This window comes from Paenibacillus sp. PastM-3 (assembly GCF_029893965.1).
Taxonomy (GTDB): Bacteria; Bacillota; Bacilli; order Paenibacillales; family Paenibacillaceae; genus Paenibacillus_AQ.
Window position 1 is genome coordinate 346029 of record NZ_JARXXP010000001.1, and the last position, 57671, is coordinate 403699.

Sequence of the window (57671 nt, forward strand, 5' to 3'; positions counted from 1 at the left end):
TTGACGACAACACGAATATCCTCGATTGATTTCCCGACTACCTTCAGCGCGTTGAACAGTCCGGCAAGGACGACGATGGCTGTGCCGTGCTGGTCATCATGAAATACAGGAATATCCAGCTCCTCCTGCAGACGGTGCTCAATTTCAAAGCAGCGCGGAGAACTGATGTCTTCAAGGTTGATGCCTCCAAAAATCGGACTGATCGCCTTCACCGTGCGGATAATTTCCTCCGTATCCGTGGAATCAATACAAATCGGAAAGGCATCGACATCGGCCAGTTGTTTGAACAGCATCGCTTTGCCCTCCATCACGGGTGCGGCTGCGTAGGGGCCGATATCGCCCAGACCCAATACAGCAGATCCGTCGGTAATGACCGCTACTGTATTCCGTTTTATTGTAAGGGTGTGGGCTTTCTTCGGATCCTCTGCGATTGCGGCACAGACTCTGGCGACCCCCGGCGTATAGACACGCGACAGGTCGTCACGGTTCTTCACCTGCATCTTTGGTTGAATGGCAATTTTACCGCCGAGATGAGCGAGGAAGGTACGGTCCGAAATATGGATAATTGAAATACCGTCAACAAACCGGAGTGCGCCAATAAGGGCTTCGCTCCCCTCCTTGCCCGCCTGAACAGTAACGTCTCTCACAGACGAGGAAATTCCTGAGCTGATAATATCAACAGTAACAATATCGCCTCCGAACCGGCTGACTGTCTGGGCCACTTCACCAAAAGATGCCCGCTCATGGCAGAATTCTATGCGGAGCATCAAGCTTTCATATCCCATTGCGAACCTCTCCTTGTGTCTTTAATGTACAGAAGTGACCCTATTCCCTAGGATGCAGCTTTTTCGGCTGCCCCCTTGTTGAGCAGCGCGAACCCTGCAGCGCCGATGATACTGAGTACAGCCGCGCCGCCGAACAGAAGCTGATACCCGCCAGCTTCGATAACATAACCGCCAATATTGCTTGCTATAATACCGGCTATATTGGTATAGACGACTATGAAGAGTGAATGTGCAGTCGTCTTCGTGTGCGCCGGGCTTGCGTCATAAGCATAATTGATGCCTGTCGCCAGAAAGAGCGCATAGGTAATACCCGATAAGACCTGATTCATCATCAGAATCCCAAATGCCGGCTCCAACGAAAGAATGTACCAGCGCAAAGCTCCGGCCAGTGACACGAGTGTAAGCGTACGTGTGTAACCCAGCTTGCCGATGAGGAAGCCCGAGAATAGAAAGACGGGGATCTCTGCGATTGAAGAGATTGTATAGAGAATGCCGATCTTACCGGAAGCCTCTCCGCCGAAGTGGCTAATGTATACCGAAAAGAATGCATTGTTCAGCTGGGGGCCAATCGCAGAAATGAATACCGGAATGAGAAACAGCAGAAACCGCCGTTCTTTCAGGAGCGGCAGCATTTCTCTGAATATTCCGCCTCTCCGCTCCGGCCGTTCCGCCCTTCCCCGCTTCTGCTTCAAATCCGGGCCCAGAGTGAAACTGAGCGCACACATCAGCGCCATCGTTACGATGTAAGAAGGGAACAGCATCGACAATCCATACTTGTCATATATGATGCCAAAGAGGGTAACAGACAGACCGAAGCTGATGGAGCCGACTACCCGTATCGCCCCGTAGCTGAGCGCGTTTTTCTTCGCGTGCCGGACCGTTACAGCATCTACTACCGGTAGTGTTGCCGAAGCAAACAGCGCAAGCACGATAGAAATACCAACGTAAGCAGCAAAACTATGATTGGACAATGGATACAGAAGCATTACCCACGGGGTTATGCCCATGCTGCCGATCAGGACGTGCTTGGCAACACCGTAATAGTCGATGAGCATCCCCCATACGGGCTGCATGAGAAATCCGACCAGCGGACCGATAGAGAAGATAAATCCGATCTGCCCTGCGCTCAGCCCATCTTCAGCGAACCAATAGCTTAAAAAGGGCAGATATGACGCATAAGCAATATAGAAAAAGTAGTTATATATGTGCATCGAATATTTTCGGATGCCCCCTGGCATAAGCGCCTCCCTGTGTGCCGGCAAGCTGGCCCTGAAAGTTTCCAGATCGGGCGATTTTGAACATAAAATGTTCATTAGAACGATCTGTATATAGTCAATATTCGTCCCTGTCCGCTTCCCTGCTTGTTACGGCTAACGGTACGTCCCTTCCAGGCGCTTGGCGAGCATGGATAGCGGAAAACAAATGATGAAATAGACCGCCAGTACGAGTGTATACATCTGTGTTGCCACCGATAACCCTTCCATCAGCTCAACGCGCTCGATCACAAGCTGAACAGACTTGAGAAAATCCTGGTTGCCGATCAGCACCGACAGCGAGGTGGATTGGATCAGGTTAGACATAAGCCCAATAACTGAAGGCAGCATGCGGCGGACTGCCTGAGGCAGGATAACATAGCGCATCGTCTGAAATGAGCTTAATCCAAGGGCAACGCTCGCTTCTGTCTGCGCTGCAGGTATCGATTGAATCGCGCCCCTTACAGCGACGGAAATGTTGGCGCTGCTCCAAAGACTGAGCGCGATCATAGCGGAAATGAAGCTGTTCACGTTAATCCCGAACTCAGGCAGCAGAAAGAAAACGAGAAAGAGGGTAATGAGAATCGGCAATCCGCGGAACAACTCCGCATATCCCCGCATGAGGAGTGCGATTGCCTTGTTATGTGCCGTCTGCAGGACTCCGGCCAGTATGCCGAGTACGAGCGCAATACCCAGACAGCAAAGGCTCAGCAAGATGGTATTAATCAGCCCGTCGAGGATAAAGTTTAAGTTTTTGGATAATACCTCCATTTAAGCCCCTGCCTTTCGTCGTATTAGTCTTGTAATCCAGCTTGCGTTCGATGATCCGGAACAGATACGAGGTCACCCAGATCAGGATGAGATAAATCACAGCAATTGTCGCCAGCATCTCATAGGTCTTAAAATCGTAAGCTATCCGGTCTACAGCCATGAACGTCAGCTCCGCTACACCGATACTGGTCATGTAAGCCGAGTTCTTGATGACGGATACGGCCGTATTGCTGAATGCAGGGAAGCTGATGCGAAAACCAAGGGGAATGATGACAAAGCGGACGATTTGCCAAGTACTCATACCGAGCGCCTGGCCGGACTCGATCAGCGCATTCGGGACAGCATCCGTGCCTCCGCGGAAATTCTCTGCCGCAAACGCCCCTCCCCACAGAGAGAGGGCGATGATACCGACAGCAACTGCAGATAATTTAATGCCAAGTGCCGGAAGCACGAAGTACAGATAAAATACATGTACGAGCAGCGGTGTGTTTCGGATTAGATCAACGTAGATGACGACGATCTGCGACAGCACGGGAATTTTTAGTGTCCTGATGACTGCGCCGCTCATCCCGATGATCAGCGAGGCAATGATGCCTGTAATGCTGATCAGGATCGTCATCTTAAGCCCTGTGAAGAGCAGCGGCAGTGTGTTCAGGATATAACTGAAATCGAAATTCACGACCAAGCACCTCCTCCTGTTGTAGACTACATAGCGTTCCGCAGAAACTGCCGGGTACGCTCTTCCTGCGGATTACCGAATACTTGTTCCGGCGGTCCCTGCTCTACGATTACGCCCTGGTCCATAAAGATGATCCGGTCGCCGACATCTCGCCCGAAGCCCATCTCATGGGTGACAATCAGCATCGTCGTGCCGCGGGCAGCCAAATCCTTCATTACATCCAGCACGTCGCGCACACGTTCAGGATCCAGTGCAGAGGTGACTTCATCAAACAGGAGGACCTCAGGATTCATCACAAGCGACCGGGCAATGGCTACCCGCTGCTGCTGACCGCCCGACAGCTGTGCAGGGTAGCTGTCTGCCTTATCGAGTAAGCCGACCTGATCGAGTAAAGCCCGGGCCTGCGGCAGCACCTCGGTCTTCGAACGGCCCTGAACCTTCATTGGAGCGAGCAGCAGATTCTCCATAACCGTCATATGCGGGAAGAGATTATAGCTTTGAAAAACCATGCCAATACGCTGACGGACCTTTTGAATGGCCTGTGGCGTATATTCGATTTTTTTATCATCTATATACACTTCTCCTCCGTTGATGCTCTCTAGCCCGTTGATACATCGGAGCAGGGTGCTTTTGCCGGAACCGCTCGGCCCGATAATTACAATAACCTCTTTCGCATGGACGTCAATGTCCACACCGCGCAAAATGATGTTTGTGCCATATTGCTTCTGCAGATTACGTATCGACAATTTAGGTTGACTTGTACTCATTCTGTTCCCTCCTTCGTTTGTCAGGGGCCGGTTACGGCCGCGGAATCATCTGCATAGGGTCGAGATCGCCGGCCTGCGGCATGTATTCCTCAATCAGTGACTTGAAATAATCCTCTTTACGCATCTGCTCAAGTGCGCCATTAACAAAATCCAGCATGTCGGCCTCATTTTTACGCACTCCAAGCGCCATTGGAGCAAAAGCCACCTGCTCGCCTACAATAGTGTAATCCGTCGAAGTCTTAACAAATTCAGACATAAGAACAGCGTCGTGAAACATAGCATCAGCCCGCCCGTCCTTGAGTGCGCGAAAAGCGTCGGCATTACTTTCGATTTTGATTTGTTTGGCTGTCGGTACATTTTCATCAAGATAAGTAGAGCCTGTAGAGCCTTTAATCACGATAACGGTCTTGCCTGCGAGATCCGGAATAGTAGTGATGCCACTGTCCTTCTTCACGACCGTAACTACACCGCCGTCGAAGAAGTTGGTAGAGAAATCAAGCTGCTGCTTTCTTTCTTCGGTGACACCAAGCGTTGCTGCGATGAAGTCGATTTTGTTCGAGTCGAGATAAGGAATCCGGTTTGTTGCATTGACTGGCACGAATTCAACAGCATTTGCATCACCAAAAGCGTACTCGGCAATCTTCTTGACGACTCCGATTTCATACCCTGCGTTTTTTCCGTTTTCGTCCAGATAACCGAGTGGCGGATAGTCTACCTTCACGCCTACACGCAGCTTGCCGCGTTCCTTGACGGATGAAGGAGGTACAGGCACATCGGCGGAAAGCGTAGCTGCGGTACTCTGATTATTTCCAGCATTGTTGGCATTAACTGCTCCACCTGCTTCATTATTCTGATTGCCGCAGCCAGCTGCGAATAACGTCACTGCCATAGACACCATCAGCATCCATTTGCTCATTCCTGACTTGCGCACCAAGTTTTTCATTCTCCATCCCCGCTTTCATTCGCTCATAATTTGGTATCTGACTTCGTAATCCTCCGCTCCGCTGAAGCGTTCGAAAGTTGTTAAGCTCCTTTTTTCCTACTCGCCTATTACCTGAATGTATACCTTACGGCTCTTCGGCCCGTCGAATTCCGCCAAGTAGACATCCTGTGCATCACCGGAAACCATCCGGCCGTCTTGAACGACGAACAGGCAGCTGTTGCCGGAGATCATGGATTTGAGATGTGACGGGGAGTTGCTGCCGGTTGCCCCGTATGAAGGAAGGAAGTGAGCATGCGCGTAAGGGAAATCCTTCGGCGCGATCCGTTCAAGCAGCTCTTCGATATCCGTCTCCACGCATTCCAGCCCTTCGTTTACCATAATGCCCGTCGTGGTGTGGGCGGAGATAACAGCTGCAATCCCGTTCTGCACACCGCAATCCGCGATAAAGGACCGTATTTCCTCAGTGATCTTGATCATCTGGAACTCTGCTTCAGACCGGAGGACAAGTGTTTTTAGTTTAACCATGGCCGTTCATTCCCCCTTTCACCAATAAAGACCTGTGCATTGCCTCCAAGAATTTTCGCAAGTGTCTTCGGTCTGAATTCCATCGCATTCAGCGCTGGCAGCAACCGTTTTGCCTTGAAGCGGGGGGTGTTCGTACCGAACATGACCTTATCATTCAAGTTCCGCTCAATCCAGAGCGGGCCCATGGTTGTTTTGAACACCTGCTTATAGAAATCCAGAGCGTTATCCATATGAAGCAGTGAGGTATCAGTAAAGACATTCGGATATTTAAGCAGGAGCATAACCGTATCATTCACCCATGGCCATCCAAAGTGGGCGAGACACATGCGCAGGTCTGGGTACGCGATTGCGACTTCCTCAAAGTTCAGCGGGTGCGAGTACTTTGCAGGCGCATCCGGCTCCCAGCTCATGCCAGCGTGGAAAAGAATCGGCTTGTTATGCTGGATGCACAGCTCATAAATCGGTTTCATTATGTCGTCCTGAGGATAAAATTTCTGCTTGGAGGGGTTCAGCTTCACTCCCTTTAATCCAAGCACCTGGAATGCGTGGTCCAGCACTTCGATGGCATCACTGCGATGTGGATCGACGCTGGCGAAACCGATGAATCTCTCCGGGGCGAGATCAACGATTTGTTTAACTTCCTCGTTGGAGACAATCCAGCCTCCGCTTTGCGTGGTCAAATCAAGTGGGAGCAGAATAGAGCGGTCGATTCCGTTATAGTCCATTTCCTGAAGCACGGATTCGATAGGGCTGGGAGATTGTTTAAACACCCCGAACTGCTCCTTACGGTAATTCAGTTTCTCTTTATCCTCGCTAATCGCTTTATAAAAAATCGGATGAGTATGAACATCAATAATCAACGGATTATTCCGCCTTTCCTCCGGATTAGATTCTCCGGTTAGTAGGGTGTAAACTTGGATACGACTCCGGCAGCAGTTCGGGCTCCCAGCTTAAGTGATTCCTGAATAGTCCAACCGCTAAGCTGACCATACATGAAACCTGCACAGAACGAATCTCCCGCACCTACCGTATTGACTACCTTGGCTGGTTCGATGCTTTCCCGGTAGAAGTTTTCGCCGTCAAAAGCGATGCTTCCCTGCTCCCCGAGTGTTACGACGACAACTTTCGGACCTAGCGCATGCGCCCAGCGTATAAATGATTCCATTTCGTTGTCTTCCTGAATATAAGAGAAAAATGCATAATCGGTATGGGGCAGAACCGGCTCCGAAATCTCACGTTTGGTGCGCGTAGAGAAGTCATAGATAATCTGAATGCCTTGTCTGCGGAGCTCAGCGAGATGGTGGTTGATCCGGCCTGATAAATTGGTGTGGATGGCCTGGTACTGAAGAATGAATGAAAGATCGTCTTCGTTTAAGGAGAAGGATTCCATGACGCCTTCTACTTTCTCTTTGTGTACTCTGTCGTTACCGTTCAACTCCATGCGGAAGATGGCGGTATGCCCCCCCTCCCTAGTATGCATGTGGGTAACATCAACCCGCTCCTCACGGAGTTTGTCGAGCATTAGCGAACCATAGGAATCGTTGCCGACGACACTGACCATGGATGTATCAGCACCTAATCGGCTCATGTGAATGACAAAATCTACACTGTTTCCCGTCGGATAATACCGGTCTAAATTTTCATACACGTCTATGCAACAAAACCCAACCCCTGCAACCCGCATATTTTCCCCCCAATCCTTGTTAGACAACATATAAATCAATATTGTATATGTTGTTATAATATATTGTATACCATCATAGAACGATCAAGTCAACAAAAATATCAAATGTAAATGCTTTCTTCGTGTAATATATGTGTTACATTGCAGATAATCGCTTTATTTTATGTGCGGAGTAGAAAATAATGTTATATTATCTAACGTGTTTTTACTGAAGACTAATTTAACTTCTGCATTTACGTCCTTGAATCCAAATCTGTTCACGAATTAAAACTTCTATTGCAGAAGTCGGTTAAATGCATATTTATGCTTTCTATATTTGGCTGTAACGGGAGTGTATTGCGGTGTTGCAAGTATTTGATCTTCAATTTGAAAAATGAAAAATATGGATGGAAAGCAAAAAGCCCCACCTGTTTCCAAGAGGGGCTGCAGCAGATCTCAGGCGGGTTCTAGACCGGGCCGCGTTTGCCAGTATTGATGGTAAAGATAACTTTACTGGCCACATAGATCGATTGTGAGTAATGGAGGGGCCGGTCCTGGTCGTCGTAGCTGACCTTGTCAAGCTGATAAAGCGGGGTTCCACGGTCACAATGGAAGAGGCTGCATTCAAATTCTGTTGCCAGTATGACTTCCAGCGTTTTCTCGGAATACGTAGGTTCAATATCATAACGCTTCTTCATAACTTGATAGGTGGATATCGAATCACCTATGTATTTCTCAAAGTCTGGCATCAGACCCAGATTAAAATACGAGAGCTCAATAATAAAAGGCTGATTATCAATAAACAGCAGCCGCTGCAGCTTCAGCACCGGATCGCCGGGTTCGATGCGGAATGTCTCTGCCAGCTTCTCGTCAGCAGGAATCACTAAATTCGATAAAATTTGCACGCTTGGTGTTTTGCCTGAAGCCGTCGTCATGTCAGAGAAGCTGCCGACATAAATCAACTCCCGTTTTTCTTTTAATTCTCGCACATAGCTGCCTTTGCCCTGCTGGCTGTGCAGTACACCCTCCTCTACTAGGTCGGTGATCGCCCTGCGCACAGTGATGCGGCTCACACCGTACGTGCTTCCGATTTCGGCTTCAGGAGGCAGCTTCTGCCCCGGTTTGTATACGCCTTTCTGAATATCCTCTTTAATGATCTGCTTTAATTGCAGGTAAAGCGGACTTTGATTGGATACATTTAATTTCATACTTTGACTCCTTTAGTGGCCTAATCATCTCACGTTTAACACATCATATGTTGTCATATATAATGTTTATGGTTTGTTATTATAGTACCATACCACGCCTCTGTTAGAAAATGCTATACCTTTTTCTTACTGAAGCTTAGTAAGCAGCCCTATGTACTCGAATAACCGGAGAATTGGGCCTCCGTGAAGGTAAGTACCCACTGTACACGAAAAACCGAGTACAATAGGCCTCTTCAGAGGAAAAAAGCGTCCCGGAAGCCATTACATAGCTTCTTGGAACGCCCCTTGACAGGTTAAATGTAAGTTTACAGTTAAAGCCTTACCTATTCCAAATCTTCCGTGCTCTGGACTGTACATCTGCCAGCTCGGACTCGGATAACTCACAGTACTCGCTGTTGTCCACCGACGTATCCGCATGTTGTACATAAGCGAGTTTGGCATCTTTTTCGACAATCGTATAAAACCAGGTGTTCTTCGGGACATTAAACACCTTGCCGATTTCCATTTCGATCAGGTCAATACTGAATTTGTCATCCTTACGGTCCGCTACAAGCAGTATGGTTCTGCCGTGAACCGGAATAAATTGTTCGTCCGTCTCCAAATGAACCTCCAACCGGTGAATGCCGTCGATATCATTATCAGGCTTCCAATTCTTGATACAGACGAGCCATTCTTTATTTTTATAAACACATTGAATGCCTACCCCGTCATACTCATATATATCAGCCTTCATCCTGAATCCCTCACCTCATGAATGATTATCCTGCAAGAATACGGAGATGCCTTCCGGTTATCCGAACTGCTTTTGGAACCAGCTCAGTGAATCCTTCATTGCCTGCTCGGGTTCAAGCACATATCTGCGGTCAAGCAACTCCAGGCCCAGATACCCCTTGTATCCGCTGTTGTTCAGTGCCTGCAACGCTTCATCCAGCGGCAGCTTGCCTTCACCCGGCACGAGATGTCCGCCAGGATTGCCGTCCACGAAATGTACATAAGCCAAATTATCGCCGAGTTCCCGGATGAAATCGTGGATTGTATCTTTTCCCGTCACTGCCATGACATCTGTATCCGCCAGTCCCTTCAGGTTCGGGCTGCCCACTTCCCGGATCATTTTCGCAATATGCTCAGCGCTGTTAAACACATGGGTAGAAAAAGACGTGAATGCTTCCACGGGTAAGTAAACCCCTTCTTTCTCTGCAGTTTTGCAGATTTCCCCAATGGATTCCCTGCACCATTTCCACATATCCGACTCGTCTTCGTCCAAATAAGCAAGACCTGTAGTCAACAGCATCTGATTACAATCGAGCTCTACAGCTGCTTCAATATGACGCTTGAAAAACTCCACGCTCGCCTTGCGGTACACCGGATCAGGATGGCTGACGCTGATGGGATACACGCTTTGCTCAGGCGTAAAACAAATAACGTTAAGGCTTCTGTCTTTAATGCTTTGCTTCAAATCCCGAATACTCTGCGGTGTGTAATAATCCAGGTGAAAGTGAGGTCCGGACGCCCATAATTCAATGTTTTTAAACCCGAGCCGGGCTACTGAATCCAGAAAATAACTCAGTGAATAACGTTTGTAATGAAAGTTCGCAGCAGCAATCTGATCAATTTTAATCATAGTTATAATTCCTCCTTGTGGTGGTTAACGATTTTTCTGCTTAGGTTATGATGTTACCCAGAAGTGTTGCTGTGACAACTGAAACTACGGTGTTAATCATTCCGGGCGTCATGAAGCTGTGATTCAGCACATATTTGCCAATTTTGGTCGTACCTGCGGTATCAAAAGAGATGGCTGCAAGGCATTGGGCAGATACGGGCAGGAAAAAGTTAGCGTTGACGGCCATCCATGCCCCTACGATGATATAGGTCGGCAAATCGAGCGCAATGGAGATCGGGATCATGATCAAGGTTGTTGCACCTTGGCTGGTTACTAGTGCGGCAACGATAAACATAATTACGGCGAGCATCCAAGGCTGACCGTTTACAATCGTGGTTACATGCTCCTGGATAAATTCGGTTTGTCCGCCGATAAAGGTACTGCTCATCCAGGCCAGACCGAATGCACAGACCATAGCCAGCGCCCCTGCGCGGAAAATAGAACCGTTCAGGATAGATTCGATCGCCGGGCGACAGAAGATAATGATCAGGGAAGCGCAGACAAGCATGACGATCTCGATAGTGTATGCCATTGACAACACCGTTGTTTTACCGTCTGCCGTCCAGGATGGACGCAGCTCGCTGAATAAGCCCAGGACAATAATGGACACAACGCCCAGAAGGAACAAGAGGACCGCGGTTTTTGCGCCTTTTTTTGGCGCTTTTTTTTGTTCAGGCTGTTCTTCGGCAATGTTTTCCGTGAGACCTTCGGCAAGTCTGCGCGAATATTCAGGATCTTCCGCCAGCTCTTTCCCTTTGCGGATCGTCAGGAACGCGCTCGTTATGACTCCCAAGAGTGTAGAAGGAATGGCAATCAGCAGAATAGCGCCGAGATCGACACCGAAGGGTGCCATAAGACCCAGCATTGCGGCAGTCGCCGCAGATACTGGTGAACAAGTGATAGCTTGCTGGGAAGCAATAATACTGTTAGAGATAGGCCGCTCAGGCCGGATGCCACTGTCAATAGCCAGCTTGTTAATAATCGGGAGCAGACTGTAGACGACATGTCCCGTGCCAGACAGAAAGGTGAATAACCAGGAGATTATAGGAGCGACAATGGTGATATTTTTAGGCGATTTGTGCAGCGTTTTTTCTGCAACCTGGACGAGAAAATTCAGACCACCGGAAGACTGAAGTGCTGAAGCTGCCAGTACCACCGCCAAGATGATGAGCATGACGTCTACGGGAGGTGAAGCAGGCTGCACATGGAAAATAAACACGAAGATCGCTACACCCACACCACCGAGCAGGCCCATGAACACATCGCCGACTCTAGCGCCAAAGAAAATAAGTAAAAAGATGATCAAGAGTTCAAACCAGAACATAAAAAGTCCCCTTTTTGTGTTTGTACTTTCTTCACCGATCTTTAAGCAGCGTCATCTGTTTGTAATCGCGGCCTCTCTCTTCTGAATACGCTTGCAAATTTATATCGTAAGGTGGTATCCCACCAGCCGGTCAGACAAGTGGGGTACTGTACCCGAATGCTCCGTTAACCCTGCATATTTTGGCTGCAAACTCTGCTCCCTTGTCCATACTTGCTTTGATTTGCTGCAAGAGCTCATCTTTGTCTTCAAGTTCGATTTTGTGGTTCCTGGAATTCCGGATCAGCTCAACCAGAAATGCCGTTATATAAGAATCTCCAGCTCCCATTGTGTCCAACGCTTCCGTTGAAACGGCCGGCTGGTACAGCCATTGATCGCCGTACAGCGCATAGGAACCTTCTTCGCCTACTGTTCCGACTACAAGTCTGGCACCCAGATGCTGTGCCTTACGCATCTCCCGCTCCCGCTCCTCTGCCGTTATATGGCTGCAGGACAGAAAAGCAATATCTATATGAGGACATACCTGCTGCAGATAATCGTCGTTCCAGCGGACGGAGAAATCGTAAGAAATGGTGACGCCGCTCTCCTTAAGAACGGACAGATCTTGTTCAATGTAACTGTTCAGACTCGTATGAATCACAGCGAACTGTTTCACGTATTCCAGATCGTCGCCAGTGAACTCCCATGCCTTTTCATTAGCAATGCCGCCTTTATTTGACCCCAGGAATTTGCGGTCGCCATTCTCCAGTGTAACCCGGGCATATCCGTTTTCCCCTTCATAGCTGCGGCTGTGGCTGTGGTCAATCTTCATTTCGTCCAGTACCTCTTGAATATACCGGGCTACTACATCACTGCCGAATTTTCCCAGGTAGGCGGATTCTACCCCGCACATGGTGGCGTAAGCACTGAAATTCAAGGCATTACCACCGGGGTACATAATGTCCTGGTGGACATATTTATCCACTACATTGTCGCCGATACCTATTACTTTAAATGAGTTCATCTGCATATCCCCCCTGGATTGCTGCTGAATGCGCAATAATTAATATTCAACCTTCCACATGTATCTGCGCGTCTTAAGCGGATGCTCTCTTTCGGCAGCAAACGCCTGGTTATAGACGGGATATACGTTGTTAAACAGGGAGTGGTTGAAGTGGTCTACAACCGAGCTGTCGATGGTGGACAATCCAAGGTCCTTGGCATCCAGCACTTCCACCCGTTTGGCGTACCGGTTCAGGAAGCTGAGTGCCCGCTCGTCCAGCGGACGGGTGCTGCCTACGGATACCTGAGTGATAAATGGAATTTCTGCATCTGTAATTTCAAACGGCCCGTGAAAATATTCGCCGGAATGAATGCTGGCATAATTGATCCACTGCATCTCCATGAAGATGCAGATGCTTTGCATATATGCTGCACCGTATCCTGCTCCACTGGCCATAGTATAAATAACGGAATCGTCTTTGTAATTTTTGGCGAAGATAAGTGCGCGTTTCTCTACGTGTTGGCGGGCCTGCTTCACAATCCGGTCGATTCTCAATATGCAATCCATGAATTGATTGTAGTGTTCATAACCTTCAGTCTGACTTAAAATTCATAATTGTTAACAGGACCTGAATTGTCTTTTCAGCAGTAATATCTTTAGTTTCTGGCGTATTTCCTTTATGGGAGGCGACGACAATCACAGAATTTTCACCAAATGCCTTTGGCGTGTTGTGAACGAATTCATTGCTGTTATAGAGGCCTACTTTAATGTCTGATGCCTCTTTCTCCATAAAGGTTTTGGCGGGATAAAACGCTCCCTAAGATCCGCCGCAAGCCGCATTATACAACTGTTTGATGCGGCCTACCTCTTTTTATCTGCTGTGCTGTGATTTATACGATAATTTGTTTCATGGACGCTCCTTTCTATTTGTATGATACATTTGCGATAACTTAATTTAAACATGCTTTTGTATTGTAATATCATGTAACTAAAATAACACAATGTAATACATTTATCAAGATAGTACATTCCTTTTTTTAAAAAAATCATATCTAAGACTAATTATTGGATTTTTAAGCGTTTACTTTTCCCGGAAATGGTTATGAAGTTGTTAACTACTTGCGTAGTTTGATATAATATAGAAATACAGTTATAAAACAATACAATACATTTGTAGGAATAACAAATGATTTCATAATGCTGGAGGTTTGTTCATACATGCTTGACCATTCCGAGTCATCCCCTTTATACAAGCAGCTTCAGGAGAAAATTTTAGACTCCATCCACAGCGGTTCCCTTAAGCCGGGAGATAAACTGCCTACGGAACTGGAACTAAGTGAGGCCAATCAGGTAAGCCGGGTTACAGTACGTTCTGCCTTGGATTCACTCACCTCTGAGGGGTATTTGGTGCGTATTCCGGGGAGAGGTACATTTATAACCAAAGACAAGATCAAAAAAAATGTTGCTGAAACCATAGGATTCAGCGAAACTTGCAGACTGCAAAATAAAATTCCCGGCGCCAAGGTCATCAAGTGTGTGATCGAAGATGCTACACTTTCCGATCACGAGCATTTGGGTCTGCAACCCGGGGACAAAATTATCAACATTGAGCGCATCCGGTATGCCGACAGCGTTCCGATTTCCGTAGAGTATTCACGTTTCCCTTCCTCCTACTCTTTTCTGCTAAATGAGGACTTGAACGATAAATCGTTGTACGAGATTTTAAGAACGAAATACAAAGTCTCCTTCGCGCATGCAAGAAAATACATTGTAATGGAGTATGCCTCCTTTGATGTGGCCACTTACTTGAACATTGCTGAAGGGCACCCGCTGCTCAGTATTAAAAGTACAGTGTCCAGTCCCGACGGAACCAAGATTCACCGTTCCAAACAGCTGATTTTGGGCGACAAATTTGAGCTGATCGTGTAACACCAAAAAAGGAGAGCCTCTTTATAGGTAACCCCCTCCACCCCGTCAGCCTGCTCTACTGTCTCTTTGAAGGTGGATAAAATGGTTTCATCGAATCCGTCGGATAAATGGTGCGAAGCTTCACGAAAGATTTCCCAGGCTGTTTTGCAGATCACCAAATTAACAAGTATAGCTTTTACGGGGTCGAGCCACGGAAGGTTAAACTGGGAACCGATGGATACCGATCACAAGAGGCTTGTCGCAAGGCTCGCTCACAAAGATAAATCCTTCTATCCGGACCAAATGTATGTTCAGGATTGCTCCCTCAGTAAGGAATGGCCTTTCCATTACTTCTAATTGCATAACATACCGGGTAATAGTAAGTTAAGCTGAATTTTGGGGCTAGGCTTAAATATCGAACCTGGAAAAGGGACAAAGTTCTTGTCCTGAGCAAAGGACAAGAACTTGATCCCTTAAAACAGAAAACCCGCGCTAGGCGCGGGCTCTTATGGGGCTATGTTCTTTTCTTCCTACACTTCTTAGTCCCTTGTAGGACAAGAACTTGATCCCATACAATCAAAAGGCCGCGAATGCCGCACCACCATTTCCCCAGAAGACACTTGACGATAGCAGACTGCTTTTAATTGAAAACAGCTAGCCGGTAATTCAGAATACTAGGGGCGCTGAGAGATACCTGATTTCCCCATAGGTTCCAACAAAGATAAATTTCCCGTACATCTTAATACCGTCCTTCATCATTTCGGTACCGAATACCTGCACCCCAGGATGTTGTTCCGGCATTGCGACCTTCTTCCACTGGATACCATCCTTAGATACAAAATACTGATCATAGAAAACATAATCTCCGTTGGTTTCGTTATAGGTGTGATTCATGGCAAAGAAGGATCCGTCGAATGAGGTCAGAAAATCAAAACCACTATTATGATCTACTAAGTTTGTCGTTTTTTTCGTCCAATTCAGGCCATCTTTCGATACCCACACTCTTCCGGGTGCATAAGGGTCAGTGGCCATATAAGCGGTACCGGACCAAGCCAGATAAGACTCATTCAAATCCAGGACCTTCACCAGTTTCCACTGGACGCCATCCGTTGTCTGCATAAGCTTCGTCGTACCAATTCCGGTATTAAAGTTATGAACACGGAAGGACGCCAGCAGTTTTTTTCCATCCCATACCATTGAAGTCAGCCAATCTTTGCTTACACTGGCGATACGCGTCCAATTCACTCCATCTTTGGATGTATACGTTCCGTAGACTTGATCGGAAGCGACAAAGAACGACCCGGCCCACATAATTTTCGTTAAATCCCCAAACTGATCTTTGAATGATACTTTGGCCTGCTTCCAGCTTGAACCCTCTGTTGAATAATAGACCCCGCCATTGCCGACGGCTACGAATTTATTTGCACCCCAAGCTACATCAAACAGGCTGGCTCTGCCGAACTTCTCTCTGTAAGAAAAAGGATTGCTGGATCTCCATGTTTTCCCGTCATCCGTATAAACAACGCTTCCGTACATGCCTACGGCTACCGTTCTTTTTCCATTTGTGGCAAGGGCATTAAAATCACCGCTTGTCGCCGTCCCGATCAATCGGTAACTCCAGGTTGAACCGTTTTTTGTATATATCGAGTAAGTTCCATCCGGGGAATTCTGCTTATCATTAGAACCGATACCGGCAAATCCGCCCTTAACCGGATACATGGTATAGATATTCGTCTGAAGATAAGACAGGTTTATCTTCTTCCAAGTAACCCCGTCATTCGATGTATAGGCGATATTGGAGTTCGCCCCTCCATCCAAATTTGATGAACCGGTCACAATGTAAGTGTTATTCCCGTATAGGACCGTCTTGAGCTGAACGCCGTTTGGCGATTTACTCTGCTTCTTCCAGTCCACTCCGTCTATAGAGGTGTAAATCCCGTTCCCAACTCCGATATACTGCTTGCCCGTCCAGATGAAATCTCGAATCGCCGCGGAAGCATTATAGGTTTTGGCGGACCATGTAACACCATCCTTGGAAACAAGCACATATTTGTTATCATAGCTGCTTACAAAGAAAGTATTATTGACCACATGCAGTCCGTTCCAGCCCCTTTGACTTTTTAAGATGTACGAAGTGGTCCAGTTGATGCCATCTTTAGAAGTAAAGACGTGCTTGGTGCCTAAAGCAACAAAACCGTTCGTCCCCCACTCCAATTGTTCTATTGTTTCGCCCGGGGCAAAGTCAACTTTTGTCCAAGAAAGACCGTCCGGAGAGGTAAATGCTTCGGATGGCTTATTGTAAAGGTCCATATCATACGTTGTATTTGTACCAAACATGACATACTTTTTTCCATCCCATGCGATTGTGGTCAGATGGTAATTACCGAACTTGGATAATGCTTTCCAGCTTACTCCGTCTTTAGACTTTATTACGGTTCCGTAAGGGCCTACTGCTAAGTACTCATTATTCTTGCCCTGGGTTAAGGCATAAGGGGCATTGGAGCTGAAACTAAAGTCTTCTGTCCATCCGTCACCGATTGAATGCGGGGATTCTTGAAGTGTGATGGAGTCTATCTCGTTGTATTTCTCAAGCGCCATAGCCTTAGTATTAAACCCCAGCACCGACAACACCAATGTCAGACAAAGAATCACTGCAATAAATCTACTTTTTCTCATGTTACCCTCCTGATGTTAGGTTCTTGCTGTTTTAAGTAATTACTTCAACTATTTCTTAAGCTCTGTATCAAGGAAGAGTAATTTTACGTTTTGAAAATATACCCACGGCATCTTTCCAGGTCATTTGAATGTTGCCATTACTGTACGGCAGCTTAACGTCGTAAATAGTCTTATTACCGAGTTGCTCCTCACGGTCGTTTTCTTGGTAGTAGGTCACATCACCTTTAAAGCTTAAAGTTCCTGTTGCCACACCGTTAAGGATTTTACCGTTAAACTGGAATTCTTTTGACTTATAAACAAGGCTATCTTTATAATTCCATCTCAAGGTAGCGTATACCGTTGTGCCGATGCTTGGAAGCTTATATTCCCTGACCCAAACTCTTCTGTAGACTCTGCCGTTGCCCTCAAATTCCCCTTCACCACCCGGCGACCTGTTTCCCCCGTCCAGATCTTCGCTCTCTGACAACACATACTGTTTATAGCTTTGAAAAATGAGTTCACTGTTGTCCACTTGTCCATTTGTGACTACCATCACGTTTGCAAACTTTTTAGACGCTTGGTTCACTGCAAACCATAGTTCATCTATAGATTCTGAGGGCATCATAAAAACCCCGTTGATTTTCTCCATTGGTTTTAGTCCATCGAAGGGGATTTCTTCTTCTGCAAAACTTGAGTTAGCCGGATTATAATGCGTAAAGCCCTCTTGATCTCCAGCTCTAAATGTATTCGTCTCTCCCATATTTATTGTAGTTACGCTGCCATCACTATTTTCCATGTATATGATTCCAAATGCAGAGCAGATCTCCTGAATCGGATAATAGTAAATGTTGTTCATCTTAACAGGTTGTGTTTTGAAATGAAGGGGCCTGTTATCAAGCTTAATAACCGGTGCATCATTAGATGCGTTGTGACTAACCTTATAAGTAAGGTTTGATAAAGGGATGTCTGGCAGCACACTGGCATCGGAACTCTGTGCTGGTCTTGGAAGCAACAACTCCACTGCCCCGAAATCAGACAGGTTCTTGATAAATTGCACGGCCTCAGCCCGTGTAAGTGTTTTCGAACCGTTAAATCCGGCAATTGTCGGCTGGTCGCCTGTCCCTTTAGCGAGGCCCTTACTGTACATGTAACGAATGGAATCGTCCCCATCATAGTGCACACCTTGCGTCGAAGCGATCAGCTCCGCTACGCGAAGCCGGCTGATCGGGCTGTTATGCTCCTCCGTGTCCGACGGATCGACAGGATAATTCAAAGATGAAGCGAGCTCATAGTAGGGTTCCGACCAACTCATAGTACCTTTCCGGATATCCGGCCTAAAGTTACGAATGAGCATGGAAAGGAACTCAGCCTCTGTCACCGCGTTATTAGGTTTAAATGTGCCGTCGTCATAACCGCTGACGATATTTTTGCTAACCGCCCAGGCGACACTGTCAGCTGACCAGTGGGACTTCATGTCCTTAAATGGGGCTTGCTGCTGTTGCTGATTGTCTGCAAGGGCACCCTGTACGGGGAAACTGACCATTGCCAAGGTTACAGCCGTTTGAAGCAATAACTGTTTAATCGATCTCCTCATCTGTTCTTTCCTTTCTGCATCCCTTTTAATACCATGATAAAAAGCTTCCTTAAAGTAAGGAAGCTTGGGGTTGAATGCAAAAAAATAAGCATTTAGACTGAATGAATGCAGACTGGCGATCGTTATTTCCCGGTTGAAATCGACGACCCATGCCTTTGCGTCCCGGCTTTTCAACCGGTTTGCCCCAAAATCTATCATATGTATGTAAGTTTTGTGAACAGTATAGCACGAAAGGTGAATATAAAAAACCTACATTGGTATTAATGTAACATTACCGACAGGCAGCTTTCCTGATGATCTTACCGGGACTGCAAGATTGCAGCGATAATTCCATATTGAGCAGCTTAATTCAGTCGGCAGCATATTTGATTCCATCGTCTCGTTTTACTAGTGATTAATAAGCAATGTAAAAATAACTATGTAGAATTTAAACCGAACATCGAATTTTTAAATTATATTTTTCGTAACCCCATATCCATTATTTAATTGTTTACACAGGTCATATCATCAACTCTTCGTCTATCGGATATTCCCATAGTCCCAGTTTCCCCTTCACAGGAATATAAGGCTTCAGCACACGAAAACCCGCTATTTCCCACGCAAAATAACCTGGACTGTAATCGCCTAACAGGAAGTCCTCACCCGTCACAACCTTCCCGCAATCCAGAATGGCTGACGTATGATCAGCGTCGATGACTTGATAACAATTTGTAAGCTCGCAAGTTGCAAGGATAACCCCCGTAGGAAGGTTTTGTTCCGTATAGCCATCCTTGACGAGTAAAGAACGTATGGGTTCATATTTGCAGGCCAGCTTATCGACTTTCTGGCTTGCGTGAATGGCCAATGGACCGCGATACCGCGTCTTCCAGGATCTTGTTTCATAGAGAGTCTCGCCTTGCACAAGCAGAGTCGCCCATGGTTGAATCATGGATAATACTTTCATTCCTCTACGCCCCATTTCGGTTCATAATGAATTACTATTCCCCAAACATTCTCGAGACTTTCCATACCAGCATAAAAAGGCGGTGTTGCCATGATAATATGCAGACTAAGCAGAATCCCCATCATCAGCAACTCCGAATGAAAAAAACTGCAACACATAGCCAGCAGCCAGCAGCTGAACGGCAGAGTGGACGGTACCTATAGCTATATCCTTTTCCAGTCCAAGCTTCTGCCAGATGGAGATCAGCATCGTTCCAATAACAAACAGCTTGAGAAATCCGGTTGGTGTTCTTTCCATGAAGTGGAGTTCAGGAGGGGAATTGCCTCGTCTCTGGAATCAGTGGGTTTCCCCGCGGTGCAGAAATTCATCAATCATCGCTTTGTATTTGTCCAGACTGTACCCGTTATACATTCGGGAAGTAAGCGTACGGGTGTTTCCAAAGAAAAAGCGTTCAAACTGTTTCTGTCTGCCGCCGAAGGGACCGATACCCAGTTCCCAGGTCAGCCGGAAAAGAGAAATCCGGTCGCAGGCTGATGTATCCTGTCCTTTTAGATACAGACGGATAAAGTCGCTGGCATCAGATTCCAGGTCCGTCTCGGAAGGAAGCATAATAAGGATGATGGAACTGATGTCCTGGAGCATACCCAGCATCTCCTGATAAAAAGAGGAATACTGCATCGCAGCAGCAATCAGCGGCTTTTTGGCTGGCACATAATAGCCCTTGGAATCCGGTTCTGCCATCATTTCCGAAGCCAGGCGAAGGGATTTCAAATTTTCAAGCATGGTCAAAATCCGGGATATCCGCTCTATAGTAACCGCTTCGAGAGCGATATTTTGTTCATCCGACAATTTAGAGATCAGGCCAAGGAGAAATTCCGTCTTGGCAATGTAGCGTGTAAGCACCTGATGACCGGCATGGCTGTGAAAATTCCCTTCGCTGAACAGCCGCTCTCCGATCTCTTCATTCCCTAAGTAAAAGATACGGTTGCGTGGTATGAACACGTGATCGAAGATAACCATGGCGTCCATTTCTTCAAATCTGCTGCTCAGCGGATGATCATAATGAGATGAGCCTGAATAACTCTCACGACAAATGAAGGTCATCCCTTCCAGATCATTGGGAACGGCAAATGCAAAGGCATATGGATTATCCTGTTCCTGCATGGAAGGGAAAGGTGAAGGGCACACCAGTATTTCATCACAGGTTGCTGCCTGCGTAGCCATCATAAAAGCACCGTTTACCACAATTCCGTTCTCATTGCGATCGATAACTTTAGCTGCAATGGAATCATCAACCTCGTCCACCAGCTCGGACAATCGGCTGGCAAACGGCTGAATGAATGCATGGGATAATGTGATGTCCTGACTGCGGCAGTATTGATAGTACTTTTTGAGATTATCTTCATATTCCGGATTATATTCTTGTAACAGATAAGCCGCGGTATATAAAGACATCAGCGTCGTGTTCATATAATCTGGTGATCTCCCTAAAAACCCATGGTGCTTCTCTACCCACAATTCCATCATGATTCTCCTGCGAACCAGGTCTTCCTTGCTTCTCGGTGCCAGAAAGGAAAGTCCGTAACGCTCCCCGTCAGTCCCGCTTTGATAGGTCATTTGTTCCATGATTTCCTTCTGATGCTGCATATCATACATTTCAGCTTGGGTCTTCATTAATCCGTTGAAGGCGGGATGGCTGGATAAAGGCCTTTTGATGGTTTTACCCTGATACCATATATTGATTTGCTGGCGGTTGATACGCTCGGTATATTCTTTGCCGTTCTTAACTGCCATGGCCCACCACCCCATTCATGAAGATTCAACGGTTCAGCCAATTTGACTAATCCAGTTTCTCTAAAATACGTTGTACCGTTAAAAGCAGTACATTGTCCATGTTCAAACATTTACTTCAGGTGACAGCCATGGATATACATTTTATGCTGATTCATTCCGCTTCACATAAGCAAAACTTGATCCCACAAATAAAAACCCGCGCTCAGCGCGGGTTCTAATGAAACATGTTCTTGTCCGATGACAAAATAAAATTCAGTGGATGGTGGTCTTTTAGTGGCCCATGCCATGGCTATTCGTTGTTACTGTCCCGCTGTAAACAACACTGGACACCCCATCAGCACTTGCCGCAGTCAGAATGGTGAATGAACTAATCAGTAATACGGTGGTCAATAACAAAAGCTTCTTTTTCATCATTGAACTCCCTCTCTATGATTTTTTTCATTATGTAGTGATACTCCTGCTGCTGGGAAGCATTGGCGTCAGTTCTAACAAGTTCATAAAAGGCAGTCGCTTTTTTAAAACCTGTCTCATCTTTTAGTCTACCACTTAATACAATATTTTCTATTATAAGGTTTATTGCATATTCTATTTTGCCTCTTTTAAAGGAGTAAATAGATAATAGATAGATATATTCTATGTAATAATGAACATCTACAGCAGGTGAGGAAGCATCGGCTTTTTCAACATAACCTTGTAATTCGTCCAGTGCCCAATCCACTGAGTAATTGTATTTTAACGCTGAGTCTAAGATGTTTAGCAAGCCGGCAGTAAATTCTTCTTTGTCACATGTCTTAAGAAATTCCACGTATTCAGGCAGAACTTTTTTGTCACCCTCAAGTAAATCAATAACAAAAGTGTTTGCAACAGCAATACTTTTATAATACACAATTTCTTTTAACGAATCTGCATCGTTAAGCTTTACCCAGCTTAAATTGGAATATCTTTTAATACATTCCCTTGCAGTTTCATAATTACCTAGCTTCTGGAGGGCAATCCCCTTTGCGCAAAGGCTAAAACCAAAATAGTAAACCAGCGAACGCTTGAGCATTTGGGCTTCTGATCCATTCGGATTAGTTGCATGTATGACTGAAACCACTTCAATAAGCTTGTCTGATATCTCTATCATTGCTGTCCAGTTATCTAAGGAGAATGAAGCTTTGAGCATGTCTATTAACGAATCTGCATTCATGCCATTAAGTTCCAACAAATTCTATTTCACCCCTTTATGCACCATTATTTAACAATTATAAGATCGTTTTGTCCTATGGTCAATTGTTTTGTGATTTTGTGAAATACAGAACTGCTCAGCTTATAAAAAAAGCCCCACACGTGGCATCAGGTTTAATGGTTATACCTGTCTGTCCATGGGGAGCATACACTTTATTCTAATTATGTTTTACTTACTGAATAGCTGCTCTGCATCATTTAGAGCCATGCTATGTCCGAGCGAGGAATAATCAAGCCACTTTTGCCCGTCGAGAACGTAAACATGATTATTTTTGACTGCTTTGAGGTTTTTCCAGATCGGATTTTTGGTCATTTCTTCATAATTGCTCTTTGCTACATCCCCTGTGCTGATAATCACGAAGATGGCATCGGCATCATAATCCGGCAGCACTTCCTTGGAGATCACCTGATAAGGCTCATCCGCAGGAATCTTCTCAACCCCGTCAGCCATTTTCAGCTTCAAATCCTCGAACATGATCGGACCCAGCGGACGTCTGGTTCCCATAACACGCAGCTCTTTTGCAGTCATGCGAATGGCCATTACCTTAGCGTCTGCACCAAGCTCGTTTTTGATCAAACCGCTAACCCGCTCTGCTTTTGCTGTATAGTCCTGAATAAAAGCTTCCGCTTCCTGTTCTTTACCAACATGTTCGGCAATGCGCTTCAGATGATCTGCCCAGGTGCCGCTGTCCATGCCGATTGTAACGGTCGGTGCAATTTTTTCGAATTTGGCCAGTTCTTCCCCGGAATATACTTCATCGATATAGATCACATCCGGTTTCAGGCCGAGCACAGCTTCCATATCCGGATCGGTGACAACACCGAATTTCGCTACTCCCTGCAGCCGGTCAGCCACATGCGGCAGGAAATCCTTCACATCCCCGCCTACGACGGAACCTGCAGGAGTAATCCCCAAAGCCAGCAGATTGTTAGTGATATGAATCGACATCGAAGCAATCTTGGCATTTGGATCGTGGGCAATAATATCTGCTGCAGATTCGGCAGCTTCCGTTGGTGCCGCAGATGCTTCAGCAGACGGTGAAGCCGCCGCAGAGGAATTTACAGTATCGTTAGATTGCCCGCAAGCGGAAAGTACAGCAAGCAAAAGTATGGACACGAGCATTAAGGTTATCTTTTTCATATGAATTCTATACCCCCGAGTAGTTTATGAATGTAGTAAATCAGCTTTTTGATTTGAACAAAAGATACAAGAAGTAAGGTCCGCCGATCGCCGCCACAACGACACCTGCCGGAATCGCATTAGGACGGAAAATCGAGCGGCCGACTGTATCAGCAGTGACCAGGATAAGCAGACCAAGCAGTGCTGCGACCGGTAAAAAATAGCGGTGCTGCGGTCCTGCCAGCCGTCTGGCAATATGAGGCGCGACCAGCCCAATAAATCCGATCCCTCCTGCCACGGAGACGCTTGCACATGACAGTGCAACAGCCATACCCAGCAGCGCAAGCCTTTCACGGGTCACATGGCTCCCGACACTATAGGCTATTTCATCGCCAAGCACGAAGATATCCAGCGCCTTTGACCGGCTGTAGATGACCGGTACAAGCACAGTAATCCATGGCAGCAGCGCCCATACATGAATCCAGTCCCTGCCCCATACACTTCCGGCAAGCCAGCGTGCAGTAAAGGCATAAGTCTCCTCATCGAGCTTCAAGGATAACAGCAATGTAACAGCACTTATTCCTGCAGCGACGGCAATTCCTACGAGGATCAGCCTTATTGGCAGGATTCCCCTGTGCCGGTCATAAGCGAACAGAAAGATAATCAGTGCACTCAGAACACCTCCGATAAAGGTGAACAGCGGGATCAGCACAGCCATAGGACCTTCCATTGAGCGGAAAAAGGATACAAAAATAATCAGTCCGAGTGCAGCTCCCGTATTGATTCCAAGTATGCCGGGATCAGCCAGTGAATTCCGTGTTGAGCCTTGAAATACGGCCCCTGATACACCAAGCCCGATGCCGGCCAGCATCGTCACGATGATTCGCGGCATCCGGTAATCAAACAGGATCATCTGCTCTTCGCTTGTGCCGTAACCGAACAGTGTTTTCCATACAGTCAGCGGAGCCAGTGAGATAGAGCCGGTGTTCAGGCTGATCAATATCACGGATATCGCCAGCAGTAGCAGAGCCGCACTAACGGTCAGAGCACGCCGGGCCCTTTTTTTCTCCAATAGAGCAATGTTCAGGTTCATCTTATAGGTCCCTCCCTTCTTTACGGGCAATATACAGGAAGAAGGGAACTCCGACCATGGCAACCATAGCCCCGATGGCGAATTCCTGCGGCGGATTAACCATCCGTGAGGCAAAGTCAGCCCAGACCAGCAGAATTGCCCCAAGCAATGCGGAAAACGGGATGATGATCCGGTAATCGACGCCAAGCAGGCGCCGGGCAATATGCGGCACAACCAATCCGACAAAAGGGATGGAGCCGGCAACTGCCACGGAGGAACCTGCCAGAATCACGGCCGCAGTTAAACCGAGGATGCGGATACGGTTTGTATGTACGCCCAGATTAACCGCTGTTTCCTCCCCAAGAGACATAAAGGTAATAGGCCGGCCCATGACAGTAGCCCACAGGACTGTTGCTATCACGACAGGTGTAAGAATCTGCAGATGCTCCCAGCTCACACCGGCGACACCCCCGGCATACCAGAAGGCCAAATCCTGGCTCAGATCAAAATAAATCGCGATTCCTGTACTGAGCGAGTGAAGAATGGCTGCAACGACAGCACCGGCAATCGTCAGCCTTAAGGAGGTCAGCCCTCCTGGTGTGGAAGCACCAAGCAGCACAATGAATACTGTAGCCAGGGCGGCACCTGCAAAGGAAAACAGAATAAGTCCCCAATATGACATCCCCGGAACAATGGCAAAGCATAGCGCTACGGCAAAAGCAGAACCGGCATTTACGCCCAGGATCCCGCTGTCGGCCAGCGGATTGCGTGTTACTCCCTGCATCACTGTTCCGGCTACCGCAAAGGCCATCCCGGTCACGACAGCTCCCAGTACCCGCGGCAGCCGAAGATCATGAACGATCTGATGCGGGGTTAGCGTGGTGTCGTAGTGAAATACCGCGGCCCACACCGTCTGAAGCGTTAATTCCTTGGCGCCGAAGGAAACGGCCAGAAAGATGGAGACTGCCAATCCGGCAGCGGCGGCAATAAACCATAGAATGATTAAGATTCTTGAATGTAATTTCATAGGGCTGCGCTCAGAAAGGCTCCTCCTATTTCTGTAGTTCCATGATTATGATAATCATCATCACTTATTATAAGTTTGCTGCGGATGGCCGAATGCTGCATCCAGGCCGGATTATTTTTCTGCCATTCATGAATGCGCCGCTTGTCTCCTTCTGTCTCCACGGCAAAAAAGATGAAGTCACAGTCATAGTCCTTCAACCCATCGGGAGTAATCGCCGTCCAGTTGAAGCCGGTACCTGCCGGATGCAGATTCATCTGCGCCTGTATCCGCTCGGGCGGAGTAAGCTGTAAGGATCGGTACAGGGCATGTCCGACATTCCTTGCCCCGTACATCCGCAGCTCATGTTCACGGCAGACACATACTCCGACCGTTCCCGATCCGGTTATCGAGCGCAGAGCCTTTCGCAGGTTCTGAGCCTTACGCTCATGAGATTCCAGCCATTTGACCGCTTCCTCCTCTCGGTTCAAAAACTCCCCGATCTTCAGCAGCTGAGTATAGATATCCTGGCTGACCCAGGGAATAGCTACTACCGGTGCTATATCGTTGATATGTTCCCTGGCTTTGAACAGCACATTATCCTTGCACAGGATCAGGTCCGGCTGCTCCAGCAGAAAATCCTCCCGGCTGAAATAGAATTCATCCTTGTATCCTACTTCCGCTGCGATTTCCTTTATAGGCTTATCTGTTAATAAGAGCATTTCTTTCGCCCTGTTCACCCGCAGATGGATTAGAAAAGCAATCGGTGATTTATCCATGGCCTGCTTAAAAACCTGAAAATAATAAGAAGGATGAAGCTGGGCCATGTCGGCCAGCTGGTCGATTCTAATATCCTCCTGGTAATGGTTCTGCAGATAATCCAGAGTCAGCTGTACTCTTAGATCTATATCGTTTGAGGCAAGCTCGGCATAACGTAAAAATCCATCGAGCATATCATGCAGATACTGCTGGCTGAGGAACGGATTCTGTATACGCCAGAGCTGGCCTTCGGCAACCAGAAGATTGAACAGCTGCTTGTACCGGCTGCCGCCCCGGAAATAGCCCTGAAGGGGAAATCCGGCATCACGCTGATATTCCCTGGATTTCTGGTCCTTTTTTAACAACCTGTAGATGTCAAAAGCAATCCAGAATAGCTGCAGCTCCTCTCCACTGCTGGCGGTGAGCTTAAGGCTGGTTTCCGGAGGATACATGTAGAGGGCATCGCGTTCGAGCTTAAGCGCCTGCCCGTTAACGTTCAGCTCTCCTTTTCCGCGGGCTATGTATAGGAGTGTATGATGCTCCGAAGGCTGGCCTTCCGCCCACTTGGGGACAGCAGAAGCCTGCCAGGCTTCTGCAATTTCATAATAAATCCCGTTAAGAAAGGAACTGCTCTTTACCTGTGCTAACATTGCGTTAAAGCTCCCTTCTATGTAAACCGGGGAGGTTCACAAATCGCTGATGATTAACTTAAAAAACACTACCTCGCGTGTAGTGTTAATGGACTAAAATAAGTCTAAAGATAATGATAATCACTATCAATTATATGAAATCATCTGTCTGCTGTCCATATGTTTAGAATTGAGAGAAATTTAAGGGCAGTCCCCTATGACTGATTATCCAATTGATTAAGAGATAAAGTATACAATCGATTCTAAATGATGTATGCTCAAATTAACTTATTAATGTAATTCCCATCAATTAGGGTGTTCCAGTACGCTGTGCTAATGCAAAAGGCGAAGGAACACCCTTCTTCCATTTATAAGTTAGAGAGGAGTGTTCAATGAAACATGTTGAAGAGCTCAAGAAAAAATACCAGGTGCTTGAAGAGAGGATTTCAAAATTTATAACTGAACATTCAGGTGTTGTGTATGTAAAGAATTCTGGAGATATTGCGGAAGGTCGCATATTCACCTGGGCTGTTATAAGTTCAGATGACAAGGTTCTACAAGCTCAACTTAGACTTGATTATGTAACGATTTCAGAACTAGCCAGACAGAGGTTGGAGCAAATTCATAGTAGGTACATTGCAGATTTTGACCGGAGTCGTGAAATAGTGCTTAGTTATATAAGACAGGATTCTATGCTGTTAAAGATCCTTTCTTTAGAAGCCGCTGCTGAAGTTGCTAAGAATGAAATGCGTCTTCAAAAATTTTTACTTACTTAAATATATTACATAATCGCCAGGCCTTTGCCTGAAGGGACTTTTTCTGATAAGTGCTTCTTTATAAGCAGCGGCGGTAGATCAAGACTCAATAAACAAAGTCTTGATCTACCGCCGCTGTTGTTGAATTAATGTTTCTCATTAGTTTTTTTCGATCCAGTTTACTACCTTCTCATGTAGCTTTTGCGGTAGTTCCACTCCCAATTCTTGCCGATAGGCCAGTTTAAACGCGGCGTAATGCCTGCTCAGCTTCCCGGTGTCACCATTGTCGGCATAGACCTGCATCAGTATTTCGTTCATCTCTTCCTGCAGCGGATAAATCGTCAGATAGTCAGTCAAGCGCCGTTCCGCCTTCTTCCATTCCTCCCTGGCTATGTCTAATGCCACCAAACTACGCATTATACTGGTATACTTACGGGCAAATGCCTATTCAAGCGGTGCCTTCCAGAGATACGGCTTGCCGTCGAGTAATGGTCCTTGGTACAGGGAGCATAGCCTTCCCGCTTCACTAATTTCCCGCAGTCCAGCCCCGTAATCTACTGGAGACCTTTCGAACAACAGGGCATCGTAGGTCATACTCCCCGACTCCAGTCTGTAGCCTTCGCCCGCTTTCAGAACATCCATACCGATTACGTGTTCCTTCAATATTTTCTTTAAACGGTAGACAGTGTTGTGTAAATTATGCGTAACCCGTTCCTCGGCCATGTCCGGCCACAGCAATTCACCCAGCCGCCACTTGCTGATGTCCTTTCCCGGATGACACAGGAGATAAGCGAACAACTCCTCGGTCTTGCGTGTCGGGAACCGCACAAGCGTTCCAGCCATCTGCCGGATTTCCAGCCTGCCGAAGCAATTAATCGTCCACGTTCCCTTCGCCTCTTCTATAGAAGTCGCTCATCTTCCACGATGACGGTACAAAACATAGGTGTCTCCCTCTGCAAGTGTAAATTCTATATCAATATTCTATGGGCAGATACATCGTAACCGTCGTTGCTTGTCCAACTTTGGAATGAATGGACAATCCCGCTCCGGTAATCTGATTCATGCGTTTGCGGACATCAGCAACTCCAATCCCTGCATTTTACAACATGCTGCCCGTTCAAGGAGAAACAACTTTTTACAATGCCAACATGACCATTAAAATCCTTTTCCAATTGCGCAGTTCGAGTTACATCAGATACCAATTGCTCACCCATATAGATCTTGAATTTCTCATCCGGCGTAAATAATGGCATTTGATCGGAAATTCGCTTTTCATCGGTTTGAGTTGCATTTGCATCCACCAGTTCTTTCAAATCCATTTTTGCTTGAATCGTTTGTAGTGACATTAAGTTGTCCTCCTTGAGTTAATTAACTTTATTTAATCCAACATTTGTTGAAAAAAAGAGAAGCCGTGTCGGTATGATTAATTGCCGCCGGTGTGTCACCGGGAGCTGATTCCAAGAGCCTTACGTATGAAGTCTCGGGCAGCCAGTAATGATACAGCTCCGAAAATAAGACGCCACCCTGCATAAGTACCGAAAAAAGTGCCAAGCGGAACTCCCAGCGCCAATGCCAGCGGGGTTCCAACCATCGCTATGGCCATCGCTCTTCCTTTCTGCGATTCAGACACCATGCGCCGCGCATAACCGGCCGGCGTCTCCACCCGCGGGTAGCCGTTGTCAAAGGAATGGCAGCTAGAAGAGATCCAACCGCATGGAGAGTGACCAATCTGGCAGGCTTTCCGTAAGAATACAAATGAATCCTGCCATGGCCAAAGCCAGCAGCCCGACCCACGGAAGACGTTTGGATGACGACACATTTGCAACATCTTTTCTTGTAATAGAAGTGTAGAGGAAAATTCTTTTAATTCCAAAGAAATATCCTGATTTTATAAGGGGTATCTGTGACTATCTTTTACAAATGACGTTCGTAAAGAGAAACAATGCAACGTATTTATCTCGGAATTGTACTCTTGTGAAACTACGTTCCCGGTCAGCCTCAACTTAAAAATAATGTAAAATCAAAATAAAGCCGATCCCCCAGGGATCGGCTTATTTCTGAAGCGTCGCTAATATCAATCTTGTCTGTTCTCCACCGATTTCATACGGTTTTGATCGTCAGTCGGACGGTCATGGCTGAATTCCTGGCCTGCTTCCACCTCACCGTGCCCGCTGACACTGCGTGCAAAATGGGTGAACTGTCTTTTTTGCTCATCCAGTTCATGTTTTTTCTTTAGAAGCTCCTTCGGATCCTGAGTTGTCATATCTTAGCCTCCTGGAAAATCAGATCTTACTGCTTTTGTTCTTTTTAAAGTTTTCCATTATATCCAAGTGCTTATTCACCTGCGCAAAAAAAGACCGCCTCTCTTGAATAGAGACGATCTTCTATACTCCGGTTGGATATGAACCTTTCATTAACGGCTCACCATATCAGAATAGCTGTTATCACTGACCACACGGCGAGCGGTTACATACCGGTCCTTATAATACGATTCTGACAAGCTGCTGATTCTTACGCCCTTACTGCTGGATGAGTGAGCGAACTTGTTGTCACCTACATAAATGCCCGCATGGGAAACTCCGGAACCAACGGTATTAAAAAACACAAGATCACCCTCACGCAGATCATCTTTGGCTACAGGAATGCCGGTTTTAGCCTGCGATTGAGAAGTGCGCGGAAGGTCATCCACATTGAACTTCTTAAGTACATAAAGAATAAATCCGGAACAATCAAAGCCTGAAGTTGTGGTTCCTCCATAAAGATAAGGGGTTCCTACGACCTGATCCACAACACTGTCCAGCGTTACCTCGCTTGCGTATGTACCTGGTGCTGCAGAAGCAAATATAAATGAGGCTGCCAACATGGATACGATGACTTTCTTCAGAAACTTGTTCTCCCTTCAATGCCTACGGAGTTAGCTGAGGATTCGGTTAAAGGTTCCCTATATTCCCTTTCATCCAAGAATAATTCACCCAAAAAATGGTTCCCCCGTTTTCAACGCTGAAATTCGGCAACTTATTAATATTTTGTAACTATTAACACTTTAATAGATGGTAGGCAGCCTGTCAATCCTTTTAAATTTAATAGAATCAAAAGTAACGTTTTTGTCATTGATTTAATATCAATGTTTTTTGCGGGCTTTATAGACCCTCATAATAACGGCACTCAAGAATACGATAAAAAGGATACAGGCTGCCATCTTTATGATCCCGCTTATCTGGATTAAGGGATTGCTCTCAAAAGATACTGCGGATATTGTCATGCACGTTAAGCCCATACCGATAAATAGAGCCGCTATGAGCCATTGTATTTTTTTCATTAGCCTGCCTCCTGACGTCATGGCTGCCGGTCAAAGTCAAACTTAATTTCGAATCGCGTGCCTTTACCTAACTGACTGTATACTGAAATCTGTCCTCCCTGCAATTCTACCAGTTTTTTCACTATAGACAGTCCTAAGCCCGTTCCTCCAAATTGACGTGACCTGGACTTCTCAACCCGGTAAAAGCGTTCAAAGATATACGGAAGCTCATCATCCGGAATCCCAATCCCTGTATCTTCGATGACTAACACAAAAGCACTGCTGTGATAAGATACGGAGATCTCGATTTTTCCTTTATCGGTATAACGGATTGCATTCTCCAACAGATTGATTAGGATTTGCTCCATCCGTTTTTTGTCTGCACGGATATCCTTTATCATTCCTTGTTCATGGTATAGCAGGCCGAGATTTTTTTCTTTTGCCTTGAGCTCTACTTTTCGCATCGCTTGCTGCGTCATTTCAGACATATTCACCCAGTCCATATCGAGACTGATCTTGCCTTCCTCCATCTTCGCCAGATCAAACAGATCTTCCACCAAATGCTGCAACCGTAATGCCTCATCATAGATGATTTCCAGGTACTTGTTCTTTTCCTCTTCTGTTTCATAAAGCTCCTGCCGGAGCACCTGAGAATAACCTTCCAGATAGGTAATCGGTGTCCTCAGCTCATGAGAAATATTGGCGAAAAACTCTTGTCTGGTATCCCTGTACCGCTGAAGATCCACTGCGAGATCGTTGATTGCATATGCCAGGCTGCCTATTTCATCTTTGCTGTTGATATCAAGCCGTGTTTCCAGATCACCTGCTGCGATTTTTCGGGTAGCCTGCTGCATTTTGAGTAGTGGACGTGATAAATATTGAGCTATAATCCATGTAATACCAAGGGCCAACAGAAAGGCGCCTATTCCTGACAATATCAACAGATTACGGACAGCCGTTAAGGACTGCTCCATTTTCTCGGTAGAAGACATTACATATAGTGCAGAGGTAGCCGCCCCATTCTCATAAATAGGCTGGCCGGATACAAAGTAACGAATTCCCGAAGGCTCGGTATATAAGAAATTGACTTTTTTTCCTGCAAAAATGTTGTCCAGGTCGATGCTGTGAATAATCTTCTGATCGGAAGAATCATGAGTTCCCGAGTGCAGAATGACTTCCCCATCCGGTTTGACGTTGAAAATACTAACATTAGAGAATTCAGCAAAGGTTTTCATCGTTTCATCAGACGTATTATCCGAATGGGCCATCACTGCAAAGTGGGAAGCCAGTTCCTCCGTCTCCGTGCGCATCCGGTCGCTATAAAAGCCCGTAAATAAACGGTCTACCGTAAAGCCCAGAAATACTAATACAATCAGAAACAGAGTAATGATAACGAATCCTAATTTAAAACCGATACGGTTATTTTTCATTGGTATCACCAGATATGTTAAATTTATAGCCAACCCCCCATACCGTTTGGATCGGATTATACTTCAGGCCGGAGTTATGCATTTTCTCCCGTATGTTTTTGATATGCGTGTCTACTACCCGGATCTCTCCTTCAAAATCATATCCCCATAAGCGCTCCACCAGCTCCTCTCTTGTAAAGGCCCGCTGAATATTTTGCGCCAGAGTGGCCAGAAGATCGAACTCCTTTTGCGTAAATTCGATTGGATGATCACAAATTCTGACTTCTCTGGCTTCAGGTGTGATAATCAGATCAGGAAAAGTGAGTCCACGGGCAGGTTGAACAGGCATTGTCTGGTTCATGACCGATCTGCGGATCAAAGAGAACAATCGGGCCAGTAATTCATCAGAATCAAAGGGTTTGGTTAAGTAATCGTCTGCTCCTATATCCAGACCCTTGATCTTATCCCTGGTTTCTGTACGAGCCGATAGAAATAAAATGGGCGTATTCACTCGTTCTCTGATTTGCCTGCAAATCTGCCAACCATCCATGTCGGGCATCATCACATCGAGAACAATAACGTCAAACAAACGGGCATGGACCAGAGCCAATGCTTCTTTCCCGGTGGATGCTTCCTTAATTTCAAAGCCTTCTTTCATTAAGTAGATCCGAAGCAGGTTTCTCATATTCCATTCATCATCTACAATTAAGACCTTAAGTTTAGACACTGGATATCCCCTCCCCTTCAGCTTTATCTTATCGTTAGAATGCCGCAAGCGCATATCGCTTACGGCATTCTCTGGTTCTATTTTTTTAAGGTTTGTATTTCTTTACGGATTCTTTCATTTTCTGCTTTCAGATCAGTCAGCTGTTCCTGAACACTTTCAGCAGCAAGCGGCTTGCCGGAGGAACCGTGAGAATGTCCCCCTTTCATCGTAAACATCATTACAATCATCATTATCGGACAAACCAGTACAAGAAGTATAGACCAGTCCATATGAAATCCTCCTTTTATATATTCCTGAAATTAATGGCCTGAATGCGGGTTATCTCCGGATGCGGGAGAAATCTCAAGCATATCATCGATTTCACTTTGTGCTTCAGCAGTAATTGCGTTGTTATCCCCTGTGATCCATGCGTGGTTATACGGACCTTCTGCCGGAGAATCCTTAAACTTCGGCTGAATTTCAGCTGTGTATCCCATTACCGCTTCCGGCATATGATCCTTGCTGGTGAAAATCAGAGGAGCATGTTTACCAAGATGTGAGAACGGGGCCGCTGCAATCGCTAGCAGTGTAGAGTCTGCAGGGAGGAAAGACAGGTTATGTCCTGGTGACGTTATTCCCCATCCGAATCCGGTTGCTTCATCTTTGAATTTTGAAAAAGCGATAGCATTAGTGGCCGGATCCTTCCCCGAGATTCGGGTTACTGAGCCATAAGCTTTCAGTTGCTCTTCGACTCCTGATGAAACGGCTGACTCCGGTCCAAGAAGGTAAATCACTGCATTCCCTCCGCGTTCGTTCAATGCCTGAACGGTCAGCTCGGGAACTTCATCCTTGGTTACGTACAGGAGAGGTTCCGGCATATGAGCAATCCAGTTAACAGCAGGAAGCGTGTATTCCGGACTATCCATCGATCCAATCACTACGGCTTGCGGGAGTTCGCCAGCAACCTTGGCATAGTAAGCATCAATGGCCCCGGCAACTGCAGCCGGCTCGTCCCCTTCAATTTTATCCAGCTTCATATTTAGCGTATCCAATTGTTTGACTACTGCATCGGAAGCTGGCCCCACGATAATGATCTGAATCCCATCATTTCCTTCTGCGCCCCTAGGCCTCAAACGTTGTAATTCCTCGAGCGTTGCTTCAGGAACCTTGTCTTTCTCAAAGAAAAGGACAGGTCCGTTGCTTGGGTGGTGTATAAGGTCGGTACTTGCCGCAGCAATTTGCCAATTGCTGACGTCAGTAAGCACGACACTTGCAGGCCGGTTACTGCCGGATACAGCCGTCCAAAGGGTCCGGGATACCAGCACAGCTGCTTCAATCGGGTCAGAGGTGTTAATACGTGTTGTGTTCTTCGTACCTATCCAAGGTGTAGATACCGCGGAAGTCACGGCAGTATTCTCTGCTCCCTGTTCAGCCTCTTTATTGCCAATTTGGCAGCCTGCAAGGATTGTACTCAGCGCTACTGTCAAGCTGACAATGACTATTCCTTTTCTCATAACGTATCCTCCATAGGTTTTCGTTTGTTTAACTGCTTCATACTTTACTTTAAATTTATGTGGAATTTGTGTAGTGACAATATAAAATATCCGGTTTCAAGAACTCAGGATGCAGCCGCATTGAGTCGCTGTAAAATGACCATACAAAGTGGCCGCTTGCTGCAAAGTAACAACACGTGAATAAGTTCCCGCATGTTAAAATGAAGTAGAATTTACTTTTGGGTGAATTTAACTTCACACGGAAAAGAAGGGATATCCTTATGCGGCTATGCAGAGGCATTGCTCCGTGCAAAGTCTGAAACGGACGAAACTGCACGGAGCGGATCTGAGTTCGTCCGTTCGGCTTTGCACTTTCATTGAATGATTAAAATTCAATTGAAAGAGGAGCAAAGTCATGATAAAAAAATGCAAAACCACCTTCCGGGAGCTTCGTACCTTCCTGATTTTATGGCTGACACAGTCATTTTCATCACTGGGCAGTGCAATGACTGCCTTCGCACTGGTGATCTGGTCTTATTCCGGAAAAGCACTATCAGAAGGTTAGCGGGATGCGTTCCTTATCCAATTCGCTGGTCACTATATTAACGCCTGTATTCGCCACTTCACTGCTTTCATTTACAAGTATTAGAGTTGTAATCCTGTTTGATCTCATTACCTTTGCCACAGCATTTGTTGCGTTATTATTCTTTGTTAAAATTCCTCAAATCAAGAACCGGAGCAGTACCGGAAGCATGACGATATTACAGTCTGCCAAAAGCGGCCTGCAGTATCTCATGGACAACCGCGGAATCCTGGATCTGATTCTTTTTTTGGCCGTGATCAATTTTACTGCCTCGATCTTCAATGCTGCCCTGCCCGCTATGATACTTTCACGTGCCGGCGGCGGAGAGTTCGCGCTTGGACTGATCAATGCGGTAACCGGGATAGCCATGATGGCAGGAAGCATTCTCGTTGCCATCCTGCCGCCGCCAAAGAGCCGGGTTCGGGTTATTTGTAATTGCCTGCTTTTTTCCATGAGTACCGAGAATTTTATGCTTGCCTTCGGCAGAAGTACTCCTGTGTGGTGTCTGGGTGCTGTCCTTGGATGGATTTTTATCCCGGTTATGAGCGCTAATATGGATGTGCTATTTCGTACAAAAATCCCTATTGAGATGCAGGGGCGTGTCTATTCGGCCAGAAACACCTTACAGTTTTTCACCATTCCATTGGGGTACCTCAGCGGCGGATTTCTGGTAGACAAAGTGTTTGAACCGTTTATGGCCGTAAGAACCTTGGACAGTGTATACGTTGCACTGGTCGGTGCCGGAAAAGGCTCGGGTGCAGCTCTGCTGTTTCTTGTTATTGGAATCTTCGGTGCACTTTCCTGCCTTCCGTTTCGGGCTGACGGGAATATCTGGAAATTAGAAGAATAGTTGTAATTACCAAAAAAAGCGCCGGGAGCCTGAACAGCTACCCGGTGCTTTTTGGTTGTCTTCTGCCGTGGTTTAAGGTGATTTTCATCGTGTTATTGTTGCTGGCCAAGTATTAACATGTTAGTTTTATATTGATTGATTAAAATTTGGAGGTTTGATGGATTGAAGAAACTAGCAGTGACAGGGACACTCCTTCTGCTTATTGCCGTTGCAACCTTCGTGCTTTTGCGTGACTGGAAAACAACTGAAATGGAGGTTGGAGGGGAAATAACAAATATAATTACACCTTTTGAGCGTGCAGGCACCTTCTACACAGCCCGAATTACGGGTAACCGCCTCCAGGTTTATGAAAAAAATGCCTGGAAGGATATGCAGATTAAAGGGGTCAATATCGGGATGGCCAAGCCCGGAACGTGGCCCGGAGAAGGCGGAATTACGGAGGAGGAATACTACCGCTGGCTGGAAATGATCTCAGCTATGAACGCCAACGTAATACGGGTCTATACACTGCATCCTCCGGGTTTTTATAACGCCCTGAAACGGTTTAATGACACGCATGAGTCGAAGCTATATGTGATGCAGGGTGTATGGATTGAAGAAGAAACGCTGAGTTCCACGATGGATGCCTTTCAACCGGACAACCGGGAGCCTTTTATGCAGGATATCGAGACCGTTATTAATGTGATTCATGGAAATGCGGAAATTCCTGCCCGGCCCGGACATGCCAGCGGAAGCTACAAGGCTGATATTTCTCCATATGTGGCCGCCTGGATTCTGGGAATCGAATGGGACCCTGGCGTGGTGAATCAGACGAACCTTGTGAATGCAGGCACCGGTGATTATGCGGGAAAATATGTTTTTACGGAGAGCGCAGCCCCTTTTGAAAACTGGCTGGCCGGAATGCTCGACCATACACTGGAATATGAAATGGCACATTATCAATGGCAGCGCCCTGTCAGCTTCACCAACTGGGTGACGACGGATCCCCTGGATCATCCGGCCGAGCCCTCCGAAACAGAGGATATGGTGTCAGTCAACCCGAATGTGATTCATTTAAAAGAGGACATTTATACCGGCCAGTTCGCTTCCTATCACGTGTATCCCTATTATCCGGAATTTATGAATTATGAGCCTGCTTATCTGGAATACAAAGATCAGCGCGGAAAGCCGAATAATTATGCCGCTTACCTGAACGATCTCAAGAATGCCAACAATCTGCCCGTCCTCATTGCCGAGTTCGGTGTGCCCAGCTCCAGAGGATTAACGCATGAGAACCCCTTCGGTATGAACCAGGGCTTCCTTTCCGAAGAAGACCAAGGCAGGATCAATGCCGGCTTATATGAGGATATTATCTACGCAGGCATGATGGGCGGACTGGTGTTCACTTGGCAGGATGAATGGTTTAAGCGCACCTGGAATACGATGGATTTGGATAACCCGGACAGACGGCCCTATTGGTCCAATGCACAGACTAACGAGCAGCAGTTCGGCCTGCTGAGCTTCGACAGGCTTGAAATCCGTGTGGACGGCAGCACAGAGGATTGGGAAGCAAGTGAAACTCCCCCTCTCTACGATAAGGAATCAGGACCGCTTCAGCCAGACGCTGACGGCCAGGATGAACTGCGGACATTAAGCAAGGTATATGCCACTCATGATGAACGTTATCTTTATTTGCGGCTGGACTACAAGAACATGGATACTAACAGTCCCTTTAAGGCGATGAATACATTAATTGCATTTAATACCCTTCAAGGGCAAGGCAATATGGAGCTGCCGAACCAGACCGGAGTCAAGGCTCAGGAAGGCATAGACTTCGTGGTTCAGCTTCAAGGAGAGGATTCCTCACGGGTCATCGTGGACAGCTACTATGATTTGTTCCAGTTTCAGTACGGAGACCAGCTTACCGAAGCGTTATCCTACCCAATCGCAAAAAACAGCGGCCGCTTCCACCCTATCCGGCTCACGCTGAATAGAAAAACAACCATTCCCTCCACAGGGGAAGAATTGCCTTTTACCTATTACGAGACCGGGAAGCTCATGCATGGCAACGGGAACCCTGAGTCGGAGAATTATAACTCACTGGCTGATTTCTATGTGAACCCGGATAAGGCTATGATCGAGCTGCGGTTGCCCTGGTCCCTCCTTAACGTGAAGGACCCCAGCACGCTTGAGATTCAAGGAGATGTCTGGAACGGAGGCATGCAGAGCAGCAGCATTATTGATGGTATAGATATAGCTGTGATAACGTATAAACCCGGTGCTGACGGTAATGCTGCGCCATTGGGGACCTCCTCCGGCACCTTGCGGGTCGCTGATTCTTTTCCCGAGACTGATAATAGCGGCCAGCTCGGCAGCATGTCCCGTTACAGGTGGGAATCCTGGGATCTCCCGCAGTCCACGGAAAGACTGAAGAAATCATATGATGTGATCCAAGAACTCTTCAAAAAAGAGTAAACAAGAGAGGAGAACAAACCTGCGCATGGACAAGTTTCAACAATTGTTTCTCAAGAAAATGCAAGAAAAACTTGGGGTTCTAGCAACCGCCTCCTCTGCACCTGAGGGTGAAATCTATCGTCTGATTCATTCTATTAAAGGTACCGCCGGGACTATCGGGCTCTCTGAATGGTCAGCTGCCGCAGACAACCTGACCGGACAGCTGCGGGATGGATCAGAACAGGAATGGTCGGCTGAAGAATTGAAAGTGCTGCTCCAGCCGCTATATACCCTTCTTCCCCGTGAAGGGACTGAGGGTGCCTTGGCAGCCGGAACAGCTGGGGAGCAGCCGGAACCAATACTTCATACAACAGTCTCCGGGCCCCCCTCGAAAAAAAGCCTGATTGTGATTATAGACGACGACCCGGACATGCTTAGAGTGCTTAAAGAAACACTGGAAGCGTATGGCTGGATGGTTATGGCCACCTCTCTGCCCTCCAAAGCACTGGAATGGTGTTATGATCTGGAGCCGGATTGTGTCATTCTGGATATCGTTCTGGAGAACAGCAGCGGTTTTGAACTGCTGGACAACATTCGCAGCCGCTGCGAGGAACGATTGATTCCTACCGTGCTTATGAGTGCCGGGAACAACAAAGAAACGCGGATGCGGAGCTATGCCTCGGGAGCGGATGATTTCATTGCCAAGCCGTTTGAGCTTGATGAGTTCGCAGCCCGTATCGGCAGGCAGCTCTCCAGACGTCTAAGGCTGACTTCCATGCTGATGCTTGATGAGCTGACAGGTGCTTATAACAGCCGTTTCTTCAGACAAGAGCTGGGGCGCTGGCGCAGTGCTTCTTCAGCTGCAGGTTCACCCCTTAGCCTGACGGTTCTGGATATTGATCAGTTCCGTAAATGGAATGAGGGGGGGAACTATGATGAAGGGGATAAACTGCTCCGTTCCTTCTCTTCTTTTATTCGCTCTCGTCTGCGGGACCAGGATATTTGGGCAAGAGAACACGCAGACCATTTTTTGCTGCTGCAGCCTGGCTTAACCGTAGAAGAGGCCGAGCATGAGGCTCAGCGTCTGATCCAGCAGTTTGCCTCATACCAGTATCAAATGAATCCGCAATTGGCGCTTGCTGCGACATACTCAGCCGGTGTGACGGCAGTCAGCAGCGAGATGCCCGGGGAAAGAATTCTTGAACAGGCTGATATGGCTGTTGCTGCCTCCAAGGCAGCCGGCGGAGGAATCTGCACCCGGTATACTGAGAATCAATCAGGCCTCGTGCAGGGACAGCCTTTGCGTCTTGCCGTGATCGACGATGATGATCTGATCCGCAACCTGCTTGCCAAACAGCTCTCCGATCTTTCCGGGAACTACAATATGGAGATCCGCAAATTCAAGGACGGAGAAGAATTTTTCAGTGATCCGTGGCATTCCATGGGAGGGCGGTATCTCCTGGTTCTGGACCGGATGATGCCGCGAATGAATGGTATGGAGGTTCTGCGCAAGCTGCGCAGCGGTGCAGGGAGAGGCGAATATACGATTCTGATGCTGACCGGTGTCAATGAGGAACGTGAGATTGCGGAAGCGATTCAGGCCGGAACGGATGATTACTTGACCAAACCCTTCAGTCTTGTGGAGCTTGAAGCCCGCGTTGTCAGGCTTTTGCGGGGGATGAACGGATGAACGGCCGTTTCGTATTTCTACTCCAGGTTGTTCAAATAACAGGCCTCATGCTGTTAATCCTGCTTGTTAGTCTCTTGATATACTTGTCCGCACGCAAAGCAATTCATAACAAACATACCGACCGTTATAACCGCCGTCTCCAGCGGTTACTGGCTACGGACTCTGCATTGCAGGTGTTTCTGGAGACGGGTGAAGCATCCCGCATCCTTAATGTCCGCAAAGACCGCCGTTCGCCTGTTTTCGAGGCGCTGCGTGTACGCCTGTCCATAAGCAGAACAGAGCATGAAAGAGCCCTGATTTACGAATACGCACGGAACCATTTTCATGATTACTATGCAAGACAGCTGAAGAATCGTCGCTGGAGTACGCGAGTTAATGCACTCCTGGAGCTGGAGCTCTTTCATATGGATACTATGCGGGAAGAACTAACAGAACTGCTGGGCAGAACTAAGCCTTCAGATACCGAGAGATTTCTGATCCTGCGGATTTTTGCCAGCCTTCAGATGAAGGAGGTTCTCCCCTATCTACAAACTGAAGCTTCTTCCTTGTCTGATTCTCAGCTGCTTCAGCTGATATTGCCGCTTCAATCCGCTTTGCAGGAGGTCATTCTGAATGAATTTCATGTGTATCCCTTAAGAGTACAGTGCGCTGTGGTGGATGCCCTTCGGCTGCGTAATGAGCGCTCCGCTCTGGTACTGTCCCATCTGGAGTCACTGCTTGGCAGTGAGGAGCCTGACCTTCGGCTGCGTGCGGTCAATGCGATAGCAAACTTCGGATACATCAGTCCTGAAGGTGAAAGCAAGCTGCTTGAGCTCCTTCGGACACAGACCGGAATTAGCTGGAATGAGCGGCAGGCACTGGCCCGGCTGATGGGAAGCATCCGCGAGGAGCATTTTCTTCCGATCCTGCTGGAATTCCTGGGCGATGAATCATATCTTGTCCGTCAGACCGCCAGTGATTCACTTTCCCGTTACAAATCAGGAGGAGAACAGCTGCGAAGCGCTGCTCTGCATCACCCGGACCGCTTTGCCAGAGAAATGGCGGAAGAAACGCTGGAAAGGAAACGGTATGAAGGAGTCTTCCATTGAAGTTATATATAATGTGCTGAATAGTTTATCTTACGTGCTGGTGTTCTATGTTGCTTTTATAACGCTGGTCTATATTTCGCTGTTTATTATAGCAGCTGTAAAGCTGTTCCGGGAGAAGGATGTCAAGCCGATCCAGTATGACAAGATTTTAAGCAGTGAGCTGGCCCCTCCCCTATCCATTCTGGTTCCTGCCTATAACGAAGAAGTAAATATAGTCTGGAGTGTACGCTCCCTCCTGGGGATCAATTACAAGCAGTTTGAAATTGTTGTCATTAACGATGGCTCCAAGGATTCAACGGCGCAAAGCTTAATAACGGAATTTCAAATGGTGGAAGTCAAAAGCAAGGTACAGTGGTCAGGCCTCGGACGGGAAACCAAGCCTATCCGCGGCATCTACCGCTCCCTCCAGCATCATAATCTGGTACTCGTCGACAAGGAAAACGGCGGAAAAGCGGATGCCCTCAACGTAGGTATCAATGTATGCCAATACCCGTATTTCGCCTCGCTGGATGGCGATACCGTACTCGATACGGATGCCTTCATCAAGGTGATGAAGCCTGTGATGGATGCGCTCCCCGGAGAAGAGATTGTGGCGACCGGCGGCAGCGTCGGCATTGCTAACGGGAGCTATGTCGACAGCGGCCATCTCAGCAGCGAGAATGTACTGCTCTCCAGAAAACCGCTGGTTATTATGCAGGTTATCGAATATTTACGGGCTTTCTTAATGGGGCGTGTTGGCCTAAGCCGGTTCAATATTCTGCTTATTGTTTCAGGAGCTTTTGGCGTATTCAAGAAAGACTGGGTTATTGAAGCCGGCGGCTATGAGCCGGGAACGATTGGTGAGGACATGGAGCTGATTGTCAGGCTGCACCGGCGGATCAGGGAGAAGAAAAGCAAGGCGAGAATCGTATACGTACCGGATCCCGTCTGCTGGACGGAAGCGCCGGAGACTGTGAAGGTTCTTCACCGGCAGCGTACACGCTGGCACCGGGGCCTGTTTGAAAGCCTGTGGAAGCACAAAGTGATGCTTCTGAATCCGCACTACGGTAGAATTGGAATGGTCGCCATGCCGTACTTTGTATTTGTTGAACTGTTGGGCCCTGTAGTCGAGGTGCTCGGAATACTTACCGTGGTGCTGGGGTTGTCACTCCAATTGGTCAACACGCAGCTCAGTCTGGCTTTGTTTCTGGTGATGGTGATCTACGGTTCGCTGTTATCGGTAGGGGCTGTATTGTTTGAGCAGTGGTGCGTTGGACGGTATAATAAGGTCGCCGATTTATTCCGGCTGTTCTTCTATGCCCTCTCGGAGGCCTTTTGGTTCCGTCCGCTCATGACAGCCTGGCGTTTGAAAGGTCTCTTTCAGGCAGTGCGCGGCAAACAGCATCAGTGGGGAGATATGGTACGCGGAAATGTCATGAACTCCAAGAAACCGGGTGCTTAAGATTAGATGCAGTAGAGCTTCATGCAAATAAACGGCTACAGTTCCTTAAAAGGACTGCAGCCGTTTTTTTACCTCAGAGATAAAGAATTCAGCATCTGATTCTATGGTGTACGCATAGACCCCGTGCTTTGTATGCAAATAGAGTACGCCATGGCCTTGTCGGAGGTCTTTGAATGATATATCAAAAATCTCGTCAATTGGAAACTCGCGGTAAGCCGAAACAATCCGGTTTGAATAAAGACATAACGAGCGCCTGTGGATGATTATCTCGAGATTGTCTGCAGTGACGATCCGTTCTACTTTATAATAAGGCTGGGTGGCAATAATCAAGCATATCCCTCCTAGCTGCCGGATGCGGACTTCAAGAGATAGTCCTACCCGATGTTCTCGTGATTCTCCCCAAATACGCGGCTCCCCGCTTTTCAAAAGGAACTCTGCTGCTTGATATTATTTTGCAGGCTTATCCTGGCTCGTTTCGACTTTGGGAAGGTACTCATTTTGAACGCTACCCTTCCACAATGGAACGCCCGAACGGTAGGCAGCCCGGCCATTCAAATGGCCTGCCACCGGCGAAGTAATGAAAACGAACAAGATGGCGAGCAGCAGCTTTATGCTGACCGTTCCGTCTTTAAACCAAAAATACAGAAATCCGCCACCAAGCAAACACAATACACCGAAGGTTGCACTTTTGGTAGCAGCATGCGAGCGCAGATAAACATCGGGCAGCCGGACTAATCCGAAAGCGCTGATGCCGCAGAAAACAGCGCCAATCACCACCAGAACCGAGCTGAACAATTCACCTGTCATGCCTTCTCTCCCCTTCCTCTACAACGACACCCCGTTCAATATATCTGGCGAGTGCAGTTGTTCCTATAAACGTCAGAATACCGATAACCAGAATAACCTCCAGAAAGTCCTGAGTATTCAGCAGCATACAAAGGACGGTTATCATAGCCAGTACATCAATCCCGATCGTATCCAGTGCAGCAACCCTGTCTGAACGGGTAGGCCCTTTCAAAAGACGGAACAGGCAGGCCAGCATCGCCAAGCCCAGAATGACCAATGACGCAGTTAACAGCGCGGATACCATCAGCGGGTCACCTCCAATATCACTTGTTCAAAATTGTCTCTAATCTGCTTGGCCATCACCTCTGCATCTTTAATATCAATGGCGTGAATGTATAATGTTTTGCCATCGGCAGATACATCAAGGGTTAGCGTTCCCGGGGTCAAGCAAATCAGGCAGGACAGCAGCGTGACTTCCCATTCCGAGGTTAAGGCAGTCTCATAAGCAAATATACCGGGACGAATGGCCAGCTTCGGACGAAGAATATGACCGATCACCACAAAATTGGAAATGGTCAATTCACGGATAAAGATCAGCAGAAGCTTCGTTATGGACCATAGACGTCTAATATAGAACGGCCGGGTCTGTGGTCTGGATTTCCTGAATAACAGCAACAATACTATACCGAGCAAATAACCAATAATGAAACTGGAGCCAGTGTTATTGTTATTTATCGCCATCCACAGAAAAGCAATTAACAGGTTAAACAAGAATTGTAAAGCCATCTCATCTACTCCTTCATCATTACGGCTTGAATGTACTCTGCAGGTGAGGCCAGAACATCACCGGCCTGCGATACAAAGGCATATAGAGGATCTGCCCCGATTCCCATCGCAATGACAAGCACCAGCAGTCCGGCAGCAACAGCCGTAGCCCCTTTTAAGCTGACTGCGGGCCGTTTAATCCCTGGTTCATTTCCCCAGAATGCCAGCCTGAAAACCTTGATTAAGGAATACAGCACCATAAAGCTTGATCCGAGGCCTACAAGTGCCAGCGTCAGCATACCGGCATCCAAAGCCCCGCGGATAATTAACAGCTTGCCGGCAAAACCGCTTAGCGGCGGAATACCGACCAGGGCAAGAGCCAGTATAAAGAACATCCAGCCAAGGAGCGGATATTTCTTAATCATGCCACCCATACCGCTTAACTGGTCTGTTCCCGCTGCGGTTATAATCAGCCCGCCAAGGATGAACAAGAGCGCTTTAGCCAGTATGTCGTGAAGCAGATAGAAGACAGCTCCGTCCAGCGCATCCTGCGTTCCGGCAGCAAGCCCAAAGGCCACAAAACCTACACTGATAATAACATTGTAATTAAAAATCCGCGGGATGTCCTTGTAAGCAACTGCCCCGAGACTCCCCAGAATCATGGTAGCCGCTGCCATCCAGGCGATCAGGTTATGAGTAAGGTCCATATCGTTTACAAACAGCAGCGTAAATGTGCGGATGATCGCATATAGTCCCACTTTCGTCAGCAGGGCACCAAATAATGCTCTGATCGCCGGCGGAGGTGCGCTGTACGATCCCGGAAGCCAAAAGAACAGAAACAGCCCGGCTTTCAGGGAAAACACAATTAAAAATAATACGGATATAACGTTAATTACGCCGCCTTGACCGGCTTCAGAAATACGCTGGGACAAATGCGCCATGTTGAGCGTTCCTGCTGCAGCATAGAGATAGGCTACTGCCGCTACAAACAAGGTTGAGGATACAATATTGATTAGCAGGTATTTGGACGTTTCCCTTAGCTGAAGCTTGGTCCCTCCCAGCGAAATGAGCGCATAAGAGGAAATCAGCATGACCTCAAAGAAGACAAACAGATTGAAAATATCTCCTGTGAGGAACGAACCGTATACCCCCACCAGCAGGAAATGAAAAAACGTATAGTAATAATACTTTTCCCGCTTCTCTTCAATGCTGCTGAAGGAATAGAGCAATATGGCTAAGCTGGCGAGCGAAGCCATCATCACAAGTAATAAAGCGAACATATCCCCTACGAATATAATGCCGTAAGGAGGAGCCCAGCCCCCCATCTGTAAGGTCAGGATGCCGTCAGCATGTACACGAGTAACCAGAAGCATTGTAACAAGGATCGTAAGCAGACCGCTAACCACACTAATCCCACGCTGAAGGCGTATCTTCTCTTTGAAAAAAATCAGTATAACCGCTGTACTCAAGGGAATTAGAATCGGCAGCACCAGCATATTGTTCATTCCTTTACCTCCTTGATACTGTCGATATCATCAGTACCCAGGGACTGATAAGAACGGTAAGCAAGTACGAAATAAAAGGCCGTTACCCCAAAGCTGATCACTATAGAGGTCAGGATCAGAGCCTGCGGCAGAGGATCAACATAAGTATCCTCTTTTCCCAGTACGGGAGCTGCCCCCTTTTTGAGTCCGGCCATGGTCAGAAGCAGCAGATGTACACCATGCGTCAGCAGGGAAGTTCCCAGTACGATTCGCAGCAGCGTTTTTGACAAAATCAGATAGACTCCTATAGTAAAGAGAATTCCTATGGCCAGTGCCATTACGAGTTCCATCGTTTATCCCCTCCGATCGTTAAGATAATGTTCATCGCCACGCCTACCACTGCCAGATAGACGCCGAGGTCAAATAGAACGGCAGTCGCCAGTTCGACATCCCCAAGAATTGGCAGATGGAAATGGCCGAATGCATGACTTAGAAAAGGAGCGCCAAAAAGGAATGAGCCTGAGGCCGTCAGAATTGCCAGCAGGAGTCCGGCTGCAGTAAGCAACCGGTAATTCACAGGAAATGCCTTGCGGACTTGATCCATGCCAAAAGCAATCGTCATCAGTACAAGCGCAGCCGAAGTCATAAGTGCCCCGATGAATCCTCCTCCCGGATGGTTATGTCCGGCAAAAAACAGGTAAAAAGAGAAAACCAGAATAATAATGATAATCCCCTTGGACATTGTCTTCAGGATGACATCGTTACTCCGTAATGGAACTGCCAGGCGGGCGTCCCCCTGCCGTTGCTGCATGTGATCCTCTTCCATCCTCAGATTAATCAAACCGTAGATGCCCAGCGAAGCGATACCAAGAACCATGATTTCAAACAGAGTATCAAATCCGCGGAAATCTACAAGGATGACATTGACAACATTTTTCCCTCCTGCTAGGTTATAGCTTTCCTTTAAGAAAAACTCGGAGATAGGTTCGAATGGACTGCTGCCCATTGCCGCCAATGCAACCAGCGTTACCGTGACACCGACACCTAAAGCAATAATCAGATTTGGCAGTTTAAAGCTTACTCTTTCCTTCTGCTGTTTCAGCTTGGGCAAATACCGGAAACATAACAGGAACAGGATCACCGACACGGTTTCAATAATCATTTGGGTGAGTGCAAGATCCGGTGCCCGGAAAAGAACAAACAGCAGTGTCACCATGTATCCGACTCCGCCGGTAAACAGAATGGCGTTGACCCGTGACTTGGCAAAAGGAACCGCAAAGGCTGCCATAAGCATTACTGCGATAACGGCCAATTCGTAAAAAGACAAATCCGCATATTGTGCCATGCCAAAGCTGATTCCCGGTTCCCGCAGGAGGACAGCAAGCAGAGAGATAATGATAAAGCTGAAGATATACAGCAGGTAATGACGGTTGGAGCCTGTCATATATGCATTAGTAATTCGTCTTGATCCCATTTCCAATAGCTGGAGCGATGCATCATACACCCTGTTAAGGGTATTACGTCCTCTGGTTTCGCGGTCCAGCACCCGTAACCGGGTATAGCCTTTATACAGCAGCAAGCCGGCAGCTATAACACCAAGAGTCATGAAGATCTCCGGTGTCCAGCCATGCCAGAAATGAATCGAAACCTCAAAGGCTACCTCAGGAGCGAGAAGCCCGGTGTGAATGGATGCCATTGCCGGTTCGATAAGCGTGACAGCGACCAGGTCCGGAAAAAAGGCGAGGACAAGTGTTAAAGAAACAAGAATCACCGGGGACAATAAAAGACCAAGCGGTGCTTCATGCGGAACTTTGTCCAGCTTCTCTTTTTGAAGCTTCCCGCCAAAGGTTTTGAAGACGAGAATCATGCTGTATACAAAGGTGAACACGCTGGCGAGCCAGGCAATTACAGCAAAGAGCTGCAACCAGAATCCCGCGTTCAGAATATCAAACTCACGGATATTCAGTACGGATGTAAAGAACATTTCTTTACTGAGAAATCCGCTGAACGGCGGCAATCCTGCCATGGAGAACGCCCCCATCAGGGCAACAGAGAAGGTAACCGGCATGAGAGACATGAGTCCGCCAAGTTTGCGGAGATCCCGGGTCCCCGACTCATGGTCAATGATGCCAACCACCATGAACAGACTGCCCTTGAACACGGCGTGATTGATCAGGTGAAAAAGGGCGGCTGAAGTTGCCATTGTATAAAAAAGCGCATCCTGCTTCCCGGCAAAAAAGCCGGCTGCAGAGCCGAACCCAAGCAATGACATGATCAACCCCAGCTGGCTGATCGTCGAGTATGCCAGCAAGGCTTTGAGATCTGTCTGCCGTATAGCTTTAAATGACCCATAGATAAGGGTAAGCAGTCCAGTTACAGACACCAGCCAGAACCACTCCGATTGTCCCGCAAAAATAGGCGTAAGCCGGGCCACAAGGTAAATTCCTGCTTTGACCATTGTCGCAGAATGAAGATATGCACTTACCGGAGTCGGAGCTTCCATGGCGTCCGGCAGCCAGATATGAAAAGGAAACTGGGCGGATTTCGTAAAGGCTCCCAGCAGAATGAGCAGCATGGCGGGAATAAACATTGCGTTATCTGTCAAGGTCCCCGCGAGTCCGATTATCTCCCGGATACTGTAAGTGCCAGTCATAACATACAGCAGATTAAATCCGGCAAACATGGCCAGCCCGCCGAACACCGTGATCAGCATAGATTTCACTGCACCATAACCGGAGCGTTCCCGGCCGTACCAGAAGGCAATGAGTAAAAATGAAGATATGCTAGTGAGTTCCCAGAACCCGTATAGGATGATCAGATTATCTGACAGCACAACACCCAGCATTGCACCCATAAACATAAGCAGATACACATAAAACCGCCGGATCCCCTCGGTCTGTTTATCCAGATAATAAATGGAGTACAGAACAACAAGGGCCCCCATCCCGGTAATCAGCAGGACAAATATCAGGCTGAGGCCATCCAGAATCAGGGTAATATCGACGCCAAAGGACGGCATCCAGGCGATCGTGTTGATAATAGGCTCTCCCGCTCTGACCGCTGTAATCTTCAACAGGAAATACAGGAACAGAACCACCGGAAGAGGCAGTACAATCCATCCCGGATGGAACCGCGTAGTTTGTCTAATTAATAGCATTAATACTGACAGCAAAAATGGAAGCAGAATCACAATGTGCAGCACGGCTTAGTACCCCTTTCTATTCCTCATCTATTGTTCTCACTGGGGCTTAACCCATTCATTTTGTACGATTTTCAGGTATTGTGCCTCTCCATTGTTCACAATTTTAAAGAGACCCGTATTAAAATCGGTATCAAATTCCCGGAAGAAGGTGCCTTTCGTTACTTCGCTGCCGGCGGGCTCTTCCATAAGAACGTAACGGTCACCTTTCTTGACCAGATACGCAGTAAATCCGCGTTCATGCGTTTGCTCGAGCAACTCGGGATATCGCTGAACTGCAACAATATGCAGATCAATCGTGCCGACCAGCTCCATCAAATCATTGATAAAGCTGCCGCGCGTAATCTCCTGCCACCGGGTTTGACTTGACTGTCCCAGCACAATTTGGGTCACTTTGTTCTCCCGGGCGGTTTCTACGATAACCTGTGCTGTCTTTTTGCCGTGGCATTTGCGGTACAGGAATAGTCCCCCGGCATCCTTCGTCTGCTTCTCCCAGCCTGAAAGATACAGCTGGTTCTCCGGGTTGTATTCATTCTCTCCGGTGGAGTCAACAGTAAGGACAACAAGTGGAGCCTGAAGCTTCCTGGCCAGCTCGCTTCCTCTTTGAATTAACCGCTGTCCATGCGGGCCATAATGCACACAGACCATAATACTCTCCTTGATCATCTCCATTCGAAACCCTCCTCAAGTAAATTATTTCCATAAAAAGACACAAAAAGAGCCCGCTGTTGGCAGGCTCCTCCGGTTAAAGCGATATACAATTGGTTTTATTATATAGTCCTCATGAGAGAAAGTAAAGAAAACTTATCTATTGCGCCGGCAGCTGATTACAATGAAAGACTACACAATTTCACTTACGTGTCTTGCCTTGGCATCAAGCAACTGGGCAGAGGCACCGATAGCAGTAAAATCATTTAAGGCCACCTCTATCTGCTGCTGGTTGTGTTTAAGATATGTTTCCACTTTATTTGTTCCCTCGGAAATGTTCTTAATCTCTTTGGTTATCCCTTCAATACTTTCCCTAATCTCATTAATGGAGTTTGCAACCCTAACGGACAATTTCCTTACTTCCTTGGCCACAACGTCAAAACCGCGGCCATATTCACCTGCATGTGCAGCTTCAATTGCGGCATTCAGTGCAAGAAGCTGAGTCTGGGAGGCAATTTCGCGAATCGTTCCAACCACCGCTTGAATCGAACCAGCCTTTTCCTGTAAATGAGTCAATGTTGCACTGTTGTGGGCTGAGACTTCTGAAATGTTCGTGAAGCTGGACAGCAATTCACGACTACGTTCTATACCGATTTCAGAATGCTCATTCAGAGCATGAGACATCGTTTTTAATTCTTGCGCCATTGACGAAATATTATTCTGGCGGCTGGTAATGTCTGTAGCAATTTTGGCAACCCCGATGATCTTCTGATTAGCTCCATCATAGACAGGCATATAGGTAGCCTCTAGCCATACAGTATTTCCGTTTTTTGCCTTGCGTTCAATTTTGTTCTGGAAACTTACCCCACTGAAAATGTTGCTCCAAAACAATTCATAATCACGGCTGTTTACAAATTCGTCGAAGCACAATTCCCGATGCTGCATTCCCAGCATTTCATCTGCTTCGTACCCCATCGTATGCGCAAATAAATCATTTACGTATTTTACCCGCCGATCCAGATCAAATCGTATGATTGCGAGATTGTTTTCCATAGACTTAACAACCAGCTCATCCATAACAGTATCTTTCTTTTCCAAGGCTATCAATGACAATTAAATTCCCCCACAATCTATCTAAGTAATAAGTCTTACTTTATGTATGGATGTAACGTTTCACACTATAATTATGTAACATTTTATTGTACTTTTGAAACATTGTATGACTAAAGAATCGGTTTTTATTAGGTCTATAGTATTATGATGTAAAAACCCACCAGGACAAACAATTATATGGCATGCGGCTTACCCGAGGATTATTTTGACATCATATATTCGGTTTATGCTATTGGCTGGACTACTGATCTGGAAGGTGCCTTCGCCAGGATCGCTTCTTATCTGAATAAAGACGGCGTATTCATAGCTTGCTTTTTGCGCACAAAAAAACCCGTAATCATAATGATTGCGGGTTTTCAGGTTCAAATGGAATCTAAGCCAGCTCTAGTGCAATTTCCATCATTTTGGTGAAGGAAGTCTGGCGTTCTTCAGAGGTTGTTTCCTCTGCGCGGAAAATGTGGTCACTGATCGTCAGGATGCACAGGGCGTTAACGCCGGCTTGGGCAGCATTTAAGTACAGCGCTGCTGCTTCCATCTCAATACAAAGAACCCCCATATCCTTCCACTTTGCTGCGGCAGACTTGTCCGCATTATAGAAAGTGTCGCTGGTCAGAATATTGCCGATATGAACCTTCTGTCCCTGTGCATCAGCCGTTTTCTTGGCCTTTTCTAACAATTCATAGGAAGCAGTAACGGCATATTGTCCCGGCAGATTAAATTGGGATGCGTAGTTTGAGTTGGTCGATGCCCCCATCCCAAAGACGATGTCATACAGATTCAGGTTGTCCTGTAACGCACCGGCCGAGCCGATACGGATCAGGTTCTTAACACCGAATACATTGATTAACTCCCATGAATAAATACCGATACTCGGAACGCCCATCCCTGTACCCATTACAGAGATTTTTTTGCCTTTATAGGTCCCGGTATATCCGAGCATTCCACGGACTTCGTTGAATTGTACCGGATTCTCCAGATAGGTCTCGGCAATAAATTTTGCACGCAGCGGATCTCCCGGCAGTAGAATCGTCTCGGCAATTTCTGCTCCATTTGGCTTGATGTGCGGGGTTTCTTTAAATTGGGAAGAACTCATACATGCACAACTCCTTCAATAATTTCGTTAGTTTGCAATCAATGAATTATAGCCAGAACACCAGTAATTTGCAAACAAAAAACAGTAATTAATCCGTTTTTGCGCCGGGTGAGTCTCCATTTACATCCGGCGAATCCGGCTCCAAACGGAAATCGTCCCGGCTGGCGTCCGCAAACTTCGGATCAGCGAACCTGGAGCCCTGGTCATTCCCCGTTCCGCGCTGGTAGGCGCTGAAGCCGGTAAATTCCCTCTTTTTCCAAACCCAGACGGCTTCGTCCGCTTCTGCTTCTGCAAAATAAAGATTATTGTCAATTGTATTATCTATATTACTTGTGTAATCATTGCTCATTAGAACACCGGTATCGCCGGCTACGATGATATTGCCGCTAATGACATTTCTGCTCAAATTAGCCTGCAGGTACAATTGCCCGTTGCCGCCGCCCAGCAGATCATTCTGGTAAAGGGTGTTGGACACCACCTGACTGTCACTTGTGCCTCCACGCTCTTCGTCATAACCGCCCATGGCTATGCCGGTCAACCGGTTGCGGTAGACCAGGTTATCCCGGACGGTTATATTACTGGTGAGCTTTCCCTTATGCTCGGATGCAAGCTCTATACCGATGTCATTATCGTATACGCGGTTCTGCTCGACAAGAATGGACCTGCCCCCATCTATGTATATTCCGCCAGCTGAATAGCTGTTATTAGGTAAGGAAGCACCATATGACGGATTATTATTGGAAGATATGCCGGATACAATATTCCCTCTGACCGTTCCGTTCCGCGCCTGGTCTACTGCATCGTCACCTGCTGTTCCCTCATACCCGATGATATCGATCCCGATGTTGTCATTGTCATGAACCCTGTTGTCGGTTATTTCAAAAGTGTCCACATTGCCGTTCACGACCAGTGCCTCGCTTGAACCGAGCACCAGATCGTACACCTCGTTGCCGTCAATCTTAAGCTCACCAAGCGGCTCATCCGCTTCTGTCCCATATACGGCAATGCCGTGGGCATCTCTGCCGGAAAGGTCCTCTCCTGCAGGTGTGGCTGTATTCGCAATAGAGTGAATACGGTTGTTAAGCAGTGAAATATATTTTCCGGACCCGTGTACATAAATGGCGACAGGAACTTCGTCTCTCGCCGCTGTTTGGTAGTTGCGGATTTCGAGTCCCTGAATCGTCACATAGCTGGCATGATCGATTTCAACGAGTCCCTCTAGTCCGTCAACAGACAGACCTTCACCGTCCAAAACGGCTGCTTCTCCTGGATAGCCTGAGAAAGTGACAGGTCCGGCTGTCTCCGATCCACCCTCCGTGATATGCAGCTTCTGGTTATACACCCCGGCCCTGATATAGATATAGCTTCCCGGAACAGCATGGTCTGCAGCATACTGAAGGGTCTCCCAAGGGGAATCTATGGTTCCGGGGTTATGGTCATCCCCGCCGACAGCTACATAGTAGGCGTTGGCTTCGTCCGGCAGCGTCTCCTTCGGGACAGATGAGCACCCGCACAGGAGAAGCACACCGAGCAAGATAGCGGGCCGCAGGGTGTTTAGAGACATCTCTGCACTCCTTTCTTTTCTAAAGTTATAGAAGCCCGGCCGGACACAAAAAATCCCGCAATCGGACGCATTCATTCAAACCAGTGCTTATGCTTGTCAAAAAAACGGTGGAAAAACCGTACATTATCCAGCTCGTACCATTCGGCCGTTTGCAGCGGATTAGCATCCAGATTGTAGATTTTAGCCTGCAGCGTGCCTAAAACAAACGGAGAATGCGTAGCAATAATAAACTGGCTGTCCAAATAACGGGCCAGCTCGTTGATCTGTTCGGCCAGCTTGATCTGATTAGCGGGAGAAAGTGACGTTTCCGGCTCGTCCAGCAGATACAATTGACCGGGCAGCAAACATTCCTCAAAAAATTGCATTGAGGTTTCCCCGTTTGAGTATTTTTCCTGGGAGAATTGGATGTTCTTCACCTTCTGCTGAAACGCATATGAACCTTCATATTGCTCCGCCTCCGTCTTGCTCATCCCGTTCTTCTTCTTCTCATGCATTAACCCTTCGCGCAGAACGGAGGCCTGCTGTATCTTCTTGATCTCATACAAAATATCCTCGGATTTTATATAACGGCTTCCTTCCGGAAGCTGCTGCAATTCCCGCTCCTGCTTGTCATAGCCAAGCTGGCAGCTGCTCAAATCAAGGAATTCCTTAACAAACAGGCTGTAACCATAGCTTGTCATCGGCTCAGCCCCCGAAATTCCCAGCTTGTTGGCAATGACATTGAGGAGGGTGGATTTACCGCTGCCGTTATTGCCGTACAACACGGTTACCTTGTCAAACAATAAAACCTCCCCGGCCTTATGCTTGAAGACATGATCGGGGTAAATGTTAGGATTTCGGCTGATATGATCAGACAGCTTGAAGCTCCTCAGATAGATCATTGCTGTGCTCCTTTTATCATTATTTTGCCTGGGTAAGTTTTGTACGAAAATACAGAGCGATGCCTGCCACCGTGAACATTCCTCCTGATAGCTGCGCGGCGGACAGAGTTTCACCCAGAACCAGATAAGTGAGAATGATAGCAAACACCGGTTCGCCGATCACACCCACGGATACTGTGGTTGCGCCGTTCGACTTCAGCAGCAGATTAAACAGAAAATGCCTGAAGAGCGTCGGTATAACAGCAAGCAGGACAAAATAAGTCCAGTCAGCAGGTCGGTAGCCTGTCAACTGTAGTTTACTGGCCAGCACGTAGACAAGCAGCACACTTCCTCCCAGAAAAAACACAATCACACTGTACAGATTGGAGGGGATCTTGCTGCTTACAACTTGGCCGGCGAGCATGTAAAGGGCCATGGAAACCGTCCCCAGCAGAGAAAGCGTATCCCCTATTAAGGCGCCTCACTTGAGACACCGATGTCACCCAGGGGATAATCAGTGACCCTGCACACAGCTTGCTACAGAAGTATACGACAGTGACTCCATCCTGAACAAAAAGTGCAAGCCGAGAAAAAAGCCAGCCGTACAGACAATTATCCAGTCTTTTCGCCGCATGGGCAAGCACCCTAAGTTTCTCCAGGGTATAAAGGCAGCATTAGTAGCACAGTTATCCAGAGCCTGTACATCCCAGCTACCTCAGGCCGGCGATGATCAACAACGTTACCCTGGCGGACGGTGACCGGAGTGATTTCGGACATGAAAAAACGGAATGATTGCTTTGTACAAGCAGTCATTCCGTTCTCTTATGATTCTATTATGTAAAAATAGTTAATAATCTACTCCATGATTTAACGGGGTTATAACAGGTGCTGAAAGATTGGGGTTTACCGCCTGCTGCCGGTCTTCTGCAAAAGCAGATGCACTAAAACTACTGATAATTGCCGCTGTAAATAAGACGCAAAGAAATGTCTTTTTCATCTTCTAACATCGCCTCCAGTATCGTTTTTAACTGCATTTTGAACGATTGCTCTTGTTCCTCAGAAGCATAATGTCTAAAGCACTCAAATAAGGCTACCATTTTTTTGAATGCTCTATTATCTCCAAGTGTACTACATACTGCCAAAGCTTCCAAGTTCTTTTGTACTGCAAAATAGTAATTTTCCCTTTTGTACTCATAGAGTGAGTATAAGTACAAATATTCTGTATAGTATCTTACTCTTGCTATGTTGCTGCTCTCCTGCAAAACGATTAAGTCATCCTGCAGTTCGTTTAACACCCAATCTATGTTGAAGTTGTTTTTGAGTGCTGCTTCAAATACAGTAATCATCCCGGCAAATATTTCGTTATTATTGTGCTTCAGATATGTAATGTAACCGGGAAGTTGGCTCTCCTTCCCCTCCAGCAAATCCAAGGTAAACGAGTTTCCAACTGCATATTTCTGGAAGTCTTCTATTATGTATTTGTCTTTTTCGGCTTGTCCTTTGAAACAGGATAGATCCTCGTATTTGCTGATACACATCCTGGCCTCTTCATATCTTCTTAATTTCTGAAGAGCAATCCCCTTACACAATTGCGAGTAACCTAAGTAATAAATCAAAGGTCTTGATGATAAAAAAGTATATTCTTCCTTCTCAAATAAAAGATATTTATTTAATGCTATTTCATAGAGCCTGTCTGCAATGCGGATCATGGGCTGCCAATCATCATTAGAAAAAGTAAGCTTCAACATTTGCGCTAACGCGTCGACGTCATCAAGGTTTGCCAAGTCTAATTCGACCATTCGATCCCCTCTCCTTATCTTCCAAATAAAACCATTATAAAGCTATAATTTCCTGTGGTCAATTAATTGAATGGTCAAATTGTGAAAGATTTAAGAGCAGCCCGAAGGCTGCTCTTAACCGCCCGGCAGCGCAAAGAATCCGTCTCTGCTGATCAATCAGCCGGTAATTCCTGCCCCGTAAGCAAATGCTCCAACCGTTACCGGAAGTACACCGCGGGTGAAGCTTTGTCCTGCCAGCACCTTGGCCACAGATTGCATCGCCAGAGGTTTGTTCTCATAAGAAGCGATATAGGTACGTATACCGGATACAGCGGTAAAATCATACGGGTTACGCACTGCCACAACGATCAGCCTGCTTCCTGTCCGTGCTGTAAGCTCCTGCAGAATCTGGCGTTGACCGGGCGAAAAATCAGCGTTGTAGGTCGCTGCCACAATCTGAGTAAAAGAGCGGCTCTCCTCCAGCACCAATGCGATCTCCTCAGCCGAAGGGTCAACGTCAATGATCCGCTCACTGACATTGCCGAAATAGGGCTTGAGCGCGTTACCGAGGGTTATCTCCTCCTGCAGTGCTTCGATCACTTCATGATTGACCCGGACCTCCGGCCAGATCACATAGATATCATCAGCATCTTCCAGCGGAAGCTGGCCGTCGTCACATAATAAGGTAATGCTCTGTTCGCTGAGTGAACGCGCTGTATCCAGAGATCCTTCGGAAGCCAAACGCTGCTGTATCTCTGCGAAGGCTTTCGGCTCTGTCTTGGTAATCCCCCGCTTTGCTTTGAGCTGGGCCAGCCGTTGCACTGATGCATCGATTCGCTCCTCAGAAATCTCTCCCCGCATAACCGCCTGTATTACAGCTTCTATTGCTTCTACCTGCCAGTTAAATGTATGACTGACCAGGATCAGATCGGCCCCGGCTTTCACCGCCTGTACGGCTCCCGGTCCCACTCCGACGGTCTGTGAGATCGCATTCATCTCCAGACAGTCGGTTACAATAACGCCATCGAAGTTAAGCTCCCTGCGCAGCAGTCCTGTTAGAATATTCTCTGAAAGCGTGGCTGGTATAACCTCGTCTTCATAAGCCTTGAACACGACATGTGCAGTCATGACTGCATCGACACCTGCTTGAATGATCTGCTGAAATGGAAGTAATTCAATCGCTGCCAGGCGTTCACGGTTGTGGCTGATTGCAGGAAGCGCCAGATGGGAATCCGTATCCGTATCCCCGTGTCCCGGAAAATGCTTGATCGTCGCCGCCACGCCCGCTTCCTGATAGCCTGCTGCGGCTGCGCTGCCCATTTCGCTGACCAGCAGCGGGGATTCGCCGTAGGAACGCACGCCAATGACAGGGTT

General features: G+C 47.2%; 57 protein-coding genes, 3 pseudogenes and 2 riboswitches (2 of these 62 cut by a window edge). Of the genes and pseudogenes, 9 read left to right on the forward strand and 51 right to left on the reverse strand.

All coding sequences use genetic code 11. The features are described 5' to 3' along the window. The 15 genes from M2108_RS01560 to M2108_RS01630 all read right to left on the reverse strand — a co-directional run. Positions 1-785, reverse strand: the 5' portion of a protein-coding gene (locus M2108_RS01560) for an NAD-dependent malic enzyme (RefSeq protein WP_277467689.1). 667 nt of this gene lie to the left of the window's left edge; 785 of the gene's 1452 nt are visible here — the first part of the coding sequence; its start codon is at positions 783-785; its stop codon lies beyond the left edge, outside the window. A 47-nt stretch (positions 786-832) separates the two neighbouring features. Continuing rightward, a complete protein-coding gene (locus tag M2108_RS01565; protein WP_277467687.1) occupies positions 833-2023 on the reverse strand; it encodes an MFS transporter in 1191 nt (396 codons plus the stop codon). Between the two features lie 132 nt (positions 2024-2155). Beyond that, entirely contained in the window at positions 2156-2809 is a 654-nt protein-coding gene (locus M2108_RS01570; RefSeq protein WP_277467686.1) for an amino acid ABC transporter permease, read from the reverse strand. Continuing rightward, positions 2760-3488: an amino acid ABC transporter permease gene (locus M2108_RS01575; RefSeq protein ID WP_277467685.1), complete on the reverse strand. Its 729-nt coding sequence runs from the start codon at positions 3486-3488 to the stop codon at positions 2760-2762. Before M2108_RS01575 ends, M2108_RS01570 begins: the two co-directional genes overlap by 50 nt. A gap of 26 nt (positions 3489-3514) precedes the next feature. Continuing rightward, positions 3515-4255: an amino acid ABC transporter ATP-binding protein gene (locus tag M2108_RS01580; RefSeq protein WP_277467684.1), complete on the reverse strand. Its 741-nt coding sequence runs from the start codon at positions 4253-4255 to the stop codon at positions 3515-3517. A gap of 31 nt (positions 4256-4286) precedes the next feature. Then, positions 4287-5198: a transporter substrate-binding domain-containing protein gene (locus tag M2108_RS01585; protein ID WP_277467682.1), complete on the reverse strand. Its 912-nt coding sequence runs from the start codon at positions 5196-5198 to the stop codon at positions 4287-4289. Positions 5199-5294: 96 nt separating this feature from the next. After that, positions 5295-5723 carry a secondary thiamine-phosphate synthase enzyme YjbQ gene (locus tag M2108_RS01590; RefSeq protein ID WP_277467680.1) on the reverse strand — a complete coding sequence of 143 codons (429 nt, stop codon included), beginning with the start codon at positions 5721-5723 and terminating at the stop codon, positions 5295-5297. Continuing rightward, positions 5711-6583, reverse strand: a complete 873-nt coding sequence (locus M2108_RS01595) for an amidohydrolase family protein (RefSeq protein ID WP_277467679.1) — start codon at positions 6581-6583, stop codon at positions 5711-5713. The genes M2108_RS01590 and M2108_RS01595 overlap by 13 nt, the downstream gene beginning before the upstream one ends. Before the next feature lie 38 nt (positions 6584-6621). Further along, entirely contained in the window at positions 6622-7437 is an 816-nt protein-coding gene (gene frlD, locus M2108_RS01600) for a fructoselysine 6-kinase (RefSeq protein ID WP_348537397.1), read from the reverse strand. A 416-nt stretch (positions 7438-7853) separates the two neighbouring features. Further along, positions 7854-8594, reverse strand: coding sequence for a UTRA domain-containing protein (locus M2108_RS01605; RefSeq protein WP_277467677.1), 741 nt, complete (start codon positions 8592-8594; stop codon positions 7854-7856). 319 nt (positions 8595-8913) lie between these two features. Then, positions 8914-9327: a hypothetical protein gene (locus M2108_RS01610; protein ID WP_277467675.1), complete on the reverse strand. Its 414-nt coding sequence runs from the start codon at positions 9325-9327 to the stop codon at positions 8914-8916. Between the two features lie 57 nt (positions 9328-9384). Beyond that, the gene (locus M2108_RS01615) at positions 9385-10215 is read right to left on the reverse strand and encodes a sugar phosphate isomerase/epimerase family protein (RefSeq protein ID WP_277467674.1); all 831 of its coding nucleotides are present in this window, start codon (positions 10213-10215) and stop codon (positions 9385-9387) included. A gap of 40 nt (positions 10216-10255) precedes the next feature. Continuing rightward, positions 10256-11578, reverse strand: coding sequence for an anaerobic C4-dicarboxylate transporter family protein (locus M2108_RS01620; protein ID WP_277467673.1), 1323 nt, complete (start codon positions 11576-11578; stop codon positions 10256-10258). A 130-nt stretch (positions 11579-11708) separates the two neighbouring features. After that, the gene (locus M2108_RS01625; protein WP_277467671.1) at positions 11709-12578 is read right to left on the reverse strand and encodes a fructoselysine 6-kinase; all 870 of its coding nucleotides are present in this window, start codon (positions 12576-12578) and stop codon (positions 11709-11711) included. 39 nt (positions 12579-12617) lie between these two features. Then, the gene (locus M2108_RS01630) at positions 12618-13112 is read right to left on the reverse strand and encodes a phosphoheptose isomerase family protein (protein WP_280776841.1); all 495 of its coding nucleotides are present in this window, start codon (positions 13110-13112) and stop codon (positions 12618-12620) included. Between the two features lie 663 nt (positions 13113-13775). On the opposite strand from M2108_RS01630, the gene M2108_RS01635 reads away from it, so the two are divergent. Beyond that, on the forward strand, positions 13776-14486 hold the full coding sequence (locus M2108_RS01635) for a GntR family transcriptional regulator (protein ID WP_277467668.1): 711 nt from the start codon (positions 13776-13778) through the stop codon (positions 14484-14486). Positions 14487-15131: 645 nt separating this feature from the next. On the opposite strand, the gene M2108_RS01640 is transcribed toward M2108_RS01635, so the two are convergent. From M2108_RS01640 to M2108_RS01685, 10 genes and pseudogenes are all read right to left on the reverse strand, one after another. Further along, the gene (locus M2108_RS01640) at positions 15132-17141 is read right to left on the reverse strand and encodes a sialidase family protein (RefSeq protein WP_277467666.1); all 2010 of its coding nucleotides are present in this window, start codon (positions 17139-17141) and stop codon (positions 15132-15134) included. Positions 17142-17208: 67 nt separating this feature from the next. Further along, positions 17209-18714 (reverse strand): S-layer homology domain-containing protein, encoded by a 1506-nt coding sequence (locus tag M2108_RS01645; protein ID WP_277467664.1) that lies wholly within the window; start codon positions 18712-18714, stop codon positions 17209-17211. Between the two features lie 103 nt (positions 18715-18817). Then, positions 18818-18908: riboswitch (cyclic di-GMP riboswitch) on the reverse strand. Between the two features lie 305 nt (positions 18909-19213). Continuing rightward, positions 19214-19657 carry an ASCH domain-containing protein gene (locus tag M2108_RS01650; protein ID WP_277467662.1) on the reverse strand — a complete coding sequence of 148 codons (444 nt, stop codon included), beginning with the start codon at positions 19655-19657 and terminating at the stop codon, positions 19214-19216. Between the two features lie 144 nt (positions 19658-19801). Beyond that, positions 19802-19954: pseudogene (locus tag M2108_RS01655) on the reverse strand (ABC transporter permease); the annotation flags it as partial. 39 nt (positions 19955-19993) lie between these two features. After that, a complete protein-coding gene (locus M2108_RS01660) occupies positions 19994-21451 on the reverse strand; it encodes a 4-hydroxyphenylacetate 3-hydroxylase family protein (protein ID WP_277467659.1) in 1458 nt (485 codons plus the stop codon). A gap of 367 nt (positions 21452-21818) precedes the next feature. Next, a complete protein-coding gene (locus tag M2108_RS01665; RefSeq protein ID WP_277467658.1) occupies positions 21819-22658 on the reverse strand; it encodes a hypothetical protein in 840 nt (279 codons plus the stop codon). Between the two features lie 189 nt (positions 22659-22847). Further along, positions 22848-23819 (reverse strand): ABC transporter substrate-binding protein, encoded by a 972-nt coding sequence (locus tag M2108_RS01670; RefSeq protein WP_277467656.1) that lies wholly within the window; start codon positions 23817-23819, stop codon positions 22848-22850. Between the two features lie 40 nt (positions 23820-23859). Next, on the reverse strand, positions 23860-24891 hold the full coding sequence (locus M2108_RS01675) for a FecCD family ABC transporter permease (RefSeq protein ID WP_277467654.1): 1032 nt from the start codon (positions 24889-24891) through the stop codon (positions 23860-23862). A 1-nt stretch (position 24892) separates the two neighbouring features. After that, a complete protein-coding gene (locus tag M2108_RS01680) occupies positions 24893-25897 on the reverse strand; it encodes a FecCD family ABC transporter permease (protein WP_277467652.1) in 1005 nt (334 codons plus the stop codon). Beyond that, on the reverse strand, positions 25894-27282 hold the full coding sequence (locus tag M2108_RS01685) for a helix-turn-helix domain-containing protein (protein ID WP_277467650.1): 1389 nt from the start codon (positions 27280-27282) through the stop codon (positions 25894-25896). Before M2108_RS01685 ends, M2108_RS01680 begins: the two co-directional genes overlap by 4 nt. A 371-nt stretch (positions 27283-27653) precedes the next feature. Here M2108_RS01685 and M2108_RS01690 point away from each other — a divergent pair, with 371 nt between their 5' ends. Next, a complete protein-coding gene (locus M2108_RS01690) occupies positions 27654-28037 on the forward strand; it encodes a hypothetical protein (RefSeq protein WP_277467649.1) in 384 nt (127 codons plus the stop codon). A gap of 138 nt (positions 28038-28175) precedes the next feature. Here M2108_RS01690 and M2108_RS01695 read toward each other — a convergent pair whose 3' ends face one another. The 11 genes and pseudogenes from M2108_RS01695 to M2108_RS01745 form a co-directional block, all read right to left on the reverse strand. Beyond that, entirely contained in the window at positions 28176-28433 is a 258-nt protein-coding gene (locus tag M2108_RS01695; protein ID WP_277467647.1) for a bacterial transcriptional activator domain-containing protein, read from the reverse strand. A 27-nt stretch (positions 28434-28460) separates the two neighbouring features. After that, positions 28461-28859 carry an AfsR/SARP family transcriptional regulator gene (locus tag M2108_RS01700; RefSeq protein ID WP_277467645.1) on the reverse strand — a complete coding sequence of 133 codons (399 nt, stop codon included), beginning with the start codon at positions 28857-28859 and terminating at the stop codon, positions 28461-28463. A 233-nt stretch (positions 28860-29092) separates the two neighbouring features. Beyond that, positions 29093-29362 carry a hypothetical protein gene (locus M2108_RS01705; protein ID WP_277467644.1) on the reverse strand — a complete coding sequence of 90 codons (270 nt, stop codon included), beginning with the start codon at positions 29360-29362 and terminating at the stop codon, positions 29093-29095. A gap of 140 nt (positions 29363-29502) precedes the next feature. After that, positions 29503-29875, reverse strand: a pseudogene (locus tag M2108_RS01710) (MFS transporter); the annotation flags it as partial. A 215-nt stretch (positions 29876-30090) separates the two neighbouring features. Next, complete coding sequence (locus M2108_RS01715) at positions 30091-30279, reverse strand: hypothetical protein (protein ID WP_277467641.1); 189 nt, start codon at positions 30277-30279, stop codon at positions 30091-30093. A gap of 150 nt (positions 30280-30429) precedes the next feature. Next, positions 30430-30900 (reverse strand): C40 family peptidase, encoded by a 471-nt coding sequence (locus M2108_RS01720; protein WP_277467803.1) that lies wholly within the window; start codon positions 30898-30900, stop codon positions 30430-30432. A 4-nt stretch (positions 30901-30904) separates the two neighbouring features. Next, positions 30905-31039: riboswitch (cyclic di-AMP (ydaO/yuaA leader) on the reverse strand. Between the two features lie 98 nt (positions 31040-31137). After that, positions 31138-31335, reverse strand: a complete 198-nt coding sequence (locus tag M2108_RS01725) for a hypothetical protein (protein ID WP_277467640.1) — start codon at positions 31333-31335, stop codon at positions 31138-31140. Positions 31336-31352: 17 nt separating this feature from the next. Beyond that, entirely contained in the window at positions 31353-32744 is a 1392-nt protein-coding gene (locus M2108_RS01730) for a sensor histidine kinase (protein ID WP_277467639.1), read from the reverse strand. Next, the gene (locus tag M2108_RS01735) at positions 32734-33450 is read right to left on the reverse strand and encodes a response regulator transcription factor (protein ID WP_277467638.1); all 717 of its coding nucleotides are present in this window, start codon (positions 33448-33450) and stop codon (positions 32734-32736) included. The genes M2108_RS01730 and M2108_RS01735 overlap by 11 nt, the downstream gene beginning before the upstream one ends. A gap of 77 nt (positions 33451-33527) precedes the next feature. Next, a complete protein-coding gene (locus tag M2108_RS01740; protein WP_277467636.1) occupies positions 33528-33719 on the reverse strand; it encodes a DUF2933 domain-containing protein in 192 nt (63 codons plus the stop codon). A 30-nt stretch (positions 33720-33749) separates the two neighbouring features. Then, positions 33750-34943: a cell wall-binding repeat-containing protein gene (locus M2108_RS01745; protein WP_277467635.1), complete on the reverse strand. Its 1194-nt coding sequence runs from the start codon at positions 34941-34943 to the stop codon at positions 33750-33752. 394 nt (positions 34944-35337) lie between these two features. On the opposite strand from M2108_RS01745, the gene M2108_RS01750 reads away from it, so the two are divergent. The 6 genes from M2108_RS01750 to M2108_RS01775 all read left to right on the forward strand — a co-directional run bounded on the left by M2108_RS01750 (position 35338) and on the right by M2108_RS01775 (position 43007). Continuing rightward, a complete protein-coding gene (locus tag M2108_RS01750) occupies positions 35338-35487 on the forward strand; it encodes a hypothetical protein (RefSeq protein WP_277467633.1) in 150 nt (49 codons plus the stop codon). 4 nt (positions 35488-35491) lie between these two features. Then, the gene (locus M2108_RS01755; protein ID WP_277467632.1) at positions 35492-36355 is read left to right on the forward strand and encodes an MFS transporter; all 864 of its coding nucleotides are present in this window, start codon (positions 35492-35494) and stop codon (positions 36353-36355) included. 162 nt (positions 36356-36517) lie between these two features. Continuing rightward, positions 36518-38809 (forward strand): hypothetical protein, encoded by a 2292-nt coding sequence (locus M2108_RS01760; RefSeq protein WP_277467630.1) that lies wholly within the window; start codon positions 36518-36520, stop codon positions 38807-38809. 25 nt (positions 38810-38834) lie between these two features. Next, on the forward strand, positions 38835-40478 hold the full coding sequence (locus tag M2108_RS01765) for a response regulator (RefSeq protein ID WP_277467629.1): 1644 nt from the start codon (positions 38835-38837) through the stop codon (positions 40476-40478). Beyond that, positions 40475-41566 (forward strand): HEAT repeat domain-containing protein, encoded by a 1092-nt coding sequence (locus M2108_RS01770; RefSeq protein ID WP_280776844.1) that lies wholly within the window; start codon positions 40475-40477, stop codon positions 41564-41566. Before M2108_RS01765 ends, M2108_RS01770 begins: the two co-directional genes overlap by 4 nt. Continuing rightward, on the forward strand, positions 41547-43007 hold the full coding sequence (locus tag M2108_RS01775; RefSeq protein WP_277467624.1) for a glycosyltransferase family 2 protein: 1461 nt from the start codon (positions 41547-41549) through the stop codon (positions 43005-43007). The genes M2108_RS01770 and M2108_RS01775 overlap by 20 nt, the downstream gene beginning before the upstream one ends. 45 nt (positions 43008-43052) lie before the next feature. Here the strand turns inward: M2108_RS01775 and M2108_RS01780 are convergent, their stop codons facing one another. The 9 genes from M2108_RS01780 to M2108_RS01820 form a co-directional block, all read right to left on the reverse strand. Continuing rightward, positions 43053-43337, reverse strand: coding sequence for a hypothetical protein (locus M2108_RS01780; RefSeq protein WP_277467623.1), 285 nt, complete (start codon positions 43335-43337; stop codon positions 43053-43055). Between the two features lie 117 nt (positions 43338-43454). Continuing rightward, positions 43455-43814, reverse strand: a complete 360-nt coding sequence (gene mnhG, locus M2108_RS01785) for a monovalent cation/H(+) antiporter subunit G (RefSeq protein ID WP_277467620.1) — start codon at positions 43812-43814, stop codon at positions 43455-43457. Then, positions 43804-44097, reverse strand: coding sequence for a Na(+)/H(+) antiporter subunit F1 (locus M2108_RS01790; protein ID WP_277467619.1), 294 nt, complete (start codon positions 44095-44097; stop codon positions 43804-43806). Before M2108_RS01790 ends, mnhG begins: the two co-directional genes overlap by 11 nt. After that, complete coding sequence (locus M2108_RS01795; protein ID WP_277467618.1) at positions 44097-44579, reverse strand: Na+/H+ antiporter subunit E; 483 nt, start codon at positions 44577-44579, stop codon at positions 44097-44099. Before M2108_RS01795 ends, M2108_RS01790 begins: the two co-directional genes overlap by 1 nt. A 5-nt stretch (positions 44580-44584) precedes the next feature. Then, positions 44585-46063: a Na+/H+ antiporter subunit D gene (locus tag M2108_RS01800; RefSeq protein WP_277467616.1), complete on the reverse strand. Its 1479-nt coding sequence runs from the start codon at positions 46061-46063 to the stop codon at positions 44585-44587. Then, positions 46060-46392, reverse strand: a complete 333-nt coding sequence (locus M2108_RS01805; protein WP_277467615.1) for a Na(+)/H(+) antiporter subunit C — start codon at positions 46390-46392, stop codon at positions 46060-46062. Before M2108_RS01805 ends, M2108_RS01800 begins: the two co-directional genes overlap by 4 nt. Continuing rightward, entirely contained in the window at positions 46380-49244 is a 2865-nt protein-coding gene (locus tag M2108_RS01810) for a Na+/H+ antiporter subunit A (protein ID WP_277467614.1), read from the reverse strand. Before M2108_RS01810 ends, M2108_RS01805 begins: the two co-directional genes overlap by 13 nt. 36 nt (positions 49245-49280) lie before the next feature. Beyond that, positions 49281-49913, reverse strand: coding sequence for a universal stress protein (locus M2108_RS01815; protein ID WP_277467613.1), 633 nt, complete (start codon positions 49911-49913; stop codon positions 49281-49283). A gap of 168 nt (positions 49914-50081) precedes the next feature. Further along, positions 50082-51002 (reverse strand): methyl-accepting chemotaxis protein, encoded by a 921-nt coding sequence (locus M2108_RS01820; RefSeq protein ID WP_346780529.1) that lies wholly within the window; start codon positions 51000-51002, stop codon positions 50082-50084. Positions 51003-51185: 183 nt separating this feature from the next. Between M2108_RS01820 and M2108_RS01825 the strand changes: the two are divergent. After that, positions 51186-51308, forward strand: a pseudogene (locus M2108_RS01825) (methyltransferase domain-containing protein); the annotation flags it as partial. 67 nt (positions 51309-51375) lie between these two features. Here the strand turns inward: M2108_RS01825 and deoD are convergent. The 6 genes from deoD to nagZ form a co-directional block, all read right to left on the reverse strand. Continuing rightward, complete coding sequence (gene deoD, locus M2108_RS01830) at positions 51376-52095, reverse strand: purine-nucleoside phosphorylase (protein ID WP_277467612.1); 720 nt, start codon at positions 52093-52095, stop codon at positions 51376-51378. A gap of 88 nt (positions 52096-52183) precedes the next feature. Then, positions 52184-53659 (reverse strand): right-handed parallel beta-helix repeat-containing protein, encoded by a 1476-nt coding sequence (locus M2108_RS01835; RefSeq protein WP_277467611.1) that lies wholly within the window; start codon positions 53657-53659, stop codon positions 52184-52186. Between the two features lie 71 nt (positions 53660-53730). Next, complete coding sequence (locus tag M2108_RS01840) at positions 53731-54540, reverse strand: AAA family ATPase (protein WP_277467609.1); 810 nt, start codon at positions 54538-54540, stop codon at positions 53731-53733. Between the two features lie 19 nt (positions 54541-54559). Beyond that, positions 54560-54955, reverse strand: a complete 396-nt coding sequence (locus M2108_RS01845) for a DMT family transporter (RefSeq protein WP_277467608.1) — start codon at positions 54953-54955, stop codon at positions 54560-54562. A gap of 511 nt (positions 54956-55466) precedes the next feature. Next, on the reverse strand, positions 55467-56318 hold the full coding sequence (locus M2108_RS01850) for a hypothetical protein (protein WP_277467605.1): 852 nt from the start codon (positions 56316-56318) through the stop codon (positions 55467-55469). Between the two features lie 156 nt (positions 56319-56474). Next, a protein-coding gene (nagZ, locus tag M2108_RS01855) for a beta-N-acetylhexosaminidase (RefSeq protein WP_277467603.1) crosses the window boundary here: on the reverse strand, positions 56475-57671 show its 3' portion. It continues 417 nt past the right edge of the window; 1197 of the gene's 1614 nt are visible here — the last part of the coding sequence; the start codon falls outside the window, past its right edge — the gene reads right to left on this strand; it ends in the stop codon at positions 56475-56477.

Excerpts from the sequence above, each read along its gene's own strand:
- M2108_RS01565 (WP_277467687.1), bottom strand. The coding sequence starts at position 2,023 with ATGCCAGGGGGCATCCGAAAATATTCGATGCACATATATAACTACTTT.
- M2108_RS01570 (WP_277467686.1), bottom strand. The coding sequence starts at position 2,809 with ATGGAGGTATTATCCAAAAACTTAAACTTTATCCTCGACGGGCTGATT.
- M2108_RS01580 (WP_277467684.1), bottom strand. The coding sequence starts at position 4,255 with ATGAGTACAAGTCAACCTAAATTGTCGATACGTAATCTGCAGAAGCAA.
- M2108_RS01585 (WP_277467682.1), bottom strand. The coding sequence starts at position 5,198 with ATGAAAAACTTGGTGCGCAAGTCAGGAATGAGCAAATGGATGCTGATG.
- M2108_RS01590 (WP_277467680.1), bottom strand. The coding sequence starts at position 5,723 with ATGGTTAAACTAAAAACACTTGTCCTCCGGTCTGAAGCAGAGTTCCAG.
- frlD (WP_348537397.1), bottom strand. The coding sequence starts at position 7,437 with ATGTTGTCTAACAAGGATTGGGGGGAAAATATGCGGGTTGCAGGGGTT.
- M2108_RS01605 (WP_277467677.1), bottom strand. The coding sequence starts at position 8,594 with ATGAAATTAAATGTATCCAATCAAAGTCCGCTTTACCTGCAATTAAAG.
- M2108_RS01610 (WP_277467675.1), bottom strand. The coding sequence starts at position 9,327 with ATGAAGGCTGATATATATGAGTATGACGGGGTAGGCATTCAATGTGTT.
- M2108_RS01615 (WP_277467674.1), bottom strand. The coding sequence starts at position 10,215 with ATGATTAAAATTGATCAGATTGCTGCTGCGAACTTTCATTACAAACGT.
- M2108_RS01620 (WP_277467673.1), bottom strand. The coding sequence starts at position 11,578 with ATGTTCTGGTTTGAACTCTTGATCATCTTTTTACTTATTTTCTTTGGC.
- M2108_RS01625 (WP_277467671.1), bottom strand. The coding sequence starts at position 12,578 with ATGAACTCATTTAAAGTAATAGGTATCGGCGACAATGTAGTGGATAAA.
- M2108_RS01635 (WP_277467668.1), top strand. The coding sequence starts at position 13,776 with ATGCTTGACCATTCCGAGTCATCCCCTTTATACAAGCAGCTTCAGGAG.
- M2108_RS01640 (WP_277467666.1), bottom strand. The coding sequence starts at position 17,141 with ATGAGAAAAAGTAGATTTATTGCAGTGATTCTTTGTCTGACATTGGTG.
- M2108_RS01645 (WP_277467664.1), bottom strand. The coding sequence starts at position 18,714 with ATGAGGAGATCGATTAAACAGTTATTGCTTCAAACGGCTGTAACCTTG.
- M2108_RS01650 (WP_277467662.1), bottom strand. The coding sequence starts at position 19,657 with ATGAAAGTATTATCCATGATTCAACCATGGGCGACTCTGCTTGTGCAA.
- M2108_RS01660 (WP_277467659.1), bottom strand. The coding sequence starts at position 21,451 with ATGGCAGTTAAGAACGGCAAAGAATATACCGAGCGTATCAACCGCCAG.
- M2108_RS01670 (WP_277467656.1), bottom strand. The coding sequence starts at position 23,819 with ATGAAAAAGATAACCTTAATGCTCGTGTCCATACTTTTGCTTGCTGTA.
- M2108_RS01675 (WP_277467654.1), bottom strand. The coding sequence starts at position 24,891 with ATGAACCTGAACATTGCTCTATTGGAGAAAAAAAGGGCCCGGCGTGCT.
- M2108_RS01680 (WP_277467652.1), bottom strand. The coding sequence starts at position 25,897 with ATGAAATTACATTCAAGAATCTTAATCATTCTATGGTTTATTGCCGCC.
- M2108_RS01685 (WP_277467650.1), bottom strand. The coding sequence starts at position 27,282 with ATGTTAGCACAGGTAAAGAGCAGTTCCTTTCTTAACGGGATTTATTAT.
- M2108_RS01690 (WP_277467649.1), top strand. The coding sequence starts at position 27,654 with ATGAAACATGTTGAAGAGCTCAAGAAAAAATACCAGGTGCTTGAAGAG.
- M2108_RS01695 (WP_277467647.1), bottom strand. The coding sequence starts at position 28,433 with ATGCGTAGTTTGGTGGCATTAGACATAGCCAGGGAGGAATGGAAGAAG.
- M2108_RS01700 (WP_277467645.1), bottom strand. The coding sequence starts at position 28,859 with ATGGCTGGAACGCTTGTGCGGTTCCCGACACGCAAGACCGAGGAGTTG.
- M2108_RS01705 (WP_277467644.1), bottom strand. The coding sequence starts at position 29,362 with ATGTCACTACAAACGATTCAAGCAAAAATGGATTTGAAAGAACTGGTG.
- M2108_RS01715 (WP_277467641.1), bottom strand. The coding sequence starts at position 30,279 with ATGACAACTCAGGATCCGAAGGAGCTTCTAAAGAAAAAACATGAACTG.
- M2108_RS01725 (WP_277467640.1), bottom strand. The coding sequence starts at position 31,335 with ATGAAAAAAATACAATGGCTCATAGCGGCTCTATTTATCGGTATGGGC.
- M2108_RS01730 (WP_277467639.1), bottom strand. The coding sequence starts at position 32,744 with ATGAAAAATAACCGTATCGGTTTTAAATTAGGATTCGTTATCATTACT.
- M2108_RS01740 (WP_277467636.1), bottom strand. The coding sequence starts at position 33,719 with ATGGACTGGTCTATACTTCTTGTACTGGTTTGTCCGATAATGATGATT.
- M2108_RS01745 (WP_277467635.1), bottom strand. The coding sequence starts at position 34,943 with ATGAGAAAAGGAATAGTCATTGTCAGCTTGACAGTAGCGCTGAGTACA.
- M2108_RS01750 (WP_277467633.1), top strand. The coding sequence starts at position 35,338 with ATGATAAAAAAATGCAAAACCACCTTCCGGGAGCTTCGTACCTTCCTG.
- M2108_RS01755 (WP_277467632.1), top strand. The coding sequence starts at position 35,492 with ATGCGTTCCTTATCCAATTCGCTGGTCACTATATTAACGCCTGTATTC.
- M2108_RS01765 (WP_277467629.1), top strand. The coding sequence starts at position 38,835 with ATGGACAAGTTTCAACAATTGTTTCTCAAGAAAATGCAAGAAAAACTT.
- M2108_RS01770 (WP_280776844.1), top strand. The coding sequence starts at position 40,475 with ATGAACGGCCGTTTCGTATTTCTACTCCAGGTTGTTCAAATAACAGGC.
- M2108_RS01775 (WP_277467624.1), top strand. The coding sequence starts at position 41,547 with ATGAAGGAGTCTTCCATTGAAGTTATATATAATGTGCTGAATAGTTTA.
- mnhG (WP_277467620.1), bottom strand. The coding sequence starts at position 43,814 with ATGACAGGTGAATTGTTCAGCTCGGTTCTGGTGGTGATTGGCGCTGTT.
- M2108_RS01790 (WP_277467619.1), bottom strand. The coding sequence starts at position 44,097 with ATGGTATCCGCGCTGTTAACTGCGTCATTGGTCATTCTGGGCTTGGCG.
- M2108_RS01795 (WP_277467618.1), bottom strand. The coding sequence starts at position 44,579 with ATGGCTTTACAATTCTTGTTTAACCTGTTAATTGCTTTTCTGTGGATG.
- M2108_RS01800 (WP_277467616.1), bottom strand. The coding sequence starts at position 46,063 with ATGAACAATATGCTGGTGCTGCCGATTCTAATTCCCTTGAGTACAGCG.
- M2108_RS01805 (WP_277467615.1), bottom strand. The coding sequence starts at position 46,392 with ATGGAACTCGTAATGGCACTGGCCATAGGAATTCTCTTTACTATAGGA.
- M2108_RS01815 (WP_277467613.1), bottom strand. The coding sequence starts at position 49,913 with ATGGAGATGATCAAGGAGAGTATTATGGTCTGTGTGCATTATGGCCCG.
- deoD (WP_277467612.1), bottom strand. The coding sequence starts at position 52,095 with ATGAGTTCTTCCCAATTTAAAGAAACCCCGCACATCAAGCCAAATGGA.
- M2108_RS01835 (WP_277467611.1), bottom strand. The coding sequence starts at position 53,659 with ATGTCTCTAAACACCCTGCGGCCCGCTATCTTGCTCGGTGTGCTTCTC.
- M2108_RS01840 (WP_277467609.1), bottom strand. The coding sequence starts at position 54,540 with ATGATCTATCTGAGGAGCTTCAAGCTGTCTGATCATATCAGCCGAAAT.
- M2108_RS01845 (WP_277467608.1), bottom strand. The coding sequence starts at position 54,955 with ATGGCCCTTTACATGCTCGCCGGCCAAGTTGTAAGCAGCAAGATCCCC.
- M2108_RS01850 (WP_277467605.1), bottom strand. The coding sequence starts at position 56,318 with ATGGTCGAATTAGACTTGGCAAACCTTGATGACGTCGACGCGTTAGCG.